Source organism: Streptomyces sp. NPDC056628, assembly GCF_042792555.1.
GTDB lineage: Bacteria > Actinomycetota > Actinomycetes > Streptomycetales > Streptomycetaceae > Streptomyces.
The window spans coordinates 57,672-113,587 of the sequence record NZ_JBHTWG010000019.1; the positions used below are offsets into that span (position 1 = coordinate 57,672).

The window sequence follows — 55,916 nt, forward strand, 5'->3', positions numbered from 1 at the left end:
CTCGGTCCGGCCCAGGCCCGTCCTCTCGACGGCCGTGTCCAGTCCGGTGAAGTGGTCCTGCCAGCAGCGCCGGGGGTCCTCCTCCAGGAACCAGAGCAGGGTGAGCCGGGTGCCGACGCCCTCGACCTGCTTGACGTAGGACATGCGGTCCAGCGGCAGGGGCGTGGGGCTGAAGACGGTCACCAGCGCGGCCGGGGAGCCCTTCAGCAGTTCGGGCAGATGGTGGTCGCGCAGCCGGCCGAGCAGGTCCGCGCGCCGCTCGGCCGCGTCGGCGTCGACGACCTGGAGGACCAGGCCCGCGTAGGGGTGGTCGAGGGCGTGGACGTCGCGGGGGCCCGCCGTGCCGTCGCGGTACACCGTCGCCTCGTGGTCCTGGAACGCCGTGAAGACATGGGTGCGGTCGTGGTGGACGCGGGCGTCGCGGTTCAGGCGCCGGTTGATGGCGACGGTCCAGCGCATGTGGTCGGCGTAGCGGCCGGCGGTGATCCAGTACGTGGAGAGGTAGCAGCCGGCGGTGACCGGCCGCGCGACGGCCGACTCGGCGGGGTAGCGCAGCAGCTGGAGGTCGCGGGTGGCCACCCAGCGCCGGCCGGCGAACATCCAGGGCATCGCCATGGCGCCCGCGTAGTAGTGGTCGTCCTCGTACCAGCGGTTGTAGGCGTGCTCATGGCCGGGATGCGGTTCGACCATGGTGATCAGGGCGTGGCCGGGGCGGACCCCGTACGGGCCGACGGCGGCCAGTTCGGCGTACACCTCGCTGCGGGTGTCCTCGCTCACGCTGTTCCCCTTTCCTCGGCTCGCCCATACTCTGACGCCCCGTCAGATATTGCGCCAGGGTCGGGAGGCACCGGGATGTCACTGCTCACGGGCAAGACGGTGGTCGTGTCGGGGGTCGGCGTGGGACTCGGCCACCAGGTCGCGGCGGCGGTCGTACGGGACGGCGGGAACGCGGTGCTGGGGGCGCGGACCGGGGAACAACTGGCCCGCAGCGCCGCCGGGATCGACCCGGCCGGAAAGCGCACCGCGTACCGGGCGACCGACATCACCGACGAGGAGCAGTGCGCGGCGCTGGCCGCGCTGGCCCGGGAGCGGTTCGGCGGGATCGACGCGGTGGTCCATGTGGCGGCCTGGGACTCGCTGTTCGGCGGGCTCAGGGACGCGGACTTCGCCACCTGGCAGGCGGTGCTCGACGTCAATCTGCTGGGCACGCTGCGGATGACGCGGGCCTGTCTGCCGGCCCTGGAGGAGCACGGGGGGTCGGTGGTGTTCATCGGCACGCAGTCGGCGGTGGCGGCGCCGTCCGAGGTGCGCCAGGCCGCGTACGCCGCCTCCAAGGGTGCCCTGACCAGCGCGATGTACTCGCTCGCCCGGGAGCTGGGGCCGCGCCGGGTGCGGGTCAACACCGTGCTGCCGGGCTGGATGTGGGGGCCGGCGGTGGAGACCTTCGTCCGGTTCACGGCCCGGGCGGAGGGCGTCGCGGAGGCGGAGGTGCTGGCGCGGCTGACCGGGCGGATGGCGCTGCCGGAGATGCCCACCGACGGGGACGTGGCGGACGCGGCGGTGTTCCTCGCCTCCGATCGGGCACGGGCCATCACGGGGCAGTCGCTGCTCGTCAACGCCGGGGAGTTGATGCGCTGACGTACGGGTTCCCACGGATTTTGTCATTCATATCCGTGAACCCAAGTCACTTAGCAGAACGATTTTACTGTCTGTTGACCCTACTCGCGCTTGTCGTGCCGTCTGCGGCGCATCGACCATGGGCGGGCCGTTCACAGGGCGGAACCCTGGAAGGGGTCACATGAACAGTCTCGACTGGGCCGTGCTCATCGGCTACTTCGGCGTGATGGTCGCGATCGGCGTCTGGTCCCACAAGCGGGTCGACAACGTCAGCGACTTCTTCACCGCGGGCGGCAAGATGCCGTGGTGGCTGTCCGGCATCTCGCACCACATGTCCGGCTACAGCGCGGTGATGTTCACCGGGTACGCGGGCATCGCCTACACCTACGGCGTCACGTCCTTCGTCACCTGGTCCTTCCCCATCGCGCTCGGCATCGCCATCGGGTCGAAGCTGTTCGCGCCGCGCATCAACCGGCTGCGGTCACGGCTGCACGTGGCCTCCCCGCTGGAGTACCTGAAGAACCGCTACGACCTGCGGACCCAGCAGGCACTGGCCTGGTCCGGCATGCTGCTGAAGATCGTGGACGTGGGCGCCAAGTGGGCCGCGATCGCGACCCTGTTGTCGGTGTTCACCGGGGTCTCGCTCAACCAGGGCATCCTCATCACCGGGTGCATCACCGCCGTCTACTGCACCATCGGCGGACTGTGGGCGGACGCCCTCACCGAACTCGGCCAGTTCGTCATCCAGTTGCTCGCCGGGCTCGCGATGTTCCTCGCCGTCGTGATGAAGCTGAACGACAAGGGCATCGGCTTCCTGGGAGCCTGGGACGAGCCCGAACTGCACGGTCACGGCGAGCCGCTGGTCGGCCCGTACGGCACGGTCTTCCTGCTGGCGTTCCTGTTCATCAAGCTCTTCGAGTACAACGGCGGCATGCTCAACCAGGCCCAGCGGTACATGGCCACGGCCACCCCGCGCGAGGCCGAGCGCTCGGCCCGGCTCTCGGCGGTACTGTGGCTGGTCTGGCCGCTCGTGCTGTTCTTCCCGATGTGGATGTCGCCGCTGCTGGTCGAGTCGCAGAAGCCCGACGGCTCCGACTCCTACGCCCTGATGACCGAACAGCTGCTGCCGCACGGCCTGCTGGGCCTGGTCATCGTCGGCTTCTTCTCGCACACCATGGCCATGTGCTCCTCCGACGCCAACGCCATCGCCGCCGTCTTCACCCGGGACGTGGCGCCGGTGCTGTCGAAGCGGGCGCGGGCCTGGAACGAGCGGTCCGGCCTGGTCGCGGCACGCGTGACGACCGTCGTCTTCCTCGGCCTGTCGATGGCGGTGGCGACCCAGGTCAACTCCCCCACGTTCAAGGACATCATCACCGTCGTGATCAAGTGGGTCGCCGGTCTCATGGGCCCCATCGCGATCCCGATGATGCTGGGCCTGCTGCGGCCGTTCCGCCGCTCCGGGCCGACCGCCGCGCTCACCAGCTGGTCGATGGGCCTGCTCGCCTTCTGGCTGGTCAACTACCCGATCAGCTGGAACGTCGACGGCGGAGTGCCGCTCCAGTACCAGGTCTCCATCCCGCTGGCGGTCTCGCTCGTCCTCTACATCCTCATCGGCCGCCTGAAGCCGGAGGACACCCCGGAGCGCCTCGCCGTGGTGGAGAGCGTCAACACGGACGGCGACGGGGCGGCGGCCGCGGTGCCGGCGCCGGCCCGTGCGCCCGAGGACGTGGTGCGGGCCAAGGAGTGAGCGCGGGAACGGGCGGCGCGGCTCAGGCGCGCGGGTAGCGCGCCAGCCAGCCCGGCGCGGAGGCGCCCGGCCCGTGCAGGGCCGGCCCCTGCGTCATCTCCATGGCGAAGTCGTCGGCGAGTTCCAGGATCGTGGGACGGCCCTCCAGCTCGGCCAGCCAGGCCGGGGGCAGGGCCGTCTCACCGTGCAGGGCCCCCAGCAGACCGCCGGTGAGAGCGGCCGTGGCGGCGGACGGGCCGTCGTGGTTCACCGCCAGGCACAGTCCCTGCCGGACGTCCTCCCCGACCAGGGCGCAGTACACGGACGCCGCGAGCAGCCCGTCCGCCGAGCCGTCGGCCGCCAGCTCCCCCACGCGGGCGGGGGTCGGCATGCCCTGGCGCACCGCGCCCAGCGCGTGCTGCAGCGCGTCCGACACCGGCTCGTGCCCGGGGCGCACGGCGAGCAGCCCGAGGGCCCGCTGCACCGCCCCGTCCAGGCTCTCCCCGCAGGCCAGCCCGTGCACGATCACGGCGTACGCGCCCGCCGACAGGTAGGCGACGGGGTGGCCGTGGGTCTGCGCCGCGCACTCCACGGCGAGCTGCACGACGAGTTGCGGCTCCCAGCCGACGAGCAGCCCGAACGGCGCGGAGCGCGCGGCCGCCTCGGGGCCGAGCTCGGCGGAGTTCTTCGGCGCCTCCAGGGTGCCCATGGTCTCGTCACCGAGGCCGAGCAGCAGGGAGCGGGTCGCGTCCCGGCGGGCGTACAGCCACTCCTCGCGGGCGAGCCAGCCGTCGTCCTTGCGGCGCTCGTCGGGTCCCCAGTCGCGCTGGGTGGCGGCCCAGCGCAGATAGGCCCGGTGCAGATCGGTCGGCGGATGCCAGGCGCCGGTGTCCCGGCGGACCTGGGCCCTTATGAGCCCGTCCACGGAGAACAGGGTGAGCTGGGTGAGATGGGTGACGGCACCCCGGCGCCCGTAGGCGAACGCCAGGTCCAGCAGGCCCTCGACGCCGTGCTGCTCCTGGATCTCGGTCAGGCCCAGCCCGTCGACCGGGGCTCCGAGGGCGTCCCCGACGGCCACACCGAGCAGCGTCCCGCGCACCCGGCTGCGGAAGTCCTGCTGCTCGGCACGGCCCCAGACGGGTCCGCCAGTCGCCCCCACCAAGACCTCCCCGCGACCATCCGCTCGTACGACAGTTCGTCACTGTAATCGACCGGGGACCGTCGGTTCAGGGGGCGGATCGGTATGCGGCGTGTGACGGAAGTGGTCCGGAACGAGCCCCTTCGCGGCCTTCGCCGGTCAGGTCCGGTGACGTTCCCGGATCGTCTCCGCCACCGTCGTGATCCGCTCCAGGCGCGGCCCGAGGTGCGCCGCGTCGGCGCCGGGGCTCCTCAGGAGGTCGCCCAGGATGGAGGCCAGGTTCGCCACGTCCGCCCAGCCGGGTTCCAGGGCCAGGAAGTCCGTCAGCCCCCGGTCCGCCAGGGGCCAGTCCCTGAGGGCGCAGCCCAGGAAGCAGTGGCCCTGGGCGCGCTGGACGTCGTCCAGTTCGGGCTCCGTCTCCAGCATCCGGGCCAGCTCACGCCACAGGGGTTCGGCGGCGGGCAGGCCCTCCACGAGGCCGGTGACCACGGCCGTCTGGAACACGCCGGCGAGGGGCTCCGGCTCCCGCAGCCGTTGCGCGCAGCGCCGGGCCTGATCCCACTCCTCGCGGCGGGCGTGCCACTCGGCCCGCAGGTCGTCCAGGTCGCCGTCGGGCAGCCCTGCCTCCCCGGCCGCGCGCAGCCGCTCTCCCGCCTCGTCCCGGCGGCCGCACAGCATGAGCAGGTCGATGGCCGTCCGGTGGGCCCAGACCGGCTCCCAGTCCAGGGCGACGCACCGGTCCAGGTCGGCCAGGGCCTCCTCGCACCACCCGAGCTCCAGCGCGGCACGCGCCCGCTGGGCGTGGGCCCAGCCGAAGTCCTCGCCGGCCTCCACAGCGCGCCCGAAGCAGCGGTACGCCTCTTCGCGGTCCTTCAGCTCCCGGTGGACGGCCCCGAGGACGGCGTGCGCGTAGTCGTAGTCCGGGTCCTGGGCCAGGGCCTGCTCCAGGGCGGCACGCGCCTCCTCGTAGCGGCCCTCCTGCCGGTACGCCTCGCCCAGTTCGGCGGCGGCCCAGCCGTCCGAGGGGTCCGCGGCGGCGGCCCGCCGCAGGTCGTCGAACCTGCCCTCCTGGTCGCCCGTGCGTGCCCTGACCTGGGCGCGGGTGACCAGCGCCCACGCGTAGTCGGGTGTCAGCTCGATGGCCCGGGAGAGATCGGCCAGTGCCTCCCCGTCGCGGCCCAGTTCGTACTGGGCGAGGCCCCGGCTCGCGAGCGCCGAGGCGTAGTCGGGCTTGAGGGCGACGGCCCGGCCGAGTTCGGCGACGGCGTCCTCGAAGCGGCCCGCGAGCCGGTAGGCGTCCCCGCGCTCGGACGCGACCCAGGGGTTGTCGGGCGCCTTCCCGACGGCGCGGTCGAAGTCCGCGAACGCCTCGTCCCACTCGGAGCGCACGCGGCGCAGCCGGGCCCGGCGCACCAGCGGCCACAGGTAGTCCTCGTCGAGGGCCACCGCCTGGTCGAGGTCGGCGAGGGCCTCGTCGTACCGGCCCAGCTCCTGGCGGCACACGGCCCGGCCGGCGAGGTACTCGGGATCCGTCGGGTCGAGGGCGACGGCCCGGTCGTAGTCGGCGAACGCCTCCTCGAAACGGCCCGCGAGCCGGTACGTCTCGGCGCGCTCGGCGATGACGTACTCGTCGTCCGGGGTGAGCCGGTCGGCGGTGTCGAACGCGGCGAGCGCCGCCGGGAAGCCGCCGAGCGAGCGCAGGGCGAGTCCGCGGCCGACGTGCGCCGGGGTCAGTTCGGGGTCCAGCCCGACCGCCCGGTCGGCGTCCGCGAGGGCGAGCTCGTACCGGCCCTCGCGGCGCAGCTCCCGCGCCCGGAAGGAGTAGGCGGCGGCCCGGGTGCGGCGGTCGGGCCCCGGACGGGACAGGACCAGGTTCGCCACCTCGGTCATCGCGGTCGCGTCGTCCGCGAGTGCCTCGCCCAGGGCCCGGCCCCAGTCGCCGAGGACCGGGTCACCGGTGGCCTCGCCCGCCTCCGCCAGCATCTGCGCCCAGCGCCGGCCCGCCGCCTCGTCGGCGCCGCAGACCAGCACGACGTCCCACAGCGCGCCGTTCAGCGCGGTGCGGGGACGGGCGCACAGCGCGTGGTAGGTCTCCTCCAGCCGCAGCTCGCGCCACTCCTCCTCCAGCCACTCCTGGTAGGCGCCCAGGCCCTGGCCCGCCTCCTCCCGCCAGCGGCCGTACACGGCGGCGAGCCGGTCGTGCCGCTCGGTCCAGCCGCGCGGGGAGCGGCGCCGCAGCAGCCGGAGCATCGGCTCGCGGACCAGGTCGTGGTACCGCAGCCGGTCGCCCCGCTCGTCCACGAACGCCAGGCCCCGCAGCCAGGCGAAGAGCGGCTCGACGTCGTCGTCCGGGCAGTCCACGGCGGCCCGGAACACGTCCATGTCCACCCGCCGGGGCAGCGCGCAGGCGAGCGCCACGGCCCGGCGCACGGCGTCCTGCTCCCACTTCAGGAAGCGTTCGACGGCGGTGGCGCTCGGGTCGCCGACGTCGTCCGGCCGGGCGGGGCGCTGTTCGGCCAGGGTCGAGACGAGGACGGGCAGACCGCCGGTGAGCCGCAGGACCTCCTCGACGACCGGCTCGGCCACGACGCCCCGGTCGGCCAGCAGTCCGCGCGCCTCGGTCTCGGTGAACGGGCCGAGCGGCAGGTCGGCCATGAAGTCGGTGAAGCCGCCCCAGCGGGCCGTGTCGAAGGGGTGCTGGCCCGCGGTGACCACGACGACGGTGGCGGGCAGCGCGCCGTACCGGTCGCTGGTCATGACGTCGTGCAGCCAGCCGTCCAGGAAGGGGCCGGTGCGTTCGTACGTGTCGAGGAACAGGACGATCCACGGGGCGTGTTCCGCGGCGCCGGACAGCTCGGTCAGCAGGACGGGGGTGAGCACCCGCTCCGGGGAGAGCACCAGCTGCACATCGTCCTGGCTGCGGAACCGGGCGCTGAGCCCCGCCCGCAGCCGGTCGGCGCTCTGGGCGAGCTGGGCGGCGTCGAGGGCCCCCGCGAACGGGCCGATCCCGGGAACCAGACCGAGGCCCACGAGTCCGGCCCGCATCACCGCCGTGCCGGTGGCCGACGGCCCCTCCGGTTCGGTGCCCAGGGCGGCGGCCGCCGCCTCCGCCTCGTGCCGCCGCTCCCGGTGGGTGGCGAGCGCCCGGTCGAGGTCCTTGAACCGGTGCCCCTGGGCGGCGAACCGGCGGCTGATCGCCGCCATCGCCTCCGGGACGCTGCCGGCGGACTCGTCCACGGAGGCGGTCAGCGCGCCCTTCTCGCGGGCCAGTTGCTCCAGTTCCCGCAGCAGGAAGGACTTGCCGACGCCGGCCTGGCCGTGCACATGGAACAGGAACCGGTGCCTCTCGTCCTGCGGCGGCAGCTCCAGGTTCTCCCGGAACGCGGCCCGTTCGGCTCCCCGGCCCACGAAGCCGGCGCGGCTGCGCTGCCGGATCAGCTCCTGCATCGACGGCTGCGCCTGCGCCACCGTACGTCCCCTCGTCCGCCCGCCCTCGAAGTCCGTCTCGCTCATTGTGGCGCAATGACGCCCGAACACCTGCTCGGCGCAGGGAAGATGACCTCCATGTCGACCACACCCCCACGCACCCCCCTGCACCTCGCGGCCACGCTCCTGACCGGGACCGTGGCGCTCTACATCGCGCTCGTCGCCTTCGGGAACATCACGGACTTCGGTACGAACCAGCAGTTCGTGCGGCACGTCCTCGCGATGGACACCACGTTCAAGGACGACGACCTGATGTGGCGGGCCGTCACCGGCAAGGGACTTCAGGACGCGGCCTACGTCGCGATCATCGTCTGGGAGACCGTCGCCGCGCTCGTGCTCATATACGGCACCTGGCTGTGGGCGCGGCACGACGACGTGAGGGCCCGCCGCTTCTCCACCTACGGGCTGCTGATGCTGATGCTGCTGTTCGGGGCCGGGTTCATCGCGATCGGCGGTGAGTGGTTCTCGATGTGGCAGTCCTCGGACTGGAACGGGCTCGACGCGGCGACCCGGGTGTTCCTGCTGAGCGGCGTCGTGCTGATCGTGAACCACCTGCCGGCCGGGCCGGCGAAGACCCCCGACGCCTGACCCGACGGGCGCCGGGGTCAGTCGACCACGACCACCGGCGTCCCCGTCTCACCGAACGTCCACAGCGCCGCCCCGTCCGCCGCGCGCATGCGGACCCCGCCGGTCTGCTTGCCGGCGGCGGGCGGGGGCGACGAGCCGTCCACGGCGTTGGAGAAGGCGATGGAGATGCCGGACTTGGCGGCGAAGTAGACGATGTTCTCGATCTGCACGCCGTCGGAGCCCTTCGTGGCCATGGTCCGGGACGACACCGCGTAGCGGCCGGGGTCCGGGCTGACCGTGCCGGGCCAGACGGTGAAGGTCCGCCGGGCGGCGTCGCTCGCGTCGACCAGCCAGACCCGCTTGTCGCCGAGGTCGTAGACGATGCGGCGGCCGGTGCCGGAGTCGGCGGGCACTTCGGCGGCCCGGGCCGGCTTCGACGGCGCGGGGCTCGCCTCCGGGGACGCCGACGCGCTCGGGCGGGCCTTCCCCGCCGTCGGGTGGGGGCCCTTGTCGGCCTGCACGGCGAGGGCGGCGACGGCGGCTATCGCGCCCACCGTCAGACCGGTCACCCAGACCTTGGAAGCAGGCACGGGCACGCATCTCCTCGGCTACGGAAAGCTATGGACGGCCGTCGACGGCCACGGAGCGCGCCGACGGCTACGGGAACGCCGGCGAGTCCGCCGGCGAGGGTCGGATCATCGTACCGACCCCCGCGGTGAGCTCCCCCTCAGTCCAGGACGGGCAGCAGCTGGGGCAGGTGCCCGTCCGAGGCGGCCGCCGCCCGCTGCCGCTCCTCGGGCACCTCGCCGTACAGGGTCGTGCGCGGCTTCGCCGGCCGCCCGGCCGCCTCGGCGACCGCCACCAGATCCCGTACGGACTTGTAGGAGCCGTACGACGAACCCGCCATCCGCGAGATCGTCTCCTCCATCAGCGTGCCGCCCAGGTCGTTGGCGCCGGAGCGGAGCATCTCCGCCGCACCCTCGGCGCCCAGTTTGACCCAGCTCGTCTGGATGTTGGGGATGTGGGGGTGCAGGAGGAGCCGGGCCATGGCCGTGACCGCGCGGTTGTCGCGGGTCGTCGGGCCGGGGCGGGCGATGCCCGCGAGATAGACCGGCGCGTTGGTGTGGATGAACGGCAGCGTGACGAACTCCGTGAAGCCGCCCGTGCGCTGCTGGATGCCGGCCAGGGTGCGCAGATGCCCGAGCCAGTGCCGGGGCTGGTCGACGTGCCCGTACATCATGGTCGAGGAGGAGCGGATGCCCAGTTCGTGGGCGGTGGTGACGACCTCGATCCAGGTCGCCGCCGGCAGCTTGCCCTTGGTGAGGACCCAGCGGACCTCGTCGTCGAGGATCTCCGCCGCGGTGCCGGGGATCGAGTCCAGGCCGGCCTCCTTGGCCGCCGTCAGCCACTCGCGGATGGACAGGCCGGTGCGGGTGGCGCCGTTGACGACCTCCATCGGGGAGAAGGCGTGCACGTGCATGCCGGGGACGCGTTCCTTCACCGCCCGCGCGATGTCGAAGTACGCCGTGCCGGGCAGGTCCGGGTGGATGCCGCCCTGCATGCAGACCTCGACGGCGCCCACGTCCCACGCCTGCCGGGCGCGGTCGGCGACCTGGTCCAGGGAGAGCGTGTAGGCGTCGGCGTCGGTGCGGCGCTGGGCGAACGCGCAGAAGCGGCAGCCGGTGTAGCAGACGTTCGTGAAGTTGATGTTCCGGGTGACGATGTACGTCACGTCGTCGCCGACCGCCGTTTTCCGGACGTCGTCGGCGACGCGGCACAGCGCGTCCAGGGCGGGCCCGTCCGCGTGCAGCAGGGCCAGCGCCTCGTCGTCGGTCAGCCGGGTCGGGTCGTCGGCGGCGACCCGCAGCGCCTCGCGGACGTCCGTGTCGATGCGCTCCGGCGCCATGCCGGGCGCGGCCGCCTCGCGCAGGGCGCCCCAGTCGCCGTACACCTCGTCGAAGTCGTCGCGCCGGTCGGACGTACGGCCCTCGGTGTCGATGGTCGTGTGCAGGTCGGTGCGCCCGGAGGAGACGAACGCCTCCTCGGGCTCCTGCCACGGGTGCCCCTCGACCACGGCGTCCGGCCGGGCGAGCCCCGTCCGCGGGTCGGCGAGGGCCCGGACGTGCGGCAGCAGCCGGGGGTCCAGCCAAGGCTCGCCGCGCGTCACGAACTCCGGGTACACGCAGAGCCGTTCGCGCAGCTCGAACCCGGCGTCCGCGGAGCGCCGGGCCAGTTCCTCGATGCGCGGCCAGGGGCGCTCGGGGTTGACGTGGTCGATGGTGAGCGGGGAGACGCCGCCCCAGTCGTCGATGCCGGCCGCGATCAGCCGGGCGTACTCGTGGTCGACGAGGTTCGGCGGAGCCTGGATGTTGCCGGCAGGGCCCATGATGAGGCGGGCCACCGCGACCGCCGCGACGAGGTCGTCCAGCTCCGCGTCCGGCATGCCGCGCATCGCGGTGTCCGGCTTGGCGCGGAAGTTCTGGATGATCAGTTCCTGCACGCCGTGGTAGGCGCGGGAGATCCGGCGGAGCGCGAACAGGGACTCGGCGCGCTCCTCGTAGGTCTCGCCGATGCCGAGGAGGATGCCCGAGGTGAACGGCACCGAGGACCGGCCGGCGTCCTCCAGGACGCGCAGGCGGACGGCCGGTTCCTTGTCCGGGGAGCCGTGGTGCGGGCCGCCGGGCTCGGACCACAGACGGGTCGCGGTCGTCTCCAGCATCATGCCCATCGACGGGGCGACGGGCTTCAGGCGCTGGAAGTCGGTCCAGGTCATGACGCCCGGGTTGAGGTGCGGGAGCAGGCCCGTCTCCTCCAGGATGCGGATGGAGATCGCGCGGACGTAGGCGATGGTGTCGTCGTAGCCGTGCGCGTCGAGCCACTCGCGGGCCTCCGGCCAGCGGTCCTCGGGCTTGTCGCCGAGGGTGATGAGGGCTTCCTTGCAGCCGAGGGCCGCACCCTTGCGGGCGATGTCCAGCACCTCGTCCGGGGACATGAACATCCCGTGGCCGGCCCGGCGCAGCTTGCCGGGGACGGTGACGAAGGTGCAGTAGTGACAGCGGTCCCGGCACAGCCGGGTGAGGGGGATGAAGACGCTCTTGGAGTAGGTGATGACCCCGGGCCGGCCGGCGGCCGCGAGGCCCGCGTCCCGGACCCGGGCGGCGGACGCGGCGAGGTCGTCGAGCGCCTCGCCGCGGGCCTGGAGCAGCACGGCCGCCTCGGACACGTCGAGGGCGACGCCGTCCCGGGCGCGTTTGAGGGCGCGACGCATGGAGTTGTCGGTCGGGCCGGTTCCGGGGGTCGCGGGAGTCGTCATCCATCGAGCATACGAGCGCACTGATCAGCGGCGGCGGTCAGGCGACGAAGGGCGCGTAACCGTCCAGGGCGCGCAGCACCTCGGCGTCGCCGGCCGGAGGCAGTTGGACGACGACCTCCTCGATGCCCAGTTCGGCGTAGTGGGCGAGCTTGCCGGGGGTGGGGAAGACGGCGTACGGAACCACCTGGAGGGCGGCCGGGTCGCGTCCGGCGTCGGCCCAGACGGTCCGCAGCCGGGGCAGGCTCTCGGACAGTCCGCGTCCGCCGATCGGCAGCCACCCGTCGGCGTACTCACCGATGTGGGCGAACAGTTTCGGCCCCGCGGCGCCGCCGACGAGGGTGCGCGGTCCGTCGAGGCGGGGGCCGCGCGGCTTCTGCACGGGCTTGGGGTGGGCGAAACTGGCCCGTACGGACCCGAACTCACCCTCGTACGGCGTCGGTTCGTCGGCCCACAGCGCCCGCATCAGGGCCATCCGGTCGCGGACGAGGTCGCGGCGCGAGGACCAGTCGACGCCGTGGTCGGCGGCCTCCTCCACGTTCCAGCCGAAGCCGAGGCCGAAGGTGAAGCGCCCGCCGGAGAGATGGTCCAGGGTGGCGATCTGCTTGGCCAGGTCGATGGGGTCGTGCTGGGCGACCAGGGTGATGCCGGTGCCGAGGCCCAGCCGTTCGGTGACGGCGGCGGCCTGCGCGAGGGCGACGAAGGGGTCGAGGGTGCGGCCGTACTCGGGCGGCAGGTCGCCGCCGGCCGGGTACGGCGTGGTCCGCTCGACGGGGATGTGCGTGTGCTCGGGCAGGTACAGCCCGGCGAATCCCCGCTGCTCCAGCTCACGGGCCAGCCGGGTCGGGGTGATCGTCTCGTCGGTGAGGAAGATCGTGGCGGAGATACGCATGCCTGCATCTGTACCCCCGGCACGCCACGATGTCCATACCGACTGGTCGGCACATTCCAGCCGGCCACCGCGACGGTCCGCCCCGCCCGTTTGTCCGCCGAACGCCTTCCCCTCTCCGGAAGTTCACGGCTGAATACGAGGGTTGCACGCACCACCCCCGCACCACCCACGCCATGGCACTCACGACGAACCGGGAGCACCAGCATGTGCGAGGACGACCAAGCGGGCCTGGGCCGGCGCGCGCTGTTCGTGACGGGCGCCGCCGCCGCGCTTACGTTGGGAGGCGTGACCTTCGCGTCAGGCGCCGAGAACCCCCGGGGCACGCAGACCCGCACCGTGCGGGGCACCCTGCCGCCCGGGTCCCCCGACTATGTGTACGTGCCGGTCGACGTCCCGTCCGGCGTACGGGAGATCAAGGTCTCCTACACCTACGACAAGCCGTCCGTCCCGGCCGGCACCGCGGGCAACGCCCTCGACATCGGCATCTTCGACCAGCGCGGCACCGAACTCGGCGGGCGCGGCTTCCGCGGCTGGTCGGGCGGGGCGCGCACGGAGTTCTTCATCCGGACGGACGACGCCACGCCGGGCTACCTCCCGGGTCCCGTCCGGGCGGGCACCTGGCACATCGCCCTCGGGCCGTACACGGTGGCACCGCAGGGGCTGGCGTACGAGCTCACGATCACGCTCACGTACGGCGAGCCCGGCGAGGCCGTCCGGCCCGTGTACCCGCCGGAGCGGGCCAAGGGGCGGGGGCGCGCCTGGTACCGGGGCGACTGCCATCTGCACTCCTGGCACTCCGACGGCCGCCGCACACCGGCCGAGATCGCCGCGCTGGCGCGGGCGGCGGGCCTGGACTTCATCAACTCCTCCGACCACAACACGCACGCCTCGCACCCGCACTGGGCCGAGGCGGCCGGGGACGACCTGCTGATCATGCTGGGCGAGGAGGTGACCACCCGCAACGGGCACGTGGTGGCCCTCGGCACCGACCCCGGCACGTTCGTCGACTGGCGCTACCGGGCGCGGGACAACCGCTTCGGGCGGTTCGCCCGACGCGTCCGCGAGGCGGGCGGCCTCGTCGTGCCCGCGCACCCGCACGCCACCTGTGTCGGCTGCAACTGGAAGTTCGGCTTCGGCGAGGCCGACGCGATCGAGGTCTGGAACGGCCCGTACACCCCGGACGACGAGGTGGCCCTGGCCGACTGGGACAGCACGCTGGTGGCGTCCACGCGCCCGGGCTCGCGCTCCTGGATCCCGGCGATGGGCAGCAGCGACGCCCACCGCGCCCCCGACCCGGTCGGCAGCCCGCAGACGGTCGTCCTCGCCGACGACCTGACCCGCACGGCCATCCAGGAGGGCATCCGCGCGGGCCGCTCGTACGTCGCCGAGTCGAAGAACGTCTCCCTGACGTTCGGCGCCTCCGGCGGCAGGGCCCGGCACGCGGGTATCGGCGAACGCCTGGAGGTGGACCCCGACACCCCCGTGACGGTCCGCCTGGCGGCCGAGGGCGCCCCCCGCTGCACGATCCGCTTCGTCACCGACCAGGGCGTCCTCTTCACGACCGACCCCCTCCCGGTCTCGGGCACCGGCACCGCGGAATGGCACACCACCCCGGCCAACGCGGCCTACGTCCGGGCGGAACTGCGCCACGAGACGGCGGCGGGTCCCCTGCCGGGGGCTCTGGCGGCGTTCACGAATCCGATTTTTCTGGGGCGCGAGCACGCGCCATGACCGGGAACCGGCCCGTCAGCCGGCCAGGTCCGCGACCACCGCCATGTGGTCGGACGCCCAGACACCGGCGATGGGCGTGTCGCAGGCCCGGTGGGCGGAGCGGACATGGCCGAGGCCGCCCTCGCCCGGAGGGCCGACGTGGATGTAGTCGATCCGGGCGCCCGGCTCCAGCATGGCCGCGACGTACGGGTTGACGGGGTCCCAGGTGCGGGCGGGGGCGGCCGGGTCGGCGTACTCCCAGGCGTCGAGGAAGACCTGGCCGGGTACGGGCGGCGCGGTCCGCAGGCCGCCGAAGAGGCGGACCTCGTCGGAGTCCGGGAAGGCGTTGAAGTCGCCGGTGACGACCGCCGGGAAGGGCGTGTCGCCGCGGTGCCCGGCGACGAACCGGGCGAGGGCGGTGACCTGCTCGACGCGGACCGCCGAGGCGTGCGGGACGGACGTCAGATGGGTGGTGAAGAACGGGATGTCGTAGCCGGGGCCGGCCAGCCGGGCGTGCAGGGCGAGACGGCCGTCGTCGAGGTCGGCGGGCACGGGCAGGCGCAGGGTGTGCTGGGCGGCGACCGGCCAGCGGCTGAGGACGGCGTTGCCGATGTCGGCCGACGGGTCGCCGATCCGTGCGCGCCAGCGCTCCGGGGCCGGGGAGGGCGCCCACGCCCAGTGCAGACCGAGTTCGCCGGCCAGCCACTCGGCCTGGTTCTCGCCGTCGGCGGCCCAGACCTCCTGGAGTCCGACGACATCGGGGCGCAGCTCGCGCAGCGCGGCGAGGATGGCCTTGCGGCGGTCCTGCCAAGGGCCGAAACGCCACCAGAGGTTCCACGTCACGACCCGCATCGGCTTTCACCCGCTTCTCGTCCTGGCGTGTCGGGGACCATGGAGGCAACGGTCCGGCAACACTTCGCCCGTCGCGCCCGAACTTCCCGAAGGGACAGGAGACTAACCGGTCATGTCACGCCTCGACGACGCCAGGTTCCGTGCCGCCACCGCGTTCCAGCGGCACGTGGGGAATCCGGTACTGCGCCGATTGCCCTTCCAGACGCTGCTGGAAACCACGGGCCGGGTCCCCGGCCTGCCGCGGCGGACGCCGGTGGGCGGGCGCCGGGTCGGGGACGCGTTCTGGCTGGTGTCGGAGTTCGGGGAGCGGTCCCAGTACGTGCGCAACATCGAGGCCGACCCCCGGGTCCGGGTGCGCGTGAAGGGCCGCTGGTACTCCGGTACGGCCCAGCTGCTGCCCGACGACGACCCGGTGGCCCGGCTGCGGCGGCTCCCGCGCTTCAACAGCACGGCCGTGCGGGCCCTCGGGACGGACCTGCTGTCGATCCGCGTGGACCTGGCGGACTGACCTCAGCCCGGCCAGACGATCGCCTGGATCTCGCTGTAGGCGTGCAGGGCGTACGACCCGACGTCCCGTCCGACCCCGCTCTTCTTGAACCCCCCGAACGGCGCCTCCATGTTGCGGCCGACGGTGTTCACGCCGACCCCGCCGGCCCGCAGCCGCCGTGCCACGCGGAAGGCGCGGGCCACGTCGCCCGACCAGACGTAGTCGACGAGGCCGTAGTCGCTGTCGTTGGCGAGGGCGATCCCCTCCTCCTCGTCGTCGAAGGGGACGACCACGACGACCGGGCCGAAGATCTCCTCACGGGCGACGCGCATGTCGTTGGTGCAGTCGGCGAGGACGGTGGGGGCCACATAGAAGCCACGGGCGCTGTCCGGTCGTTCGCCGCCCGCGACCACCACCGCGCCCTCCTTGCGGCCCAGTTCGACGTACGCCTCCACCCGGTCGCGGTGCGCCCGGGAGATCACCGGGCCGACCACCGTGCCCGGCTCCCGCGGGTCGCCGACCGTCAGCCGGCGCGCGTACGCCATCAGCCGCTCCACCAGGCGGTCGTAGACGCCGCGCTGGGCCAGCACCCGGGTCGGGGCCGTGCAGATCTGGCCGCTGTAGAAGGAGAACGTGGTGCCGATCCCGGTGACCGCCGAGTCGAGGTCGGCGTCGTCGAGGACGACCGCGGCCCCCTTCCCGCCCAGTTCCATGAGCTGGCGGCGCATGTCCCGCCCGCACACCTCGGCGATGCGCTGCCCGACCGCGGTGGAGCCGGTGAAGCTCACCATGTCGACGTCCGGCGACGACCCGACCGCCTCGCCGACCGCGACGGACCGGGCCGAGACGACGTTCACCACCCCGGGCGGCACCCCCGCCTCCTCCAGCGCCTCCGCCATCCGGTAGACGGACAGCGGGTCCTGCGGCGCCGGTTTCACCACGACCGTGTTGCCCATGGCGAGCGCGGGCGCGATCTTGCCGGCCGGGTTCGCCCACGGATTGTTGTACGAGGTGACGCAGGCGACCACGCCCACGGGCTGCCGGACGGCGAGCGCGCCCATCACCCTGGCCCGGCCCATCGGCCCGGCCTCGTTTATCTGCGGCGGGATCGCCCACTCGGCCGGTTCCACGCGGGCGTACCGCCGGAAGCGGGCCGCCGCGACCCCCACCTGCAGGCCCCGGGCCGTCGCGGTGGTCGCACCGGTCTCGGCGCGGGCCAGCTCGGCGTACGGCACGAGGCGGTCCCGGATGAGGGAGGCCGCCCGCGCGAGGACGGCGGCCCGTTCCTCCGGCGCGGTGCGCGACCACGGTCCGAAGGCGGCGCGGGCCGCCGCGCAGGCCGCCCGCGCCTGCTCCGGCGTGGCCTCCGGGGCCCGCCCGACGGTCTCCTCGGTCGCCGGGTCGACGACGTCGTAGTGCCCGCCGTCCGGCTCCGTCCAGGAACCGCCGGTGAACAGCCGCTGTCCCCCGTCGTCGCTCACCGGGTGGCCACCGTCCCGGTGTCCCGGCCCGAGCGCAGCACCCGCCCCGGCACGGCCCCGCTCACCACGTCGTCGCGGATCGCCTCGACGCCGTTGACCCACACGGCCCGTACGCCGAGCGGCCGGGAGTCCAGCCGCGGGCTGTCGCCCGGCAGGTCGTGCACCAGGGTGGCCGGGGCGGCGTCGACGTGCTCCGGGTCGAACAGCACCAGGTCCGCGTGGAAGCCCTCCTGGATCCGGCCGCGGCCGCGCAGCCCGAACAGCCGCGCCGGGTCGTCGGTGAGCATCTTCACGGCCTGTTCCAGACCGGTGAGCCGGCGCCCGCGCAGACAGTCGCCGAGGAACCGGGTGGTGTACGGCGCCCCGCACATGCGGTCCAGGTGCGCCCCGGCGTCGGAGCCGCCGAGCAGGACGTCCTCGTGCCGCCAGGTCTCGGCGCGCAGCGCCCAGGACGCCGGGTCGTTGTCGGTGGGCATGGGCCACAGGACGGTCCGCAGGCCGTCGTGGGCGCAGATCTCCACCAGGCACGCGAAGGGTTCCTGGCCGCGTTCGGCGGCGATGTCCCCGACGACGCGTCCGGTCAGGCCGCGGTTGGCGTCGCTGTAGGTGTCGCCGACGACGTACCGGGCGAAGTTCGTCAGCCGCCGGAAGACTCCCGCCTCCTTGGACCGGGCGTGCCGCAGCAGCTCCGCCCGCACGGCGGGGTCCCGCAGCCGGGCGATCCGCTCGGGCACCGGCAGCCCCAGCACGTCGCCCCAGCCGGGGATCAGGTTGAGGGCGCAGAAGGTGCCCAGCGACATGTTCATCGGCGTGAGGATGGGCATGGTCAGGGCGACGATGCGGCCGCCCGCCTTGCGGGCCCGCTCGCTCGCCAGCAGTTGCCGGGGGACGCGCTCGGGCACGGCCGCGTCGACGGTGAGCACGTTCCAGTTCAGGGGGCGCCCGGCGGTCGCGCTCATCTCCACGAGGAGATCGATCTCGGCGTCGCTGAACCGGTCGAGGCATCCGGCGACGATCGCCTCGATCTGGGTGCCCTCGTGCTCGCCGACCGCCTTCGACAGCGCGAGCAGCTCCGCCGGTTCCGCGTGCCGGGACGCGACGGGCCGGCCGTCGCCGTCGGAGTGGGTGGCGGACTGGGTGGTGGACAGGCCCCAGGCGCCGGCGTCCATGGCGTCGTGCAGCAGCCGCAGCATCGCGTCGAGCTGCTCGCCGCTCGGCCGGCCGCCGACGGCGTCCTCGCCCATCACGTACCGCCGCAGCGCGCAGTGCCCCACCATGAACCCGGCGTTGACCGCGATGCGCCCTTCGAGCGCCTCCAGGTACTCCCCGAAGCCGTGCCAGTCCCAGGGGGCGCCCTCCTCCAGTGCGACCAGCGACATGCCCTCGACCTTGGACATCATGCGGCGTGTGTAGTCGGCGTCCCCGGGCCGGTCCGGGTTCAGCGGGGCGAGCGTGAAGCCGCAGTTCCCGCCGACGACCGTGGTCACCCCGTGGTCCAGGGACGGGGTGGCGTACGGGTCCCAGAACAGCTGGGCGTCGTAGTGGGTATGCGGATCGACGAACCCGGGGGCGAGGACGAGCCCGGAGGCGTCCTCGCTACCGCGGGCCTCCTCGTCGGCGGCCCCGACGACGGCGATCCTCCCGTCCCGGATTCCGACGTCGCCGGTGAAGGCGGCCGCACCGGTGCCGTCGACGACGGTGGCGCCCTTGATGACGTGATCGAGCATGCCGGTTCCTCCTCGGATCGGGGGTGCGGGCCGTGCCGTCAGGGGCGCGGGGAAGCGCGCGACCCGCCCCGTCGCACCCGCACTCGCCGTCGGCCCACGGCCTCGCGGCGATCAGGCGGACTGCCGGAAGCGGGACGTCCGGTGCGCCGGATCGGTGTCGATCCTGGGAATCACGTGCTCCCCGATCAGCCGGATCGTCCGCAAGGTCTCCTCCTTCGGCACCCCCACCGGCAGCCCGAAGCTCAGCTGGTCCGCCCCGGCCTGCTCCCACCGCTTGCACTGCGTGAGCACCTCGTCCGGGTCGCCGCAGATCAGCAGCTCCTCCTCGACGAGCAGTTCCACGAACTCCGCCGTGTACGGCGGCAGCGTCTCGGGCCACTCCGGGAAGCCCTCGGGCCGCGGGAAGGTGTCGTGGTACCGGAAGACCAGCGAGGGCAGGTAGTGCAGCCCTCCGTTCACGGCGGTCTCGACGGCCTCGGCGTGGGTCGGCGCGCAGATCGCGGTGGTCGTCACCATCACGTTGTCGTTGACGAAGTCCCCGACCGGCTCGGCGTCGACGATCGCGCTCTTGTACTGCTCCAGCACCCACTCCATGTCGGACACCTTCTGGACGCTGAAGCCGAGCACCCCGAGGCCCTTGCGGGCGGCCATCGCGTACGACGGCGGCGACCCCGCGGCGTACCACATAGCGGGGTGCGACTTCCCGTACGGCTTCGGCAGGACCTTGCGCGGCGGCAGCGACCAGTGCTTGCCCTGGAAGCCGGCGTACTCGTCCTGGAGCCACATCTTGGGGAACTCGGCGATGGTCTCTTCCCAGATCTCCTTGGTGTGGTTCATGTCGGTCACACCCGGTATGAAGCCCAGGATCTCGTGCGACCCGGCGCCGCGTCCGCTGCCGAACTCGAAGCGGTTGCCGGTGAGGTGGTCGAGCATGGCGACCTTCTCGGCGACCTTCACGGGGTGGTTGACCTGGGCGAGCGGGTTGAAGATGCCCGAGCCGAGGTGGATGCGCTCGGTGGCGTGGGCGAGGTAGCCGAGGAAGACGTCGTTGGCGGACAGGTGCGAGTACTCCTCCAGGAAGTGGTGCTCGGAGGCCCAGGCGTACTTGAACCCGGACTTGTCCGCCTGGATGACGTACTCGGTCTCCTCCATGAGCGCCTTGTGCTCGGCGAGCGGGTCGGTCTCGGCGCGCCTGCCGACGTATCCCTGTACGAAGAGCCCGAATTCCAAAGCGGTTCACCGTCCCCTGGTCCTATCTGACGAACCGTCAGATCCGTGTGCGGCCGACTGTGGCACCGCCCGCGTGGACCGTCAAGAGATGACGGTCCGTCAGATGATGCTCACGCCGGCCAGCCAGCCACCGTCGATCACGAAGGGTTGCCCGGTGATGTACGAGGAGTCCGCCGACGTCAGGAACAGCGCGAGCCGTGCGACCTCCTCGGGCCGCCCGATCCGGCCCAGCGGCACCAGCTTGCGGTAGAGGCCGTCGAGCGCCCGTGCGGAGTCCTCCGGGCCGGCGTCGGGGTCCAGCCGGGCCGGGTTCGCCATCACGGTGTCGACGGCGCCCGGGCAGATCGCGTTGACCCGGATGCCCCGGGGCGCCAGCTCGAGCGCCGCGACCCGGGTGAGGCCGAGGACGGCGTGCTTGGTGGCCGCGTACGCGCCCACGGCCGCCATGCCGGTCAGGCCCGTGCAGGAGGCGGTGTTCACGATCGTGCCCCCGTCCGCCATCTCGGGCGCCACGGTCTTCATCCCCAGGAAGCAGCCCACCTGGTTGACCCGCACGACCTGCATGAACTCCTCCAGCGGGGTGTCGACGAGGGCGTGGAAGCGCAGGATGCCCGCGTTGTTGACCAGGGCGTCGACCTGCCCGTACGCCTCCTTGGCGGCCGCCACCGCCGCCCGCCAGTCCTCCTCCTCGCCGACGTCCAGGTGCGTGTAGCGCGCGCCCAGCTCCTTCGCCAGCGCCTCCCCCCGCTCGTCCAGCACATCGGCGACGACCACCTCGGCGCCCTCGGCCCGGAAGAGCCGCGCCTCCTGCTCCCCCTGCCCGCGCGCCGCACCGGTGACGATCACGACCCGGCCGTCCAGCTTGCCCATGGCTCCCCCTCAGTCGAGACACGGGGCGACCTCGGCCCCGAAGGCGGCGATCTGGTCCTCCAGCTCGGCCCGGCCACGGCTGCGCAGCCGCACCTGGACCTGGTGCACGCCCATCGCCCGGTAGGCCCGCAGTGACTCGGCGAGCACCTGCGGCGGCCCGCTGAGCGTCTGCCGGCCCACGTCCCAGGCGGGCGTGCCGATGTACAGCGGCTCGGCGATGGCGCCGACGGTGAAGGGGCCTTCGGCGCCCGCCTCCTCCCTCAGCCGGTGGATGCGGGCGATCTGCGCGGGGAGCCGGTCGCGCGGGTCGCCCTGCGGCAGCCAGCCGTCCCCCTTGAGCGCGGCCCGGCGCACGGCGGCGGGCGAGGACCCGCCGACCCAGACCGGGACGTGCTCCCGCGCGGGGCGCGGCCGTTGCCCGAGTCCGGCGAAGTCGTAGTGCTTGCCGTGGTGTTCGGGGAACTCCTCCGGTCCGAGCGCCGCGCGCAGGGCGTCGACCGACTCGTCGAGGACGGCGCCCCGGCGCGTGAAGTCCACGCCCAGTGCGTCGAACTCCTCGCGCACATGGCCGGCGCCGACGCCCAGGATCAGCCGTCCGCCGCTGAGGTGGTCGAGCGTGGCGTACTGCTTGGCGGACAGCAGGGGGTGCCGCAGCCCGACGACGGCGACATGGCTGAGCAGCAGGGTCCGTTCCGTCGCGGCGGCGAGGAAGGCGAGCGTGGCGACGGGGTCGTACCAGATCGTGCTCATCGCGGCGGCGAGGCGGCGCGGGACGCCGACGTGGTCGCAGCTCGCGATGTACGTGAACCCGGCGCGGTCCGCGGCGCGGGCGACGGCCACCAGGTCGTCCGGTCCGGCCGCGGCCTCCCAGGGCTCCGCGTAGAGCCTGCTCTGCGACTGGACGGGGAGCTGGATGCCGTAGCGCAGGCTCACCGGGCACCGCCGCCCGGCCACAGCCCGTCGCCGGTCAGGCCCAGCAGGTCGACGGCGTTGCCCCGGACGATCCGCTCGACCACCTCGGCGTCCAGGTGCCCCATCTGCGCCTCGCCGACCTCGCGGGACTTCGGCCAGGTGGAGTCGGAGTGCGGGTAGTCGGTCTCGTACAGGACGTTGCCGACACCGATGGCGTCCAGGTTGCGCAGGCCGAAGGCGTCGTCGAAGAAGCAGCCGTAGACGTGCTCGGTGAAGAGTTCGGACGGCGGGCGGTGGACCTTGCCGGCGACGCCGCCCCAGCCGCGGTTCTCCTCCCAGACCACGTCGGCGCGTTCCAGGATGTAGGGGATCCAGCCGATCTGGCCCTCGGCGTACATCACCTTCAGGTTCGGGAAGCGCTCGAACTTGCCGCTCAGCAGCCAGTCGACCATCGAGAAGCAGCAGTTGGCGAAGGTGATGGTGGAGCCGACGGCGGGCGGGGCGTCGGCGGAGGTCGAGGGCATCCGGCTGGAGGAGCCGATGTGCATGGCGACGACCGTGCCGGTCTCGTCGCAGGCGGCGAGGAAGGGGTCCCAGTCGTCGGTGTGGACCGAGGGCAGACCCAGGTGCGGGGGTATCTCGGAGAAGGCGACGGCGCGCACGCCCCGGGCGGCGTTGCGCCGGACCTCGGCCGCCGCGAGCTCCGCGTCCCAGAGCGGAATGAGGGTGAGCGGGATGAGCCGCCCCTGGGCCCGCGGCCCGCACCACTCCTCCACCATCCAGTCGTTGTAGGCCCGCACGCACAGCAGGGCCAGCTCGCGGTCGGCGGCCTCGGTGAAGGTCTGGCCGCAGAAGCGCGGGAAGGTCGGGAAGCAGAGCGCGGACCGGACGTGGTTGACGTCCATGTCGGCGAGGCGGGCGGGGACGTCGTAGGAGCCCGGGCGCATCTGCTCGTAGGTGATCACCTCGAGCCTGATCTCGTCGCGGGGGTAACCGACGGCCGTGTCGAGCCGGGTGAGGGGGCGGTGCAGGTCCTCGTACACCCACCAGTCGCCGACCGGGCCCTCGTCGCCGGGGCGGCCCATGACGGGTTTGAACCGGCCGCCCAGGAAGGTCATGTCCTTCAGGGGGGCGCGCACGATGCGCGGGCCTGTGTCCCGGTGCTTCCTGGGGAGCCGGTCCTGCCAGACGGTGGGCGGCTCGACCGTGTGGTCGTCCACGGAGATGATCGGCGGGAACGTCGTCTCGGTGTCCATGCCGGTCACCGTAGCGCCGATCTGACGGTCCGTCAGCTCACCGGGTGGGGGTCCGTCGTGCGAAGGGCGCGTGAGGGTGCTGTGACATCCCGCGTGCCGGACCGTCGACACCCGATCCACAGCTGACGCATCGGCCGGAACAAGGCAAACTGACGGAGTTGTAAACGGTCTGAGGGAGACGGCGATGGACGGGGAACCGCGAGTGCCGGAGCAGAGGCGTCCCGGCTCCTCGGCAGGTGCGGCGGCGCCGGTGGCGGCCCTGCGCTTCGGCGTGCTCGGCCCGGTGCGCGCCTGGCGCGGCGAGGAGCCCCTCCCCACTGGCTCGCCGCAGCAACGCGCCCTGTTCGCGGCCCTGTTGCTGCGCGAAGGCCGCACGGCGACCGCGGCGGAGCTGATCGACGCCCTCTGGGGCCAGGAACCTCCCTCGCAGGCGCTCGCCGCGGTCCGCACGTACGCCTCGCGGCTGCGCAAGGCGCTGGACGCCGGGGTCCTGGTCAGCGAGTCCGGCGGCTACGCGATCCGGGGGCTGGGCGAGGGCGCGCTGGACCTCGCGCGGGCGCAGGAACTCGCCGCCGACGGCGAGAAGGCGCGGGCCGCCGGGGACCTGTGCCGGGCGCGGGAGCTGCTGGGGCGGGCGCTGGCGCTGTGGGACGGCGAGGCGCTGGCCGGGGTGCCCGGCCCGTACGCGGAGGCCCAGCGGGTCCGGCTGGAGGAGTGGCGGCTGCAGCTCCTGGAGTCCCGGCTCGACATGGACCTGGAGCAGGGCTGCCACGCGGAGGCCGTGGCGGAGCTGACCGCGCTCACCGCGGCGCACCCGCTGCGCGAGCGGCTGCGGGAGCTGCTGATGCTCGCGCTGTACCGCAGCGGCCGGCAGGCGGAGGCCCTGGCGGTGTACGCCGACACCCGCCGGCTGCTCGCGGACGAGCTGGGCGTGGACCCGCGGCCCGGTCTGAAGGAGCTCCAGCAGCGCATCCTGAGGGCCGACCCGGCCCTCGCCGAACCGTCGTCCCCGGCGGCCGAACCGGCGGCGGCGCCGGTGCGCCCGGCCCAGCTCCCGGCCACCGTGCCCGACTTCACCGGCCGGTCCTCCTTCGTCGCCGAGCTGAGCGCCGTGCTGTCCTCGGCCGAGGGCCGGGTGATGGCGGTGTCGGCGCTGGCCGGCATCGGCGGCGTGGGCAAGACGACTCTGGCCGTGCACGTGGCCCACCAGGCGCGTGCCGCGTTCCCCGACGGGCAGCTCTACGTCGACCTCCAGGGCGCGGGGCCGCGCGCCGCCGAGCCGGAGACCGTGCTGGGCTCCTTCCTGCGGGCGCTCGGCACCGCGGACGCGGCGATCCCCGACTCGCTGGAGGAACGTGCGGCGCTGTACCGCTCGGTGCTGGACGGGCGGCGGGTCCTGGTCCTGCTGGACAACGCCCGGGACGCCGCCCAGGTACGGCCGCTGCTGCCGGGCACCGACGGCTGCGCGGCGCTGGTGACGTCCCGGGTGCGCATGGTCGACCTCGCGGGCGCCCATCTGGTGGACCTGGACGTGATGGCGCCGGACGAGGCACTCGCCCTCTTCACGAGGATCGTCGGTGAGGAGCGGGTGGCCGCCGAGCGGGAGGCCGCGCTCGACGTGGTCGCGGCGTGCGGGTTCCTGCCGCTGGCCATCCGGATCGCGGCGTCCCGGCTGGCGGCGCGGCGCACCTGGACGGTGTCCTCGCTCGCCGCGAAGCTCGCCGACGAGCGGCGCAGGCTGGACGAGCTGCAGGCCGGGGACCTCGCGGTGAAGGCGACGTTCGAGCTGGGCTACGGCGCGCTGGAGCCCGCGCAGGCCCGCGCGTTCCGGCTGCTGGGCCTCGCGGACGGCCCCGACATCTCACTGGCGGCGGCCGCGGCGGTGCTGGACCTTCCCGTGGAGGACGCCGAGGACCTGCTGGAGCCTCTGGTCGACATGTCCCTGCTGGAGTCGGCGGCCCCGGGCCGCTACCGCTTCCACGACCTGGTCCGCCTCTACGCCCGCTCCTGCGCCGAACGCGACGAGCACCCTCCGGGGGAGCGGGAGGCGGCGCTGTCGCGGTTGCTGGACTTCCATCTGGCGACGGTCTCCGGCGTCTACCTGATCGAGCGGCCGGGCGACCGGCTGGTGGACCACCTGGAGCGCACCGCGTATCCGGGGCTGACGTTCGGCAGCCGGCGGGCCGCTCAGGACTGGCTGTACTCCGAGGCGGTGTGCCTGCTGGCCGCCGTGCGGCAGGCGGCGCGCCCGGGGACGCTGCGCCGGGCCGTGGACGTGCTGTGGGCCGCGGTGGACCTGGCGGAGTCCGGCGCCAACTCCAAGGAGTACGAGACGGTCGCGACGCTGCTGCGGGACGTCGCCCGGCGCGTCGGCGACCCGCGCTCGGAGGGCCGGGCGCTGACCGCGCTGGCCTTCGTGCACCACATCTCGGGCAGCCGCTTCGACGTGGCCCTCCAGGAGGCGCGGCGGGCGGCCGAGCTGGCCGGACAGGCGGACGACCCGCTCACCGGCTGCTGGGCGTCCAACATCAGCGGCGTGGTCGAGCTCTACCGGAGCCGGCACGACGAGGGCGAGGCGCACTTCACCGCCACCATCGACAACTTCCGGGCGCTCGGGGACCGTCCGGGCGAGGCGAGCGCGCTGTGCAACCTCTCGCGCATCCACCTCGCGACGGGCCGCACCGCGAGCGCGGTGGCCCTGGCCCGGCAGGGCACCGAGATGTACGACGCGATGGGGCACGCCCTCAAGGGGGCCAACGGCCGCTACGCCCTCGGGCTCGCCCTCACCCAGAGCGGGCAGCTGGCGGAGGCCACCGACTGCCTGCGGCAGGCGCTGCGGGTCTTCCGGGACAGCCGGCAGCGGCTGTGGGAGGGCATGACGCTGTTCCGCCTGGCCGAGGTCGACCTCGCCGCGCGGCGGTACGCCCACGCGGCCGCCGACGCCGAGACGGCGCTGACCTTGCTGCGCGGCATCGGCGGCGAGTGGCGGCACGGCAACGTCCTCACCGTGCTCGGCCGGGCGCTGAACGGCATCGGGCAGCCCGGCCGCGCCCAGGTCTGCTGGCGGGAGGCGCTCGCCCTGTTCGAGGCGCTCGGCGCGCCGGAGGCCCTGGAGGTGCGGGGCCTGCTGGCCCCGTCGGCGGCCGCCTGATCCGGCCGACTCCGTTCGTGCGCGCGGGCGTTCATCGTTCGTTTATCGCGGCCCGGCACTGTGATGGGTGCCGGGCCGTCGCGTCGGGGGGCAGACGGAACGGCGGGTGGCCGGAGCCTTAGGGTGAACCGGCCCAGCAGGGCCCGCCCGGCAGCCCGCGGGGGAGCTGCCGGGCGGATCCTGCCGCGCACAGCACCGAGTTCCGTCTCTTTTCAGGGGAGCAATCGAGATGTCCGACGAGAACAGCACCGACAACGTCCACGCGACCGGCGAGCCGGCCGACACGACGGACAACGTCCACGCCACCACCGAGCCCGTCACCACGAAGAACGTGCACGCCACCAGCGAGCCGCTCAAGCTGAAGGGCGACACAGCGGACGCGTCGACGGACAACGTCCACGCCACGGGCGAGCCCGTCTGATCCGGACCATCCCGCACGGGGAGACGACCGCGGCGGCGCGGAGGGGGAGCCGTCGCGGTCGTCGGCGTCAGGGGGGTGCGGGGGCCGTGCCCCGCAGCGCCGCCTTGACCACCTTCCCGCTCGCGTTCCGCGGAAGTTGCGCCACGAACTCCACCCGCCGCGGCACCTTGTAGTTCGCCATCTCCCGCCGCGCCCAGGCGATGAGGTCGTCCCCGGTGAGCACCGCTCCCGGCCGGCGGACCACGAACGCCTTGCCGACTTCGCCCAGCCGCACATCCGGCACGCCGATCACGGCGACGTCCGCCACCTGCGGGTGCAGGCCGAGCGTCCGCTCTATCTCCGCCGGGTAGGCGTTGAAGCCGCCGACGATGAACATGTCCTTCAGCCGGTCGGTGATGCGCAGGTTGCCCGCCGCGTCGAGCACGCCGACGTCCCCGGTGCGCAGCCAGCCGTCGGCGGTCAGCACCTCGGCGGTCGCCGCCGCGTCCTCGTAGTAGCCGCGCATGACGTTGAAGCCGCGCACCAGGACCTCGCCGGGTTCGCCGGGCGGGGCCTCCACCCGGACCTCGGTGCCGGGGATCGCCCTGCCGGACGTGGTCGCGATCACCGCGGGGTCGTCGCCGCGCCGGCACATCGTCACCAGGCCGCCGGCCTCGGAGAGCCCGTAGGCGGTCAGGACCGTCTCCACGCCCAGTTCGCCGCGCAGCCGTTCCACGAGCCGGAGCGGGACGACGGCCGCCCCGGTCACCACCAGGCGCAGCGCGGACAGGTCGTGGCTGTCGCGGGCCGGGTGGTCGAGCAGCGACTGGTGCAGGGTGGGCGGGCCCGGCAGCACCGAGACCCGTTCCGCCGCGATGTTCGCGAGGGCCGTCTCCACGCTGAACACGGGCTGCGGGATCATCGTGGCGCCCCGCATCAGGCAGGCGATCACCCCGGCCTTGTAGCCGAAGGTGTGGAAGAAGGGGTTCACGATGAGGTAGCGGTCGCCGTGGCGCAGGCCCGCCAGGTCGCTCCAGACCGCGTAGGCGCGCAGCGTCTGCGCGTGGGTGAGGACCACGCCCTTGGGCCGCCCGGTCGTCCCGGACGTGAAGACGATGTCCGAGGGCCAGGAGCCCTCGACCGCCGCGGCGCGCGCCCGCACCCGTGCCGTGCTCACGGTGTCGCCGCCCACGAGGAAGTCCTTCCAGGTGCGGTAGTCCGCGGGGGCGTCCTCCGCGAGCACCACGACCTGCTCCAGCGCGGGCAGCCCGGGCCCCCCGGCGACGGCCCGGCGCAGCGAGGCCACGTAGGAGGTGCCGAGGAAGGTGCCCGTCACGAACAGCAGCCGGGCGCCGCTGCGGCGCAGCACGTCGGCCGCCTCGGCGCCCTTGAAGCGGGTGTTCAGCGGCACCAGGACCGCGCCCGCCGAGACGGCGCCGAGCGCGGCCACGATCCAGGCGGGCGAGTTGGGGGCCCACAGGGCGACCCGGTCGCCGGGCCGGACGCCCGCGGCGAGGCAGGCGGCCGCCGCGCGGTCGACGCGGGCGCCGAGTTCGGCGTACGTGATGCGGGTGCGGCCCTCCACCACGGCTTCGGTGTCCGCGTACCGGCCGGCCGCCGCCCGTACGAGTTCCGGAACGCTGCCCCACTCCACGTCACCGCGCACCATGCCCTCCCGCACTAGCTGACGGTCCGTCAGATTAGCTGTAATCTGACGTGCTGTCAGCAGCCGTCCCAGGGCGTGGAGGTGTGCGCGGCATGACGTCAGGCACCGGTCTCAAGGACGCCACGGCGATCGTCGGCATCGGGCAGACGCCCTTCGCCCGGCACCTCGCGGACGACGAGCGCACCCTCGCCTGCCGAGCCGTGCTGGCCGCGCTGGACGACGCCGGGATCGCACCCGGCGAGGTCGACGCCCTCGCCTCGTACACCATGGAGGAGACCGACGAGGTCGAGCTGGCCAAGGCCGTCGGCCTCGGCGACCTCACGTACTTCTCCAAGGTCGGCTTCGGCGGCGGCGGTTCGTGCGCCACCGTCGCGCACCTGGCGGCCGCCGTCGCCACCGGACAGGCGTCGGTGGGCGTCGCCTGGCGGTCCCGCAAGCGCGGCAGCGGACCCCGGCCGTGGCGGAACACGACCGCCCAGCTGCCCACCCCGGCGCAGTGGACCCGGCCGTTCGGGCTGCTGCGCCCCGTCGACGAGATCGCCATGCTCGCCCGGCGCTACATGCACGAGTTCGGCGCGACCCGCGACCACCTGTTCAACGTCGCCCTCGCCTGCCGCAACCGCGCCAACCAGAACCCCGCCGCGATCATGTACGACCGCCCGCTGACCCGCGAGATGTACATGACCTCGCGCTGGATCAGCGAGCCCCTGTGCCTGTACGACAACTGCCTGGAGACCGACGGGGCCCTCGCCTGCGTGGTCGTCGGCAGGGAGCGCGCCCGCGACTGCCGGCAGCGCCCCGTGTACGTGCACGCGGCCGCGCAGGGCCTGCCCGCCCAGCACCACGGCATGGTCAACTACTGGAACGACGACCCGCTCACCGGCCCCGCCTGGACGGCCGCCCGGCACCTGTGGAAGCACGCCGACCTCACCCCGCAGGACGTGGACGTCGCCCAGATCTACGACGCGTTCACCGCGCTCGTCCCGCTCTCCCTGGAGGGGTACGGGTTCTGCGCGCGGGGCGAGGGCGGGGCGTTCACCGAGGGCGGCGCCCTGGAGATCGGCGGCCGCCTCCCGCTCAACACGGGCGGCGGCGGTCTCAGCGAGGCGTACGTGCACGGCTTCAACCTCGTCACCGAGGGCGTACGGCAGCTGCGCGGCACCAGCACCGCGCAGGTCCCCGGCGCCGCGACCTGCCTCGTCACCGCCGGCGAGGGCGTCCCCACCTCCGCGCTGCTCCTGAGGAGTTGACCGCCGATGCTGTCCCCCGTCACCGACGCCGACGGCGCGCCCTTCTGGGAGTACGCAGCGCGGGGCGAGCTGAGGGTGCAGACCTGCGGCGACTGCGCCGAGCCGCGCTTCCCGCCCCGGCCGTGCTGCCCGCGCTGCCAGTCCTTCGCGAGCGCGTGGCGGCGCACGAGCGGACTCGGCCGCGTCTGGTCGTACGTCGTCGCCCATCCGCCCCTGCTGCCGGGCTACGCGGAGCTGGCGCCGTACAACGTGGTGGTCGTCGAGCTCGCCGACGCCCCGCGCGTCCGGCTCGTCGGCAACGTCGTCGCCGCCCCCGGCGCGCCCCTGAACTCCGTGCCGCCGGAACTGATCCGGATCGGCGCCCAGGTCCGGGCGGTGTTCGACGGCACGGGGCTGCCGCGCTGGGTGCTGGAGCGGTCATGAGCCTCGGCGTGCGCGTCGACGAGGGAACCGGCGTCGCCGTGGTCACCCTGGACCGGCCCGGCCGGCTCAACGCCCTCGACCTGGCGACCCGGGACGAACTGGTCGCCGCCTGGCGCCGGATGCGCTTCGACGACACCGTACGGGCCGTCGTGCTGACCGGCGCCGGGGAGCGCGCGTTCTGCACGGGCCTGGACCGGGACACCGAGGTGCCGCAGCCGGACTCCCCCTATATGACGGACGATCCGCTGCTGCGGGCCGGGCCCAAGTCCAACGACCTGTGGAAGCCGGTGATCGCGGCCGTGCGGGGCATGGCCTGCGGCGGCGCCTTCTACCTGCTCGGCGAGAGCGACTTCGTCGTCGCCGACCCGACCGCCGCGTTCTTCGACCCGCACACCACCTACGGCATGGTCAGCGCCTACGAGTCCATGCTGATGGCGCTGCGCATGCCGTACGGGGAGGCCGCCCGGACGGCGCTGATGGGCGCGGCGGAACGGCTGGGCGCGCGGCGGGCCCACGAGATCGGGCTCGTCTCCGAACTCACCGCCCCGGGCGAGGCGCTGGCCGTGGCCGTCGAGCGCGCGACCGTGATCGCCGGGCATCCGCCGGAGGCCGTGCAGGGCACCGTGCGGGCGCTGTGGGCGGCCCGGGAGGCCGCCCTGGACCGCGCGTTCGCGCAGGCCCCGCATCTGATCGCGCTCGGCAACCTGCCCGGCGAGCGGCAGGAGGAGCTGTTCCGCACCCGGAGCCGGGCGTTCAGGACCAGGTGACCGGCGGGACTAGGGCGTGTCGTCCATGCGCAGGGCTTCGCCGAGGACGCAGCTGTCGGCGGCGGTGGCGCTCGCGCGGGCCACGACGTCGACCGACTCGGTGGCGCCGGGCTCGACCGTCAGGATGCCGGAGGTGGCCTTGTCCAGCTCGCGGCCACCGGAGTCCTTGAACGTGACGGTGAACGTGTACGAGTAGGTCCGCAGCGCATCGCTGTTGGTGGCGCTCACCCGGGCGACCAGGCCGCGGTCCGGGTCGTTCGCGCACCGGTCGATCGCGACGTCACGGGTGTCCGCGGCGTCCGGCGCCTCGCTGGTCCGCGTGCCGCCGCCCGAGGTGGACCCGGTGCCGTAGTCGTCGTCATCGTCGTCGTAGTGGGTGCTGCCGCCGCCGTGGCCGCCGGAGCTCGACGAGGAGCTGTGCGAGTCCGAGCCTCCGCAGCCGCCGCCGTGGGAGTGCCGGGCCCCGGTCAGTGCGACGACGACGCCGACGGACACGGCCACAGCGCGGACATGGCGAAGCTTCACTGGTGTCAACCCCCGTTGATTTGAGCGTGAGCACGTCACGGTAGCAGCCGAGCCGTGGCAGAAAGCGCTCACTCGGTGTGACGTCTCGTGCAGGGGCGGTGGAGACGTCTACGCGGTACGGGCCGTTCCGGTGCCCTTCTCCGCGTCCAGCGCGTACACGCAGCGGTCCTTGCTGCACGCGTACACGACGCCGTCGCGCACCACCGGGGAGCCGGTGATCTCGCCGCCGGTGGCGAGCTTCCACCGCAGCCGGCCGTCGTCGGCCTTGAGCGTGTAGAGCAGGTGGTCGGTGGAGCCGAAGTGGATCCGGCCCTCCGCCACCGCGGGCGCTCCCACGATGTCGCCGCCCGCCTGGAAGCGCCACTTCGGCGTCCCGGTGACCGCGTCCAGCGTGTACAGGCCCTTGCCGCTGCCGACGTGGACGTGGCCCGCGGCCACCAGCACCGGCTCGGTCGAGGCGCGGGCCTCGGTGGCGATGCGCCAGCGGTCCCGGCCGTCGGTGGCGTCCAGCGCGTACACCGTGCCGAGGTAGTCGGCGAGGTACACACCGCCGCCGGTCACCGCGGGGCCGGGCACGAAGGCCGGCGGGCACAGGAAGACCGCCGGGGCCTCGAAGTGCCAGCGGACGTGCCCGCCGGCCGCGTCGAGGGCGAGCACGCGGGTGCCGGCCGAGACGTACACGTAGCCGTCGTGGGCCTTCGCCACCCGCACCGGCACCCCGCCGCAGGAGGCGGCGTCGCCGATCGGGTACGACCAGCGCTCGTCGCCGGTGCGGGCGTCCAGGGCGCGCAGCCGGGCGTCCTGCCAGACGTAGGCGGTGCCGTCGTACAGCGCGGGGCCCGCCTCCGGGGTCTCGAAGTCGGTCTGCGCGCCGGTGATCTCCCAGAGCTTCTGGCCGTTGGACGCCTCCCAGGCCTGGACGCCGCCGCCACGGGTGCCGGTGAGGACCGTGCCCCGCTCGGCCTTCAGGGAGTACACCCAGGCGTCCGTCTGGAGCCGCCACAGGTCGGCGCCCTCACGGCACTCCAGGGCGAACAGGGTGGGACCGTCGGAGGCGTGGATGCGCCCGTCGGCGACCGCCATGGACCAGGCCACGTCCCGGGTCTTGAAGCGGCGGCGGCCGGTGGCGACGTCCAGGGCGTGCACCTCGAAGGAGGTGACGTAGACGAGGTCGCCGGCGACGGAGGGGGTGCCCCAGACGTCGTTCGACATGCGGAAACGCCAGGGCCGCCAGCCGCCCGGGCCCTCCGCCGGGGCCGCGGGCGCGGCCGGGAGAGCGGGGTCGGCGCCGTTGACGCCGGGTCGGGGCTTGGACCAGGAGGCGACCAGGGCGGCCTCCGCGGGCGGCGCCTTCATCGCGGCGGCGCGGGCGTCGGCGACCCGGGGGCCGGGGCCGATCGGGACGGCGGCGCCCGCCAGGCGGACGGGGCCGGTGTCGGGGGCGCCGACCGGCACGGGCGGGGCCTGGGGGCCCGGGACGACCGGGTCGTGCGGGGGCGGCGGCGGCACGGGCGCGGGGACGCCGCGTCCGGCGCTGCGGCCGGAGGCGGGCGCGGGCTTGAGGGCCGTGCGGCCGCCGCGGCGCGTCTCGATCAGGCTGACCGCCCGCTCGGGCAGCCAGGCGGAGGCGGTGCCGCTGTCGTCGGTGCCGGAGCCGAAGAGGTGCGGGGCGAGCTGGGCCTGGAGGTCGGCCGGGTTGGGGCGGGCTGTCGCGTCCATCTGCATACAGGACTCGATGAGGGGGCGCAGCTCGTCGGGCAGGCCCTCCAGGTCCGGGCCCTCGCGCAGCAGCATGAAGACCGTCTCGACCGGGTTGGCGCCGTGGAAGGGCGGATGTCCGGTGGCGGCGAACACCAGCATCGAGCCGAGCGAGAAGACGTCGCTCGCGCCGGTGACGCTGCGGGAGTCCTTCGCCTGCTCGGGGGACATGTAGGCGGGGGTGCCCACGGCGACGTTGGTCATGGTCAGGCGGGTGTTCGACACGCCGGACGCGATACCGAAGTCGATGACGCGCGGCCCGTCCTCGACGACGAGCACGTTGGACGGCTTGAGGTCGCGGTGGACGAGGCCGGCACCGTGGATCGACTGCAGCGCCTCGGCCACGCCGGCGGCCAGCCAGCGCACCGCCTGGGCCGGGAGCGGCCCGCACTCGTTCACTATCTCCTCGAGGGAGGGTGCGGGGACGTACGCGGTGGCCAGCCACGGCACGGCGGCGCGCGGGTCGGCGTCGACCACCGCGGCCGTGTAGAAGCCGGAGACCGCCCGGGCCGCCTCCACCTCGCGCGTGAAGCGCACGCGGAACAGCTGGTCCTCGGCGAGCTCCGTACGGACCGTCTTGATCGCCACGCGCCGGCCCGAGGCCGACCGCGCGAGATAGACCAGCCCCATGCCGCCGGCGCCCAGCCGCCCGAGCACCTCGAACGGCCCGATCCTGCGCGGATCGTGCTGCGTCAGCTGATCCACCACTCTGCCTGCCACCTCCCCGTACGGGCCCCGTGCACCCACATATGCACGCGACCCCGTGCAGCGTCTCACCACCGCACCGCCTCGGCGGCACGCACCCCGATTCTTCCTGTCCGAGCGCCCGGTGGCGAACCCGGGTCCAAAAAGGGGTGTCTCAGGACAAACCATCACATCGAACCTGGCGCACGCCCCGCCCGCCCGCCGGAACGCCTGCCTCAGCGCTCCAGGAGGGCGAACGAGGCCCCCTGATTGTCCGTGACGACGGCGACCGTGCCGTACGACGTCTCGAAGGGCGGGACCTGCACCCGCCCGCCGAGCCGGGTGACCGTGCCGAGGGCGGCCGCGCAGTCCTCGACCCGGAAGTGGACGACGAAGTGGGGCGGCATCATCTCCGCGAAGACCTCCCCGACCGCCGCCCGCCCGAAGTCCGGCTCCGCGCCGGGACCGAACAGGGCGTCGTGGAACAGCCCGCCGTAGAAGGTGTTGGCGGCCTCGGCGTCCCGGGCGTACAGCTCGGCCCAGGCGAACGTCCCCGGCTCGTGCCGGCGCCCGAACCCGCTGTGCGTGCCCGCCTCCCACAGCCCGAACACCGCGCCCTCCGGATCGGTCACCAGCGCGGCCGTGCCCAGTCCCGGGCCCACCTCCACGGGCGCGGTGACCACCTGCCCGCCGGCCTGCCGGATCCGCGCGGTCAGCGCCCGGGCGTCGGGCGTCGCGAAGTACACCGTCCATACGCTGGGCATCCGCCCGTCCGTCTTCGGCGTGAGCGCCGCCACCCGCTCACCGTCCAGCAGGGCCCATACGGCGGAGTCGTACGCCTCCTCGAAGGCCCAGCCGAAGAGCTCGCCGTAGAACCGCTTGCCCGCTTCCACGTCGGGGAGCTGTGCGTCCACCCAGCACGGAACGCCCTCCACCTGATCCGTTCCGTCTGCGGATGCCCTGTTTTCGGCCATACTGCCAACGTAACGGCCTCCCGCGCACCGCGCAGACCAGGCACACCAGCCCCCGCGCGCTGGCGCACCCCATTTGCAGTCGGCCGAATCGCGCCCCGATGCCGCCTCGGTAAGCTGACGACATGACAGGACAAGTGCGTACCGTCGACGGCCGCGTGGCCGGCAGGCGTGGGCAGGCGACCCGGCAGAAGCTGCTCGACTGCCTCAGCGAGATGCTCAGCTCTTCCCCGTACCGGGACGTCAAGGTCATCGATGTCGCCCGCAAGGCAGGTACGTCGCCCGCCACCTTCTACCAGTACTTCCCGGACGTCGAGGGCGCCGTCCTGGAGCTCGCCGAGCAAATGGCCACCGAGGGCGCGGAGTTGACCGCCCTGGTCGAGGGTCGCAGCTGGGTGGGGAAGGCGGGCTGGCAGACCGCGCAGAACCTCGTCGAGGGCTTCCTGGACTTCTGGCGCCGCAACGAAGCGATCCTGCGGGTCGTCGACCTCGGAGCGTCCGAGGGCGACAAGCGCTTCTACAAGATCCGCATGAAGATCCTCAACTCGGTCAACAACTCCCTCGCGGACGCGGTGGCACAGCTCCAGGCGAAGGGCCGGGTCGACAAGGACGTCAACCCGGCGGCCATCGCGGGATCGCTCGTCGCGATGCTCGCCGCGGTGGCCTCGCACCAGAAGGGCTTCCAGAGCTGGGGCGTCAAGCAGTCCGAACTCAAGCCGAACCTGGCCCTGTTGGTGCATCTGGGCGTCACCGGCAGGAAGCCCGTGAAGTGACGCCCGAAGGGCCGGCGGGGCGGTTCCCGGCCGGCCGGCGCCCCAAGTCCTGTCTGGCAGGCGGTGGTCCACCCGGGTGGGCCGCCGCCTGTCGTGCGTCACGGCCCGTTCCGGCCGGGCAGCGGGCGGTCCTTCACCACGTGCTTCATCACCAGCGTCGACGTCAGCCGCTGCACCCCCGGCAGCGTGGCCAGCCGCTCGTCGTACAGCCGCTGGTAGGCCGCGAGATCGGCGGCGACCACCCGCAGCAGGTAGTCGGGCTCCCCGAACAGCCGCTGCGCCTCCAGCACCTCCTCCACCTCGCCGAGCGCCCGCTCGAACCCGGCGACCGTGTCCCGGTCCTCCTGCCGCATGGAGACGAAGACCAGCGCCTCGAAGGCGAGCCCGACGGCGGCCGGGTCCACCACCGCCCGGTACCCGCCGATGGCGCCGGACCGCTCCAGCTCGCGCAGCCGCCGGTGGCACGGCGAGACGCTGAGCCCCACCCGCGCGGCCAGCTCCGTCACGGTCAGCCGGCCGTCCTGCTGGAGCTCGGCGAGGATGCGTCCGTCCACGTCGTCCATGGGTCGGATCCTCCCCCGCGGGGCCGGGTGCCGGGCAAATGCCAACGTCGCTTTCGGGTCACCCCACCTGGGACCGTGGAGTGAGGCGGAAGAGCCGGATGCGCCGGTCCACCCGGGCCTGGTACGCCGCGTACGGGGGCCAGAGGGCCACGGCGGCCCGCCAGGCCGCCTCCCGCTCCTCGCCCGCCAGGAGCGCGGCCGTGACGGGGACGGTGCGGCCCTTCCAGTCGATCTCGGCGTCGGGGTGGGCGAGCAGGTTGTGGGTCCAGGCGGGGTGGCCGGGCCGGCCGAAGTTGGAGCCGACGAGCAGCCAGGAGCGGCCTCCCGCCTCGGGTACGCAGGCGAGCGGCGTACGGCGGGGCAGTCCGCTGCGGGCGCCCGTGGAGGTCAGCACGACACCGGGCAGCATCAGGGCGCTGGGCAGCACCTTTCCCCGGGTGAGCCGGTGCACGGCCCGGTCGAGCGCGGGCACGACGTGCGGGGCGGCCCGGGCGAAGCCCCGGGTCGCGGACAGCTTCTGGACGGCGTGTACGACCGCGTGCGGCAGGGTCACACCCGCACCTCCCGTGTCCCGGGCGCCTCGAGGAGCCGGGCCGACCCTGCGGCGTGCGCGCGCAGCCGGTGGACCGGCCCGAGAAGCAGTTCGTCGCCGGCGGCCCGCTTGAAGTACAGGTGCGCCTCGTGCTCCCAGGTGAAACCGAGGCCGCCGTGGAACTGGATCGCCTCGCCGGCGGCGGTCCGCAGCGCCTGGAGGGCCTGGGCGAGGGCGAGGCCGCCCGTCCGCTCGCCGTGGGCGGCCGCCCAGGCCGCGTAGTACGCCGCCGACCGGGCCGCCTGCACCTCGACGTACACGTCCGCCAGCCGGTGCTTGACCGCCTGGAAGGACCCGATCGGCCGCCCGAACTGCTCGCGCCGCCCGACGTGCTCCACGGTCCGCTCCAGGGCCCGGTCAGCGGCGCCCACGGCCTCGCAGGCGAGGACCGCCGCGGCCCGGTCCCCCGTCTCCGCGAGGGCGCCGGTCACCTCGGCCCCCTCCTCCCCCAGCAGCTGTGCGCCGACGTCCCGCAGGTGCACGCGGCCCTGCGGGCGGGTGGCGTCGACGGTGGTCTGCCGGGCCCGGACCACCCCGGGCGCGTCACCGGGCACCAGGAACAGCAGGGTCCGGGGGCGGGTGTAGCCCCCGGTGCGCGCGGCGACCACCAGCAGTCCGGCGCTGTGCCCGTCCAGCGTCTGGCCGGCCTGCCCGTACAGCCGCCAGCCGTCCCCGCCGCGGCGGGCCTGCACACCGCCCGCCCGTCCGCCGCCGGCCCAGTCGCCGCCGTTGCCGCCGGTCAGGGCGAGGGCGGTGGCGAGGGCGGGACCGTCCACGACGAGGGCGGCGGTGAGCGCGCCGGAGGCGAGGCGGGGCAGCAGGTCCGCCCGCTGGGCGGGGGTGCCGAGCGCGGCGATCAGCGGGGCGGCGAGGACGGCGGTGGCCGTCAGCGGGGAGGGGGCCAGGGCCCGGCCGGTCTCCTCGCAGGCGAGGGCGAGTTCGGTCACCGAGCAGCCCACGCCGCCGTACGCCTCGGGCAGGGCGAGGCCGGCCAGGCCGAGCCGTCCGGCGAGGGCCGCCCACAGGGCGGGGTCGTGACCGGCGGGGGTGTCGAGGGCCGCGCGCAGCTCGCCGGGGCCGCAGCGGCTGTCGAGCAGGTCGCGCAGGGCGCGGCGGATGCCGTCCTGTTCGGGGGTGAGGCTGGTGTCCATGGGCGGTCCCTCCGGCTCTTCCCCTCGGATCTGACGGTTCGTCATATTAGGAGGGCCGAGGTGAGATGCCCAGAGGCGGGAGGCCGCGCATGACTGCCGGGAACCGGAGAGTCGCCGTGGTGGGGGTGGCCCTGTCGGACTGCGGGCGGGTGGACGACGCGACCGCGTACGCCCTGCACGCTCAAGCCGCTCGCCGGGCGCTGGCCGACTCGGGACTCGCGCGGGAGGTGGTGGACGGCTTCGCGTCGGCGGGTCTCGGCGTGCTCGCGCCCGTCGAGGTGGCCGAGTATCTGGGCCTGCGCCCGACCTGGGTCGACTCCACCTCGGTCGGCGGCGCCACCTGGGAGGTCATGGCGGCCCACGCGGCGGACGCCGTCGCGCGCGGCCACGCGAACGCCGTGCTGCTGGTGTACGGCTCGACGGCCCGGGCGGACATCAGGGCGGGCCGGCGGACCGGCGAGCTGTCCTTCGGGGCGCGGGGCCCCGCGCAGTTCGAGGCCCCCTACGGCCACACGCTGATCGCCAAGTACGCCATGGCCGCCCGCCGCCACATGACCGAACACGGCACCGGCATCGAGGAGTTGGCGCAGGTGGCCGTCCAGGCGCGGGCGAACGCGGCCCTGAACCCCGAGGCGCTGCACCGCGATCCGATCACCGTGGACGACGTGCTGTCCGGGCCGGTGATCGCGGACCCGTTCACCCGGCTCCACTGCTGTCTGCGCTCCGACGGCGGCGCGGCGGTGCTGCTGGCCGCCGAGGAGTACGTCCCCGACTGCCGTACGGCACCGGTGTGGATCCTCGGCACCGGGGAGCACGTCTCGCACGCCTCGATGGCCGAGTGGCCGGACTTCACGACCGGCCCGGCGGCGGTGAGCGGACGGCTCGCCTTCGCCCGGGCCGGGGTGCGCCCCGAGGAGATGGACTTCGCCGAGCTGTACGACGCCTTCACCTACATGACGCTGGTGACCCTGGAGGACCTCGGCTTCTGTGCCAAGGGCGAGGGCGGGGCGTTCGTCGGGAAGGGGCGGCTGCTGGTGCGCGGCGGGGAGCTGCCGGTGAACACGGACGGGGGCGGGCTGTCGGCCCAGCACCCCGGGATGCGCGGACTGTTCCTGCTGGTGGAGGCGGTGCGCCAGCTGCGGGGCGAGGCCGGGGAACGCCAGGTGGCCCGGCGCGGCCGGACGGGGGAGCCGCCTCGGCTGGGCGTGGTGTCGGCGACGGGTGGATGGTTCTGCTCGTCGGGGACGTTGGTAGTGGGAAGGGAGTGAACCGACCGAAGGAGACGGTATGGCACTGACCCGTGAAGAGCGTGAGGCGTTCCTCGCCGAGCCGCACGTCGCGGCGCTGGCGGTCGACGGGGGCGGCGGGCGGGCCCCTTTGACCGTGCCCATCTGGTACCAGTACCGCCCCGGCGGCGACGTGTGGATCATGACCGGCCTCGACTCCCGCAAGAACCGGCGCATCCAGGAGGCGCGCCGGTTCTCCCTGCTGGTGGACCGGATCGAACCCACGATCCGGTACGTCTCGGTCTCGGGTTTCGTCCTGCGGACCGTCCCGGCCACCCTGGAGGACCTGCGGGAGATCTCGGCGCGCTATCTGCCGCCCGAGAAGGTCGACGGCTATGTCGACTTCGCCTGGAAGAACCACGGCGAGCAGGTCGTCGTCCACATGCGGCCCGAGCACTGGCTGTCGTCCGACCTCGGACGGATCTGACCCGCCCTGCACGCTCCCCGCGGGGGACAATCGGGGAATGGGAACGGATCTTCACGACCTGCTGAGGTCGCTGCGGGTGTGGGACGTCGAGCTGCCCTCCTTCGACCCGTCGGGCACCCCCGACGCGCCGCTGGAGCTGTTCACCGCCTGGTTCGCCGAGGCGGTCGCGGCCGGGCAGACCGAGCCGCACACGATGTCCCTCGCCACCGCGGACGAGGAGGGCCTACCGGACGTACGGACGGTGGTGCTGCACGGCGCCGACGCGTCCGGCTGGTCCTTCGCCACGCACCGCGACAGCCGCAAGGGCCGCCAGCTCGCCGCCCGCCCGTACGCGGCCCTCGGCTTCTACTGGCCGGCGCGGGGCCGCCAGGTGCGGCTGCGCGGCCCGGTGACGGCGGCCCCGTCCGCCGAGTCCCGGGCCGATCTGCAGGCCCGCTCGACCGGCGCGCTCGCGGCGGCCCTGACCGGCCGGCAGAGCGAGGTGCTCGCCTCCCCCGAGGAGCTGACGCGCGCGTCGGAGGCCGCCTGGGAGCGGGCCCGCGAGGAACCGGACGCGCCGGTGCCGACCTGGACGCTGTACCGGCTGCGCCCCGACGAGGTGGAGTTCTTCCAGGGCGACGCGCACCGCCGGCACGTACGGCTCGTCTACCGGCGTACGGAACCGGGCTGGGTCAAGGAGCTGCTCTGGCCCTGAGGGACGCGGGAGCGGCGCCGGTCAGCGGGCGCGGTGGATGTCGTACGCGGTGAAGTCGGCGACCGGGCGGTAGCCGATGCGCTGGTACAGGCCGTTGCTCGTGGGGTTGGACAGGTCCGTGAAGAGCAATACCTCGCGCACCCCGGAGGTGAGCACGGCCCGGGTGACCGCGGCGGTGGCCGCGCCGCCGTAGCCGCGCCCGCGCAGCGGGGCCGGGGTGTAGACGGGGGCGATGCGGACCTGCCCGGCGATCAAGGGCGTCACCCCGGTCATGGCGAGGGGCGTGCCGTCCTCGCCCTCCCACAGGGTGACGCCCCCGGAGGACACGCGCGCGTCGGCCCAGGCGCCCGGATCGCGCGCGGGCGCGTGCCCGGTGGCCTCCGTGAACTCGCCGTACCAGCGGCCCAGCAGCTCCCGGTCCCGCGGGCCGGCGAGGCGGGCGCGGCCGGCCGGGACGGGCTGCGGGACCGTCAGGTTGCCGAGCCGGTACAGGCGCTGGCGCTGTCCTACGGTGCCGCGCGCGCCGGTGTGCCGCTGCCAGGCGGCGACGAACGCCTCCGCGGTCTCCTGCGCGGCGACGACGCCGGGCACCGCGTGCCCGAGGGCGAGCAGGTGGGCGGCGAGGGCGTCGGACTCGCCGGGGGTGAGCGGGGTGACGTTGAGGTGGTGGGGCGGGGTGCGGAAGTAGGCGGCCCGCACCTGTCCGTCCCGTTCCAGCGCCCCGAACACGGGGGCCTCGTCGCCGTAGGCGCGCGGCCCGTTGGTGCGCAGCGTCTCGGTGACCGTCAGGGCGACGGTGTGCAGGTCGGGGCGTGAGCGCAGGAAGCCTCCGGCGTGGGACAGGAAGCCGTTGAGGTCCTGGGTGGAGTACCAGTCGTCCGGGCGCATGCCTCATGATCCCGCGCCCCGCCCTGCGGTGTGCATTTTTCTCCGCCGTGGACACCAAGACGACACAAGTCCTCACGCCGGTGCGGGCGTTGGGGTAAGGGGACCGACGGGGTCGGTGGCGAGGCGGGCGTGCAGGTGCGTGTCCCGGTAGGCGTCGTGCCGTCCGGCCTCCCACTGAGCGCCGCGCAGGGTCCCCTCGGCGCGGAAGCCGCGCCTCTCGGCGACCCGGCAGGAGGCGTGGTGGCCGACGGCGTGGCCGAGTTCGAGCCGGTGCAGGCGGGGGCCGTCCGGGGCGGTCAGCGCCCAGCGGGCGGCGAGGGCGAGCGCGTGGCCGGCCACGCGCCGGCCGCGGGCCTCGGGGAGGACCCAGTAGCCGACGCGGCCGCAGTCCATGGGCCGGCTGACGACGCTGACACTGACATGGCCGAGGACCACGCCGCTCCCGGCGTCGGTCACGCAGTACGCCGCCGAGCCGTCCGCCGTGTCGGCGGCGGCGGCCCGCAGGGTGGCGCGGGCGCCCTCGCGGTCCGCGGCGAGCGACAGCGGGGTGTTCCAGCGCCGGAACTCCGGGTCGGCGCGGCCCCGGAACCAGGCGTCCAGGTCGGTCCCGGAGTCCGGGTCCCAGGGGCGCAGCCGCAGTCCGTGGCCGTGGAGGTCCGGGAAGGGGCGGGGAGCGGGGCGTATGCCGGCGTCAGTCATACGGTCATTGAACCCCGGCGGGTCAGGGTGCCGGGCGGAACACCGGCACCCCGTCCGGGAAGGCGGCCGTGAGCGCCAGGCCGGCCCGCAGCCAGGCGGGGTCCGGGCAGTCCACGAGCCCGGTCGTCATCCGGGGGCCCTCGGCGAGGTCGACGACGGCGGCGACGTACGGGGTGCGCGCGTCGAAGGGCGGCAGGTCGTTGCGGTGCACGACGGACCAGGTGTACAGGGTGGCCCGGCCGCTCGCGGTCTCCCAGACGACGTCCTCGCTCCAGCAGTGCGGGCAGGACTCGCGGGGGTAGTGGTGGGCGCGTCCGCAGGCCCGGCACCGCCGCAGCAGCAGCCGGCCGGCGGCGGCCGCGTCCCAGTAGGGGCGGGTGAAGGCGTCCGGCTCAGGGACGTCGTACCGGGGCCCGCTCATTCGAACAGTCCGAGCACGCCGTCCACCGACCAGGACTGCCAGGACATCCCGAACAGCGCGACGACCGAGATCAGCGCCATCATGCCGTTCTGCCCCTGCTCGGCCCAGTCGTGGATCATCAGGGTGAGGTACAGGAGGTTGAGCAGCAGCCCGCCGGCGAGGGCGACCGGGGTGAGGAACCCCAGCACGAGACCGAGCCCCAGGGCCAGTTCGGCGTGGAGGACGACGTACGCCATGGTCCGGGGCCGGGGTGCCACGACGCGGTCGAAGCCGGAGCGGACGGCGGGCCAGCGGTGCTCGGCGGCCACGTCCGCCGCCCAGGCGATCCCGGAGCCGGCCAGCCAGCTCCTGCGGTCCTTGTGCCGCCAGCTCTCCAGCCACCACAGGCCGAGCCCTATCCGGAGCACGGCCAGCCATTGCGCACCGGTGAGCCAGATCGCGTCCATGGATCTGACGGTACGTCAGATCCATGGAGCCTGACAATCGTCCGGACGCCCCGGCCGCCACCCGGCCGGGGCACGCCCCCGGCGGGCTCAGGCGGCCGCCTCGGCCGCGGGGACGGCGGCGTCGGGCCCCGCCACCACCCGGCGGCGGCGCAGTGGCATGCCCATCCCCGGGTTGCCCACGTTCCAGGCGGCGCCCTTGCAGATCAGCTCCTTGTAGAAGGCGGCGATCCGGCCCGTCAGAGCCGCGCGGACCGGGCGGTCGTCCCCGGTGACGTACTGGATCAGGCCCTGCCTGCGGCCCAGCGAGATGCACTGGTTGAAGTAGCGCAGCGGCACCGTCGGCAGCTTGCCCCCGGTCAGCCGGGCCACGACGGCGTCGGCGGCCTGCCAGGCCGTGAAGCCGCCCGAGGCGCACGACATGCGCAGCGGCTTGCCGCCGGCGCCCCGCGCGAGGGCCGCGTCGCCGATGGCGTAGACGTCCGGGTGGGAGACCGAGCGCATGGTCCCGTCGACCACGATCTGCCCCCGGTCGCCGACCTCGAGGGTGGTGGCCGACGCGATCGGGTGGACGGCGAAGCCGGTGGTCCACACGGTGACCGCGGCCGGGATCTCCACGCCGCCGGCGGTGCGGACCCGGTCGGCCTCCACCCCGGTGGCGGTGGTGCCCTCGTGGACGGTGATCCCGAGCCGGCCGACGGCCTCGCGCAGGTGACGGCGGCCCTTCGCGGAGAGCCAGTCGCCGAGTCCGCCGCGCACGACGAGGCGGACGTCGAGGTCCGGGCGGGCCTCGGCGATCTCCGTCACGGCCTCCACGCCGGTGAGGCCGCCGCCGACCACGACCACGGACGCCCCCGCCTCCAGCGCGGCGAGGCGCTCGCGCAGCCGCAGCGCGCCGGGCCGGCTCGCGAGCTCGAAGGCGTGCTCGGCGACGCCGGGGACCCCCTGGTCGTCCCAGCCGCTGCCGAGGGCGTAGACGAGGGTGTCGTACTCCAGCTCCTCGGTGCCGTCCGCGTCCTCGACGGCCACGGCCCTGCGGTCGGCGTCGACGGCGGTGACCCGGGCGATCCTCAGGTCGACGCCGGTGCCCCGGAAGATCTCGGTGAACGGCCGGGGCTTGAGGGTCTGCCCCACGGCGAGCTGGTGCATCCGGACGCGCTCGACGAAGTCGGGCTCCGCGTTGACCAGGGTGACGGTGACGTCGTCGCCGTGCAGGCGCCTGGCGAGCCGCCCGGCGGCGAACGCTCCGGTGTAGCCGCCCCCGAGCACGATGATGCGGTGCTGCATGTCCTTGCTCCTGTCTTCAGCGGGTTCGCCTCCTGAACCGGACGGCCCGCCGATTCCTGACAGGGATGGGATGTGAACCACGTCACGCCCCACGTCACACCCCGGACGCCGACGTCGTACGCCGGTCAGAACGCGTCGCGCACCAGGGGTTCCCCGTGGTCGGCGGCCTGCCAGACCCGGGTCGCGCGCTCCAGCTTGTCGGGGTTGACCTGGCTGCGGAACGCGGCGAGGCCGTCCTCGGTGACCTCCACGCACATCACGCCGATGACCCGGCGGTCGACGACCACCACGAGGGCGGGTTCGCCGTTGGCGGTGGTCGCGTAGTACTCGGGCGACCCGCCCACCAGGGCCCGCTTGGCGGCGCTGGGCTTGAACAGGCCCCGCAGGAACCGCGCGACCGCCAGGGCCCCCTCGACCGCCCTGGCCCGCGCCGGGACCTTCCCGCCGCCGTCGCCGACCACGACCGCGTCCTCGGTGAGCAGGCGCACCAGAGGCTCGGTCCGGCCGCTGACGGCGGCCGCCAGGAACTCGTCGACGATCCGCCGGGCCGCCGCCTCGTCGACCTCGGTCCGCACCCTGCCCCGCGCCACGTGCCCGCGGGCCCGGTGCAGGATCTGCTGGCTGGCGGCCTCGGTGACGTCGAGGATCTCAGCGATCTCCCGGTGTGTGTAGTCGAACGCCTCCCGCAGCACGTACACCGCCCGCTCGCTGGGCGAGAGGCGCTCCAGCACGACGAGCACCGCGTACGAGACCGACTCGCGCTGCTCGGCGGTGTCGGCCGGGCCCAGCATGGGGTCCCCGGCGAGCAGCGGCTCGGGCAGCCACTGGCCCACATAGGTCTCGCGGCGGGCGCGGGCCGAACCGAGCTGGTTGAGGCACAGGTTGGTGAGCACCTTGGTCAGCCACGCCTCGGGGACCTCGACGCGCTCCACGTCGGCGGCCTGCCAGCGCAGGAACGTCTCCTGGACGGCGTCCTCGGCCTCGCTCGCCGAGCCGAGCAACCGGTAGGCGATGGCTTCCAGCCGGGGCCGGGCCGCCTCGAACCGTTCCACGTCGTTCACCGTGAGGGCCATGGGCCCGGATCCTAACTCCCGGGCCGCGAACGGGCAGGCGGAGACGGGGCCGGCCAGCGCCCCGGGCCCACCGCGCCCCCGCATCCCGGGCCCCGGACCCACAACCAGGAGAGCTACGTCACAGACCCCACCCAGGTCTCCCGCAGTCGTGATCGATCCGCAACCAATTCCGGGCTTGACCGAGACCCATCAACCAGTTGCGTGGTTACGCTCCGAATCATGGCCGATACCCCCCAACTCCCGGAACGCCCCGTCTACATCGTCGGGGGCGGCCCCGGCGGACTCTCCGTCGCGTACGCCCTGCGCGCCCGCGGCATACGGGCCGTCGTCCTGGAGCGGTCGGACGCGGTCGGCGCCTCGTGGCGCGGGCACTACGACCGGCTCCACCTGCACACCACCCGGCGGCTTTCGGCGCTGCCCGGCCTGCCGATGCCGCGCCGCTTCGGGCGCTGGGTGTCCCGCGACGACATGGTGCGCTACCTGGAGAAATACGCCGAGCACCACGAGCTGGAGATCGTCACCGGCGTCGAGGTCTCCCGCGTCGAGCCCGCACCGGACGGCTCCGGCTGGCTGCTGCACGCCACCGGCGGCCGGGAGCTGGCCGGCGCCGCCGTCGTCGTGGCCACCGGCCACAACCACACCCCGCGCATCCCCGACTGGCCCGGACGGGAGGGCTACGGCGGTGAGCTGGTGCACGCCGGCGAGTACCGCGACGCGGCCCCCTACGCCGGCCGGGACGTCCTGGTCGTGGGCGCCGGCAACACCGGGTCCGAGATCGCCGTGGACCTCGTGGAGGGCGGCGCGGCCCGGGTGCGCCTCGCGGTGCGGACGGTGCCGCACATCGTGCGCCGCTCGACCGCCGGGTGGCCCGCGCAGTTCACGAGCATCCTCGTACGGCGGCTGCCCGTGCGGCTCGTCGACCGGCTGGCCCGGCCGGTGGCCCGGCTCAGCGTCCCGGACCTGTCGGCGCACGGGCTGCCGCGTCCCGACACCGGCCTGTACAGCAGGGTCAGGGAGGGCGCGATCCCGGTCCTGGACGTCGGGCTCGTCGACGCGGTGCGCCGGGGCCGGATCGAGATCGTCGCCGCCGTCGAGGGGTTCGACGCGGACAAGGTGGTCCTCGCGGACGGCAGCCGGATATCGCCGGACGCCGTCGTCGCCGCCACCGGCTACGCGCGCGGCCTGGAGGGCCTGGTCGGCCATCTCGGCGTGCTCGACGAGCGGGGCAGGCCCGGCGTGCGGGGCGCCCGGACCCCGGCGGACGCGCCCGGTCTGTACTTCACCGGCTACACGAACCCGATCAGCGGCAATCTGCGGGAGATGGCGATCGACGCGCAGCGGATCGCCCGGTCCGTCGCCCGGGACCGGCGCCGCCGGGTCGCCCGGCTGCCCGCCTGACCGGCGCGCCCGCGAGCCCGCGAGGGAGGCGTCCGCCCGACTTTTGCCCGCACGACGGTTCCTGACGGAGTGTCAGTTCATTTAATCTGACACTGCGTCAGTTAATCGCTGTCACCCAGGGACGGGCGGACCGATGCTTGGATCAACCCACGGCACCCTCACCACCGACTCCCGCCGGGGCCGCGTCGTCGCGTGCGGCGAGCAGCCCGCTCCCGCCGTCCACGGCCGGCCCGCCGAGCCCGACGACCTCGACGTCAGCGGCCGTCCGCTGTACTGCGACGTACCCGACCTGGACCGCCTCTTCCGGCCTGAGTCACTGGCCGTGATCGGCGCCTCCGACGCCGAGGGGCGCCCGAACACGGGGATCACCCGCCGGCTGGTCGACTGGGCCGGGCGGACCGGCGCCCGCCTCCACCCCGTGCACCCGGCCCGCCCGTCCGTCTTCGGCATCCCCTGCGTCCCGTCGGTCGCCGACCTGCCCGAACAGGTGGACCTGGCCGTGCTGCTGGTCGCCGACCCGCTGCCGGTGATCGAGGAACTGGCCGGGACGAAGGTGAAGTTCGCCGTCGTCTTCGCCTCCGGGTTCGCGGAGACCGGCGAGGAGGGCGCGGTCGCGCAGGCCCGGCTCGCCGCCGCCGTCGAGCGGTCCGGGCTGCGGCTGCTCGGGCCCAACACCAACCTGAACGCCTTCGAGCGGTTCCGCGACGACCTGGACGGGCCCGCGATCGCGCTCATCACCCAGTCCGGGCACCAGGGCCGCCCCGTCTTCGCGCTCCAGGAGCTGGGCGTGCGCCTGTCCCACTGGGCGCCCACCGGCAATGAGGCCGACCTGACGACGGCCGACTTCCTCTCCTACTTCGCCGAGCGGCCCGAGGTCGGCGTCATCGCCGCCTATGTCGAGGGCATCAAGGACGGCCGCGCCTTCCTGCTCGCCGCCGACCGCGCGGCCCGCCGCAAGGTGCCCGTGGTCGCGGTCAAGGTGGGCCGCACCGAGGCGGGCGCCCGCACGGCCGCCTCCCACACCGGCCGGCTGACGGGCGCGGACGCGGTGGTGGACGCGGCCCTGCGCCAGTACGGCGTGATCCGGGTCGACGGCCTGGACGAACTCCAGGACACCGCCACTCTGCTGGCCCGCGCCCGCCCGCCGCGCGCCGACGGCGTCGTCGTCTACTCGATCTCCGGCGGCACGGGCGCCCACGTGGCCGACCTCGCGGCCGGGGCGGGGCTGCGCCTGCCGGTCCTGTCGCAGGCCCGGCAGGCCGAGCTGCACCAGTGGATACCCGGGTATCTGAGCGTGGCGAACCCGGTCGACAGCGGCGGGCACCCGGTCGGCGACGAGCGCGGCCGCAAGATCATCGACGCGATCCTCGACGACCCCTCGGTGGGGGTGCTGATCTGCCCGGTCACCGGGCCGTTCCCGCCGCTGAGCGACCGGCTCGCCCAGGACCTGGTGGACGCCGCCGAGCGGACGGACAAGCTGGTGTGCGTGGTGTGGGGGTCGCCGGTCGGCACCGAGCGGGCCTACCGCGAGATCCTGCTCGGCTCCTCGCGCGTGGTCACCTTCCGCACGGTCGCCAACTGCGTCTCCGCCGTCCGCGCCCACCTCGACCACCACCGGTTCGTCACCGGCTACCGCTCCCCCTTCGACGAGGCGCCCCGCACCCCCTCGCCGTCGAGCCGCAAGGCGCGGGCCCTCCTGCGCCCGGGACAGCAGCTGAGCGAGCACGCGGCGAAGCAGCTGCTGCGGGCGTACGGCATCCGGGTCCCGCGCGAACAGCTGGTGACCAGCGCGGCGGCGGCCGTGCGCGCGGCGGGCCTGGTGGGCTACCCGGTGGTGATGAAGGCGTCCGGCGCGCGGATCGCCCACAAGAGCGAGCTGGGCCTGGTCAGGATCGGCCTGACCTCGGCCAGCCAGGTCCGGGACGCCTACCGCGAGCTGACCGACATCGCCCGCTACGAGGACATCGCGCTGGACGGCGTGCTGGTCTGCCAGATGGTGGAACGGGGCGTGGAGATGGTGGTGGGCGCCTCGCACGACGAGCTGTTCGGGCCCACGGTGACGCTCGGGCTGGGCGGGGTGCTGGTGGAGGTCCTGCGCGACACGGCGGTCCGGGTGCCGCCCTTCGGCGAGGAGCAGGTCCGCCGGATGTGCGCCGAACTGCGGGGCCGGGCCCTGCTCGACGGGGTCCGGGGCCGGCCCCCGGCCGACCTCGACGCGCTCGTGGAGGTCGTGCTGCGGGTGCAGCGGATGGCGCTCGAACTCGGCGACGAGCTCGCGGAGCTGGACGTCAACCCGCTGATGGTGCTGCCCCGGGGGCAGGGCGCGGTGGCGCTCGACGCGCTCGTGGTGTGCCGCTGACATGGCGACCGGACCGGACCCGCTCGACCTGTGGGTACGGCACTCCCGCGAGGACGGGGTGTGCCGGATCACGCTGGACCGCCCCGAGGCGCTGAACGCCCTCACGCCCGGTCAGCGCGACCGGGTCGTCGACCTGCTCGCCGGCGCCTCAGCGGACCCGGAGGTGCGGGCCGTCGTCCTCACCGGCACCGGGCGCGCGTTCTGTGCCGGGGCGGACCTGCGGGGCGGGTCGGCGGGCGGGGCGCGGCGGCCCGGGGACGTGGCGCGCACGCTCCGGCTCGGCGCCCAGCGGCTGGTCGCGGCCGTGCTGGACTGCGAGAAGCCGGTGGTCGCGGCGGTGAACGGGACCGCGGCCGGCCTCGGCGTCCATCTGGCGCTCGCCTGCGACCTGGTGCTGGCCGCGGAGTCCGCGCGGTTCGTCGAGGTCTTCGTACGGCGTGGTCTCGTCCCGGACGGCGGCGGCGCCTACCTCCTCCCCCGGCTCGTCGGCCCGCACCGCGCCAAGGAGCTGATGTTCCTCGGCGACGCCCTGTCCGCGGCGGATGCCGAGCGGCTGGGCCTGGTCAACCGGGTCGTCCCCGACGGGGAGCTGGAAGGCGCGGCCGGCGACTGGGCCGCGCGCCTGGCGGCGGGCCCGACCCGGGCGCTGGCCCTCACCAAGCAGCTCGTCAACGCCTCCTGGGACAGCGACCGCGCGGGCGCGTTCGCGGCGGAGGCGGCCGCGCAGGAGATCAACCTGACGACCGAGGACGCGTCGGAGGGCCTGGCGGCCTTCGCGGAGCGCAGGAGCCCGACGTTCCGGGGGCGCTGACATCTCTCCACCGCACGGGGCTTCCTATCTGACGAACCGTCAGTTTCAATGTCCGGTGTGATGGGACACGCAGGGATGGCGGCCGCCGCCGTCCGCCACCTCCGCCCGGCCGGGGCACCGCCCGCCCCGGCGCCACCGCGCCCCGCGCTGCGCTGCGTCCGCGAGGACGAGCGGGCGCCGGTCCCGCAGGACGTGTTCCGGCGGGTGCTGGGGACCTTCGCGACCGGCGTGGTGGTCGTCACGGCCCCGGCGGACGCCGCGGCCCCGCACCGCCCCGCCGGATTCGCCTGCCAGTCCTTCGCGTCCCTGTCCCTCGACCCCCCGCTGGTCGCCTTCATGGCCGGCCGGACGTCGACGACATGGCCGCGCATCGCCCGCGCGGGCGTCTTCTGCGTCAACGTGCTGGCCGCCGGTCAGGAGGAGCTGTGCCGCGCCTTCGCGGTAAGCGGCGCCGACAAGTTCGCCGGGGTCCGCTACGACCGGGCCCCGGTCTCCGGCTCCCCGCGCCTCGCGGACACGCTCGCGTGGATCGACTGCGCGGTCCACGCGGTGCACCCGGGCGGCGACCACCTCATCGTCGTCGGGCGGGTCGACGCCCTGGGCGCGCGCGACGGGGACGGGGCTCCGCTGCTCTTCCACCGGGGCCGGTTCCGTTGACCGCGCGTCAGAGGGCCGGGACGGCCGGCACCGGACGCCGCCGGATCACCAGGGCCATCAGCGCCGCCGCCGCGCACAGGGCGCCGGACGCGTACCAGACCATGTCGTAGGTGCCGAACACGTCCCGCGCGAGCCCGCCGAGGTACGCCACCAGCGCCGCGCCGAGCTGGTGGGAGGCGAGAACCCAGCCGAAGACGATGGCGCTGTCCTCGCCGTACTGCTCCCGGCACAGGGCGACGGTGGGCGGGACGGTGGCCACCCAGTCGAGACCGTAGAAGACGATGAAGAAGAGCATCGGCGGGTGGACGCCCGGGGCGAGCAGCATCGGCAGGAACAGCAGCGAGACACCGCGCAGGGCGTAGTACACCGCGAGCAGCCGGCGCGGTTCGAAGCGGTCGGTGAGCCAGCCGGAGAACACCGTGCCGACGACGTCGAAGACACCGATCACCGCGAGCAGGGAGGCGGCGGCCGTGATCGGCATGCCGTGGTCGTGGGCGGCGGGCACGAAGTGGGTCTGGATCAGGCCGTTGGTGGAGGCGCCGCAGATCGCGAAGGTGCCCGCCAGCAGCCAGAAGGGGCCCGTGCGGGCCGCCGAGAGGAGGACGGTCACGGCCCGGCGGGCGGCGCCCGGCGCGGGCGGCGGCTTGGGCACGAACTCCGTGGCGCCGTAGGGGGCGAGGCCCACGTCGGCCGGGTGGTCGCGCAGCAGCAGCCAGACGAAGGGGATGACCGCGAGCGCCGTGAGCGCCACGGTGACGACGGCCGGCTTCCAGGTGTGCTCCTCCACCATCCAGGCCAGCAGCGGCAGGAAGACCAGCTGACCGGAGGCGGAGGCGGCGGTGAGGATGCCGGTGACCAGGCCCCGGCGCTCGGTGAACCAGCGGTTGGTGACCGTGGCGGCGAACGCCAGCGCCATCGAACCGGTGCCGAGACCCACGAGCAGGCCCCAGCACAGCAGCAGTTGCCAGGCCGCCGTCATCCAGTAGGTCAGCCCCGACCCGGCCGCGATCAGCACGAGGGCCACCGCGACGACCCGACGGATGCCGAACCGGTCCATCAGCGCGGCGGCGAAGGGGGCGGTCAGGCCGTACAGCGCCAGGTTGATGGAGACGGCCGCCCCGATCGTGCCGCGCGACCAGCCGAAGTCGTCGTTGAGCGGATCGATGAGCAGGCCCGGCAGGGAGCGGAAGGCGGCCGCGCCGAGGATCGTCACGAAGGCGACCGCGGCGACGAACCAGGCGCGGTGGACACGCGGCCGGCGCGGCGACGGCGACCCGGCGGCGGAGGCGTCCGGGGCGGCGATGTCGTGCCGTGCGGGGGTCGTCTGAGTCACGTCCACGAGCTTCGGGCCTGCGCGTCGTTGATTCCATTGGCCCGAAGGACAGCATTCGCTAGGATCGGGCCATGCCCCATGAGCCGAGCCCCGAGACCCCGACGGACTCCCGCCCGGGGCCAGGGCCCCACCGGGTCGCCGTGCTCGCCCTGGACGGGGCGATCCCCTTCGAACTGGGCATCCCGCACCGCGTCTTCGGCCGCCCCCGGGACGCCGAGGGCCGGCCGCTGTACGAGGTCGTCACCTGTTCCGCCCGGCCGCCCGGACCCGTGCGCACCGACGCCGACTTCGCCCTCCAGGTCGAGCACGGCCCGGAGGCCCTGGCCACCGCGGACACCGTGGTCGTCCCGGCGTCGCGCGAGCTCGAACCGGTCTTCGAGCAGGGCGTCCTGCCCACCGATGTGGCCGCCGCTCTCGCCCAGGTCCGGCCCGGCACCCGGCTCGCCTCCATCTGCACCGGCGTCTACGTCCTGGCCGCGGCCGGCCTGCTGGACGGCCGCCGGGCGACCACCCACTGGGCCCACGCCCGGCGCCTCCAGGAGCTGTTCCCGGCCATCGACGTCGACGCCGACGTGCTGTTCATCGACGACGGCGACGTGCTGACGTCGGCCGGGGTCGCCGCCGGGATCGACCTGTGCCTGCACATGGTCCGCCGCGACCACGGCACCGCGGTCGCCAACGACGTGGCCCGCACCATGGTGGTGCCGCCGCACCGCGACGGCGGGCAGGCCCAGTACATCGCCCGCCCGGTCCCCGACCCGCAGCAGTCCTCCACGACGGCGGCCCGCGCCTGGGCCCTGGCCCACCTCCACGAGCCGATCCAGCTACGGGACATGGCCGACCAGGAGTCCATGTCGGTGCGCACCTTCACCCGGCGATTCCGCGAGGAGGCCGGCGTCAGCCCCGGCCAGTGGCTGACCCGGCAGCGGGTCGAACGGGCCCGGCACCTGCTGGAGACCACCGGCCTCTCCGTCGACCAGGTGGCCGCGCGGTCCGGCTTCGGCACCGCCCAGTCGATGCGCCAGCACCTACAGGCTGCGCTCGGGGTCACCCCCACCAGCTACCGGCGCACCTTCCGCGCGGGCGGCGGGGCGTGCCTGGAGGCCACCGGCAGCCGGTGACCGCTCCCGCCGGGCCTCCCCCCACCAGCCCAGCGCGGTCAGCAGCAGCGTCAGACCGACCCCGGCCAGGACCGCCGTGGACGGCGCCACCACCCGGAGCAGGGCACCCGCCAGCGACCCCGTCGCCGCGTACCCGGCGCCCGCGGCCGCGTACAGCACGGAGTAGCCGGCGGCCAGCGCGCCCGGCGGCAGCGCGTCCCGCAGCGACAGATTGCGGGTGATCAGCGCGCCGGACTGGAGGATGCCCGCGAGGACCAGGGCGACCGCCATGCCCGGCCCCTCCGGTATCAGCGCGAGCAGCGCCACGAACACCGACATCCCGCACATCAGCGCCACGCTCCGCGAGCGCAACCGCCCCGGCCACGCCCGCAGTCCGTACACGAACGCCCCGGCGCCCGACCCCACCGCCATGCCCGCCAGCAGCGGACCCGACCAGCCCACGCCGATCCCGCGCTGCTCCAGCAGGGCGGGCAGGGTCAGTTCGACCAGGCCGAGCAGGGTGATGCTGGCGGCGCCCGTGACGTACACCGGCCAGGCGCCCAGCAGCACACGGGGCCGCACCCGGTTCGCCCGGCCGCCCTGCCCCTCCTTCGCCCAGCCCGCGGGCAGCAGCCGGTGACCGGCCACGGACAGCGCCATCAGGACGGCCGCGAGGAGCAGCGGCACCCGGGGCGCCCAGGCGAGGGCCAGGCCGGCGACCGCGACCGGCGAGACCGCCCACACGCCGGACATCAGCATCGACTCCGCGGACAGCGCCTGCGCCACGGCACGCTCGGGCACCAGGAAGGTCAGCAGCGCGCGCTGCCCTCCGGCGGCGGCGGACGGGGCGGCCCCGGCCAGGAACGCGAACACGCCGAGCACCACGGCGTGCGACCCGGCGAAGACCCCGAGCCCGGTGAACCCCAGGGCGCCGCCCGCGAGTCCGGCGGTCAGCTGGCGCCGCCCGCGGGCCGGGTCCAGGCGGGTGCCCAGGACGGGCGCGGCGACGATCTCGCCGAGCACATAGGCCGCCGCGAGCGCCGCGCCCAGGCTGTAGCCGCCGGGCCGCTCCCGGACCAGGAACACCAGCGCCAGCGGCGTCATGGCGACCGGCATCCGCGCGGCGACGGCGGTGCCGGCCCACACCAGGACCTGCCTGGAGGCGACGTCTCGATAGGTCATGGAGTCGACGGTAGGTCCCGGCACCGACAGCACGGCAGCCGATTTCCGGGCCTGTGGAAAACTCTCCCGCCACCGTCCGGACCCGGACGAACCACCGTCCCGCGGCGGCACTTCAGAAGGTCAGCACACCCCGTGCCACCTTCCCCGCCGCCGCGTCCGCCGCCGCCCGCGCGAAGTCCTCCACCGGGTAGGTCCGCGTCACCAGCTCGTCCAGCAGCAGCCGGCCCGCGCGGTACAGCTCCGCGTACAGCGCGATGTCCCGCTGGGGCCGCGACGAGCCGTACCGGCAGCCGAGGATCGCCTTGTCCAGGTACATCGAGGAGACGAGGAAGGACGCCTCGGCGGTGGCGGGCGGCACCCCGAGCAGCACGGCCTGCCCGTGCCGGTCGAGCAGGTCGACGGCGGCCCGGATCAGCTCGACGCGGCCCACGCACTCGAAGACGTGGTCGGCCCCGTCCGGCAGCAGCTCCCGCACCCCGTCCACCGAGGTCAGGAAGTCCGTGGCCCCGAACCGCCGGGCCGTCTCCTCCTTCGCCGGGTGGGCGTCCACGGCCACGATCCGCAGCGCCCCGGCGATCCGGGCGCCCTGGACGACGTTGAGCCCGACCCCACCGGTGCCGATCACGACGACCCGGTCGCCCCGGTCGACCCGGGCCCGGTTCAGCACCGCCCCGACCCCGGTGAGCACCCCGCAGCCGATGAGCGCGGCCCCGGGCAGCGGGATGTCCTTGGGCACGGGCACCGCCTGGACGGCCTTCACCACGGTCCGTTCCGCGAAGGCCGAGTTGGCGGCGAACTGGAACACCGGTCGGCCACCGCGCCGGAACGGCCGTTCCGGCCGCCCTATGGCCCGCCGGCACATGGTGGGCCGTCCCCGGTCGCACTCGGCGCACGTACCGCAGTTGGCCAGCGTGGACAGCACGACATGGTCACCGGGCACGACATGGGTGACGCCCACACCGACCGCCTCCACGACGCCCGCGCCCTCATGGCCGAGCACCACGGGGACGGGGAACGGTATGGTCCCGTCCACCACGGACAGATCGCTGTGGCACAGACCGGCCGCCGCGACGGCGACCAGCACCTCGCCGGGCCCCGGGTCCCGAACCTCCAGGTCGTCCACGACCTCGGCCCGCTCGCCGTCGAACAGGACTCCGCGCATCAGACGCCCCCCTTGGGCTCCCTGGGCAGACCGAGCACCCGCTCGGCGATGATCGTGCGCTGCACCTGGTCCGACCCGCCGTAGATGGTGTCGGCCCGCGAGAACAGGAACCCCCGCTGCACGTCGTCGAGCGTGTACGGCGCCGAGGGCGTCCAGTCCCTTGGCCCGGCGCCGGCCGCCGCGCCCCGGACCCGCATCGCCAGCTCCCCGAGCCGCTGGTGCCAGCCGCCCCACAGCAGCTTGGCCACGCTGGGCGCCCCCGCGTCCCCCGTGCCGCCCAGGGTCCGCAGGGCGTGCCACCGCATGACCCGCAGCTCCGCCCACTGCCGTACCAGTTGCTCGCGTATCACCGGATCGTCCACCGCACCGCGGTCCACGGCCTCGCGCACGACCCGGGCCAACTCCCCGGCGAACCCGATCTGCTGGGCGAGCGTGGAGACGCCGCGCTCGAACCCGAGGAGGCTCATGGCGACCGTCCAGCCCGCGCCCTCGCCCCCGACGAGGTGCTCCGCGCGCGCCTGGGCGCCGTCGAAGAAGACCTCGTTGAAGTCGCTGGTCCCGGTCAGCTGCCGGATCGGGCGGACCTCGACGCGCCCCGGCTGGTCCATGGGCACGAGCAGGAAGCCCAGGCCGTGGTGGCGGCGGGAGTCCGGATCGGTGCGGGCCAGCACGAAGCACCAGTCGGCCTCGTGCGCGAGGGACGTCCAGATCTTCTGCCCGGTGATCCGGTACGTCCCGTCCGGGCACCGTTCGGCCCGGGT

The 55,916-nt window shown here is 74.2% G+C and carries 49 protein-coding genes (2 of these 49 cut by a window edge); 19 read left to right on the plus strand and 30 right to left on the minus strand.

Features of this window, described 5'->3' with window-relative positions:
* On the minus strand, positions 1-777 hold the 5' portion of the coding sequence (locus ACFRAC_RS22520; protein WP_382926418.1) for a hypothetical protein. The gene continues 63 nt to the left of window position 1, outside the view; only the first 777 of its 840 coding nucleotides appear in the window; its start codon is at positions 775-777; the stop codon falls past the left edge of the window.
* A gap of 75 nt (positions 778-852) precedes the next feature.
* Here ACFRAC_RS22520 and ACFRAC_RS22525 point away from each other — a divergent pair, with 75 nt between their 5' ends.
* Both ACFRAC_RS22525 and ACFRAC_RS22530 read left to right on the plus strand, forming a co-directional pair.
* Positions 853-1,638 (plus strand): SDR family oxidoreductase, encoded by a 786-nt coding sequence (locus tag ACFRAC_RS22525; protein WP_382926421.1) that lies wholly within the window; start codon positions 853-855, stop codon positions 1,636-1,638.
* Between the two features lie 160 nt (positions 1,639-1,798).
* The gene (locus tag ACFRAC_RS22530) at positions 1,799-3,364 is read left to right on the plus strand and encodes a sodium:solute symporter family protein (protein ID WP_382926424.1); all 1,566 of its coding nucleotides are present in this window, start codon (positions 1,799-1,801) and stop codon (positions 3,362-3,364) included.
* Between the two features lie 22 nt (positions 3,365-3,386).
* Here the strand turns inward: ACFRAC_RS22530 and ACFRAC_RS22535 are convergent, their stop codons facing one another.
* A complete protein-coding gene (locus ACFRAC_RS22535) occupies positions 3,387-4,502 on the minus strand; it encodes an ADP-ribosylglycohydrolase family protein (RefSeq protein ID WP_382926427.1) in 1,116 nt (371 codons plus the stop codon).
* A 138-nt stretch (positions 4,503-4,640) separates the two neighbouring features.
* Positions 4,641-7,994: a tetratricopeptide repeat protein gene (locus ACFRAC_RS22540; protein WP_382926429.1), complete on the minus strand. Its 3,354-nt coding sequence runs from the start codon at positions 7,992-7,994 to the stop codon at positions 4,641-4,643.
* A gap of 51 nt (positions 7,995-8,045) precedes the next feature.
* Here ACFRAC_RS22540 and ACFRAC_RS22545 point away from each other — a divergent pair, with 51 nt between their 5' ends.
* A complete protein-coding gene (locus ACFRAC_RS22545) occupies positions 8,046-8,555 on the plus strand; it encodes a DUF2165 domain-containing protein (protein WP_382926584.1) in 510 nt (169 codons plus the stop codon).
* A 17-nt stretch (positions 8,556-8,572) separates the two neighbouring features.
* Here ACFRAC_RS22545 and ACFRAC_RS22550 read toward each other — a convergent pair whose 3' ends face one another.
* From ACFRAC_RS22550 to ACFRAC_RS22560, 3 genes are all read right to left on the minus strand, one after another.
* Complete coding sequence (locus tag ACFRAC_RS22550) at positions 8,573-9,124, minus strand: hypothetical protein (protein WP_382926432.1); 552 nt, start codon at positions 9,122-9,124, stop codon at positions 8,573-8,575.
* Positions 9,125-9,261: 137 nt separating this feature from the next.
* Positions 9,262-11,847, minus strand: coding sequence for a bifunctional FO biosynthesis protein CofGH (locus tag ACFRAC_RS22555; protein ID WP_382926435.1), 2,586 nt, complete (start codon positions 11,845-11,847; stop codon positions 9,262-9,264).
* A gap of 37 nt (positions 11,848-11,884) precedes the next feature.
* Entirely contained in the window at positions 11,885-12,736 is an 852-nt protein-coding gene (locus tag ACFRAC_RS22560) for an LLM class F420-dependent oxidoreductase (protein ID WP_382926438.1), read from the minus strand.
* 204 nt (positions 12,737-12,940) lie between these two features.
* On the opposite strand from ACFRAC_RS22560, the gene ACFRAC_RS22565 reads away from it, so the two are divergent.
* Positions 12,941-14,467: a CehA/McbA family metallohydrolase gene (locus tag ACFRAC_RS22565; protein WP_382926441.1), complete on the plus strand. Its 1,527-nt coding sequence runs from the start codon at positions 12,941-12,943 to the stop codon at positions 14,465-14,467.
* Positions 14,468-14,482: 15 nt separating this feature from the next.
* On the opposite strand, the gene ACFRAC_RS22570 is transcribed toward ACFRAC_RS22565, so the two are convergent.
* Entirely contained in the window at positions 14,483-15,298 is an 816-nt protein-coding gene (locus ACFRAC_RS22570; protein WP_382926444.1) for an endonuclease/exonuclease/phosphatase family protein, read from the minus strand.
* A 112-nt stretch (positions 15,299-15,410) separates the two neighbouring features.
* On the opposite strand from ACFRAC_RS22570, the gene ACFRAC_RS22575 reads away from it, so the two are divergent.
* Positions 15,411-15,806 (plus strand): nitroreductase/quinone reductase family protein, encoded by a 396-nt coding sequence (locus ACFRAC_RS22575; RefSeq protein WP_382926446.1) that lies wholly within the window; start codon positions 15,411-15,413, stop codon positions 15,804-15,806.
* 2 nt (positions 15,807-15,808) lie between these two features.
* Here the strand turns inward: ACFRAC_RS22575 and ACFRAC_RS22580 are convergent, their stop codons facing one another.
* The 6 genes from ACFRAC_RS22580 to ACFRAC_RS22605 form a co-directional block, all read right to left on the minus strand.
* A complete protein-coding gene (locus ACFRAC_RS22580; protein WP_382926449.1) occupies positions 15,809-17,266 on the minus strand; it encodes an aldehyde dehydrogenase family protein in 1,458 nt (485 codons plus the stop codon).
* Positions 17,263-18,993, minus strand: coding sequence for an amidohydrolase family protein (locus ACFRAC_RS22585; RefSeq protein ID WP_382926452.1), 1,731 nt, complete (start codon positions 18,991-18,993; stop codon positions 17,263-17,265). The genes ACFRAC_RS22580 and ACFRAC_RS22585 overlap by 4 nt, the downstream gene beginning before the upstream one ends.
* 111 nt (positions 18,994-19,104) lie before the next feature.
* Positions 19,105-20,223 (minus strand): LLM class flavin-dependent oxidoreductase, encoded by a 1,119-nt coding sequence (locus ACFRAC_RS22590; protein ID WP_382926455.1) that lies wholly within the window; start codon positions 20,221-20,223, stop codon positions 19,105-19,107.
* Positions 20,224-20,322: 99 nt separating this feature from the next.
* On the minus strand, positions 20,323-21,093 hold the full coding sequence (locus ACFRAC_RS22595; RefSeq protein WP_382926458.1) for an SDR family NAD(P)-dependent oxidoreductase: 771 nt from the start codon (positions 21,091-21,093) through the stop codon (positions 20,323-20,325).
* Between the two features lie 9 nt (positions 21,094-21,102).
* On the minus strand, positions 21,103-22,020 hold the full coding sequence (locus ACFRAC_RS22600; RefSeq protein WP_382926587.1) for a TIGR03619 family F420-dependent LLM class oxidoreductase: 918 nt from the start codon (positions 22,018-22,020) through the stop codon (positions 21,103-21,105).
* 2 nt (positions 22,021-22,022) lie between these two features.
* Entirely contained in the window at positions 22,023-23,261 is a 1,239-nt protein-coding gene (locus ACFRAC_RS22605) for an amidohydrolase family protein (RefSeq protein ID WP_382926461.1), read from the minus strand.
* A 184-nt stretch (positions 23,262-23,445) separates the two neighbouring features.
* On the opposite strand from ACFRAC_RS22605, the gene ACFRAC_RS22610 reads away from it, so the two are divergent.
* The gene (locus tag ACFRAC_RS22610; RefSeq protein ID WP_382926464.1) at positions 23,446-26,412 is read left to right on the plus strand and encodes a BTAD domain-containing putative transcriptional regulator; all 2,967 of its coding nucleotides are present in this window, start codon (positions 23,446-23,448) and stop codon (positions 26,410-26,412) included.
* 229 nt (positions 26,413-26,641) lie between these two features.
* Entirely contained in the window at positions 26,642-26,833 is a 192-nt protein-coding gene (locus ACFRAC_RS22615) for a hypothetical protein (RefSeq protein WP_382926467.1), read from the plus strand.
* A gap of 67 nt (positions 26,834-26,900) precedes the next feature.
* Here ACFRAC_RS22615 and ACFRAC_RS22620 read toward each other — a convergent pair whose 3' ends face one another.
* The gene (locus ACFRAC_RS22620) at positions 26,901-28,481 is read right to left on the minus strand and encodes a FadD3 family acyl-CoA ligase (RefSeq protein WP_382926590.1); all 1,581 of its coding nucleotides are present in this window, start codon (positions 28,479-28,481) and stop codon (positions 26,901-26,903) included.
* An 89-nt stretch (positions 28,482-28,570) separates the two neighbouring features.
* Between ACFRAC_RS22620 and ACFRAC_RS22625 the strand changes: the two genes are divergently transcribed.
* The 3 genes from ACFRAC_RS22625 to ACFRAC_RS22635 are packed head-to-tail and all read left to right on the plus strand — an operon-like array spanning position 28,571 to position 30,918.
* A complete protein-coding gene (locus ACFRAC_RS22625; RefSeq protein ID WP_382926470.1) occupies positions 28,571-29,728 on the plus strand; it encodes a lipid-transfer protein in 1,158 nt (385 codons plus the stop codon).
* A gap of 6 nt (positions 29,729-29,734) precedes the next feature.
* Entirely contained in the window at positions 29,735-30,151 is a 417-nt protein-coding gene (locus ACFRAC_RS22630) for a Zn-ribbon domain-containing OB-fold protein (protein WP_382926473.1), read from the plus strand.
* Positions 30,148-30,918, plus strand: coding sequence for an enoyl-CoA hydratase/isomerase family protein (locus tag ACFRAC_RS22635; RefSeq protein WP_382926476.1), 771 nt, complete (start codon positions 30,148-30,150; stop codon positions 30,916-30,918). Before ACFRAC_RS22630 ends, ACFRAC_RS22635 begins: the two co-directional genes overlap by 4 nt.
* 9 nt (positions 30,919-30,927) lie before the next feature.
* On the opposite strand, the gene ACFRAC_RS22640 is transcribed toward ACFRAC_RS22635, so the two are convergent.
* The 3 genes from ACFRAC_RS22640 to ACFRAC_RS22650 form a co-directional block, all read right to left on the minus strand.
* Positions 30,928-31,413: a hypothetical protein gene (locus tag ACFRAC_RS22640; protein ID WP_382926479.1), complete on the minus strand. Its 486-nt coding sequence runs from the start codon at positions 31,411-31,413 to the stop codon at positions 30,928-30,930.
* Positions 31,414-31,551: 138 nt separating this feature from the next.
* Positions 31,552-33,909 (minus strand): PQQ-binding-like beta-propeller repeat protein, encoded by a 2,358-nt coding sequence (locus ACFRAC_RS22645; protein WP_382926482.1) that lies wholly within the window; start codon positions 33,907-33,909, stop codon positions 31,552-31,554.
* A gap of 212 nt (positions 33,910-34,121) precedes the next feature.
* The gene (locus ACFRAC_RS22650) at positions 34,122-34,859 is read right to left on the minus strand and encodes a VOC family protein (RefSeq protein ID WP_382926483.1); all 738 of its coding nucleotides are present in this window, start codon (positions 34,857-34,859) and stop codon (positions 34,122-34,124) included.
* Positions 34,860-34,993: 134 nt separating this feature from the next.
* Here ACFRAC_RS22650 and ACFRAC_RS22655 point away from each other — a divergent pair, with 134 nt between their 5' ends.
* Positions 34,994-35,629 (plus strand): TetR family transcriptional regulator, encoded by a 636-nt coding sequence (locus tag ACFRAC_RS22655; protein WP_382926593.1) that lies wholly within the window; start codon positions 34,994-34,996, stop codon positions 35,627-35,629.
* 98 nt (positions 35,630-35,727) lie between these two features.
* On the opposite strand, the gene ACFRAC_RS22660 is transcribed toward ACFRAC_RS22655, so the two are convergent.
* The 3 genes from ACFRAC_RS22660 to ACFRAC_RS22670 are packed head-to-tail and all read right to left on the minus strand — an operon-like array spanning position 35,728 to position 37,935.
* The gene (locus tag ACFRAC_RS22660) at positions 35,728-36,192 is read right to left on the minus strand and encodes an Lrp/AsnC family transcriptional regulator (RefSeq protein WP_382926486.1); all 465 of its coding nucleotides are present in this window, start codon (positions 36,190-36,192) and stop codon (positions 35,728-35,730) included.
* A gap of 58 nt (positions 36,193-36,250) precedes the next feature.
* A complete protein-coding gene (locus tag ACFRAC_RS22665) occupies positions 36,251-36,745 on the minus strand; it encodes a nitroreductase family deazaflavin-dependent oxidoreductase (protein WP_382926488.1) in 495 nt (164 codons plus the stop codon).
* Positions 36,742-37,935, minus strand: a complete 1,194-nt coding sequence (locus ACFRAC_RS22670; protein WP_382926491.1) for an acyl-CoA dehydrogenase family protein — start codon at positions 37,933-37,935, stop codon at positions 36,742-36,744. Before ACFRAC_RS22670 ends, ACFRAC_RS22665 begins: the two co-directional genes overlap by 4 nt.
* A gap of 89 nt (positions 37,936-38,024) precedes the next feature.
* Between ACFRAC_RS22670 and ACFRAC_RS22675 the strand changes: the two genes are divergently transcribed.
* The 3 genes from ACFRAC_RS22675 to ACFRAC_RS22685 are packed head-to-tail and all read left to right on the plus strand — an operon-like array spanning position 38,025 to position 40,342.
* On the plus strand, positions 38,025-39,203 hold the full coding sequence (locus tag ACFRAC_RS22675; RefSeq protein ID WP_382926494.1) for an acetyl-CoA acetyltransferase: 1,179 nt from the start codon (positions 38,025-38,027) through the stop codon (positions 39,201-39,203).
* Positions 39,204-39,222: 19 nt separating this feature from the next.
* Complete coding sequence (locus ACFRAC_RS22680) at positions 39,223-39,648, plus strand: pyridoxamine 5'-phosphate oxidase family protein (protein ID WP_382926497.1); 426 nt, start codon at positions 39,223-39,225, stop codon at positions 39,646-39,648.
* A 37-nt stretch (positions 39,649-39,685) separates the two neighbouring features.
* On the plus strand, positions 39,686-40,342 hold the full coding sequence (locus ACFRAC_RS22685; RefSeq protein WP_382926500.1) for a pyridoxal 5'-phosphate synthase: 657 nt from the start codon (positions 39,686-39,688) through the stop codon (positions 40,340-40,342).
* Between the two features lie 21 nt (positions 40,343-40,363).
* Here ACFRAC_RS22685 and ACFRAC_RS22690 read toward each other — a convergent pair whose 3' ends face one another.
* The 6 genes from ACFRAC_RS22690 to ACFRAC_RS22715 form a co-directional block, all read right to left on the minus strand.
* The gene (locus ACFRAC_RS22690; RefSeq protein WP_382926502.1) at positions 40,364-41,230 is read right to left on the minus strand and encodes a GNAT family N-acetyltransferase; all 867 of its coding nucleotides are present in this window, start codon (positions 41,228-41,230) and stop codon (positions 40,364-40,366) included.
* A 72-nt stretch (positions 41,231-41,302) separates the two neighbouring features.
* Positions 41,303-41,929 carry a GNAT family N-acetyltransferase gene (locus tag ACFRAC_RS22695; RefSeq protein WP_382926505.1) on the minus strand — a complete coding sequence of 209 codons (627 nt, stop codon included), beginning with the start codon at positions 41,927-41,929 and terminating at the stop codon, positions 41,303-41,305.
* 22 nt (positions 41,930-41,951) lie between these two features.
* Positions 41,952-42,350 carry a Zn-ribbon domain-containing OB-fold protein gene (locus tag ACFRAC_RS22700; protein ID WP_382926508.1) on the minus strand — a complete coding sequence of 133 codons (399 nt, stop codon included), beginning with the start codon at positions 42,348-42,350 and terminating at the stop codon, positions 41,952-41,954.
* A complete protein-coding gene (locus tag ACFRAC_RS22705; protein ID WP_382926509.1) occupies positions 42,347-42,796 on the minus strand; it encodes a DoxX family protein in 450 nt (149 codons plus the stop codon). Before ACFRAC_RS22705 ends, ACFRAC_RS22700 begins: the two co-directional genes overlap by 4 nt.
* Before the next feature lie 87 nt (positions 42,797-42,883).
* A complete protein-coding gene (locus ACFRAC_RS22710; protein ID WP_382926512.1) occupies positions 42,884-44,080 on the minus strand; it encodes an NAD(P)/FAD-dependent oxidoreductase in 1,197 nt (398 codons plus the stop codon).
* A gap of 125 nt (positions 44,081-44,205) precedes the next feature.
* Positions 44,206-45,153 (minus strand): RNA polymerase sigma-70 factor, encoded by a 948-nt coding sequence (locus ACFRAC_RS22715; protein ID WP_382926515.1) that lies wholly within the window; start codon positions 45,151-45,153, stop codon positions 44,206-44,208.
* A 219-nt stretch (positions 45,154-45,372) separates the two neighbouring features.
* On the opposite strand from ACFRAC_RS22715, the gene ACFRAC_RS22720 reads away from it, so the two are divergent.
* The 4 genes from ACFRAC_RS22720 (at position 45,373) to ACFRAC_RS22735 (ending at position 50,378) form a co-directional block, all read left to right on the plus strand.
* Complete coding sequence (locus ACFRAC_RS22720; protein WP_382926518.1) at positions 45,373-46,551, plus strand: flavin-containing monooxygenase; 1,179 nt, start codon at positions 45,373-45,375, stop codon at positions 46,549-46,551.
* 133 nt (positions 46,552-46,684) lie between these two features.
* A complete protein-coding gene (locus ACFRAC_RS22725) occupies positions 46,685-48,910 on the plus strand; it encodes an acetate--CoA ligase family protein (protein WP_382926521.1) in 2,226 nt (741 codons plus the stop codon).
* Between the two features lies 1 nt (position 48,911).
* Complete coding sequence (locus ACFRAC_RS22730; protein ID WP_382926523.1) at positions 48,912-49,721, plus strand: enoyl-CoA hydratase/isomerase family protein; 810 nt, start codon at positions 48,912-48,914, stop codon at positions 49,719-49,721.
* A gap of 60 nt (positions 49,722-49,781) precedes the next feature.
* Positions 49,782-50,378, plus strand: a complete 597-nt coding sequence (locus tag ACFRAC_RS22735) for a flavin reductase family protein (RefSeq protein ID WP_361341360.1) — start codon at positions 49,782-49,784, stop codon at positions 50,376-50,378.
* 7 nt (positions 50,379-50,385) lie between these two features.
* On the opposite strand, the gene ACFRAC_RS22740 is transcribed toward ACFRAC_RS22735, so the two are convergent.
* The gene (locus ACFRAC_RS22740; RefSeq protein ID WP_382926527.1) at positions 50,386-51,711 is read right to left on the minus strand and encodes an MFS transporter; all 1,326 of its coding nucleotides are present in this window, start codon (positions 51,709-51,711) and stop codon (positions 50,386-50,388) included.
* A 71-nt stretch (positions 51,712-51,782) separates the two neighbouring features.
* Between ACFRAC_RS22740 and ACFRAC_RS22745 the strand changes: the two genes are divergently transcribed.
* Positions 51,783-52,832 carry a GlxA family transcriptional regulator gene (locus ACFRAC_RS22745; RefSeq protein ID WP_382926530.1) on the plus strand — a complete coding sequence of 350 codons (1,050 nt, stop codon included), beginning with the start codon at positions 51,783-51,785 and terminating at the stop codon, positions 52,830-52,832.
* Here ACFRAC_RS22745 and ACFRAC_RS22750 read toward each other — a convergent pair.
* From ACFRAC_RS22750 to ACFRAC_RS22760, 3 genes are all read right to left on the minus strand, one after another.
* Positions 52,740-53,993 carry an MFS transporter gene (locus ACFRAC_RS22750; protein ID WP_382926533.1) on the minus strand — a complete coding sequence of 418 codons (1,254 nt, stop codon included), beginning with the start codon at positions 53,991-53,993 and terminating at the stop codon, positions 52,740-52,742. The genes ACFRAC_RS22745 and ACFRAC_RS22750 overlap by 93 nt on opposite strands.
* Before the next feature lie 112 nt (positions 53,994-54,105).
* On the minus strand, positions 54,106-55,155 hold the full coding sequence (locus ACFRAC_RS22755) for an alcohol dehydrogenase catalytic domain-containing protein (protein ID WP_382926536.1): 1,050 nt from the start codon (positions 55,153-55,155) through the stop codon (positions 54,106-54,108).
* Positions 55,155-55,916 carry the 3' portion of an acyl-CoA dehydrogenase family protein gene (locus tag ACFRAC_RS22760; RefSeq protein ID WP_382926537.1) on the minus strand. 390 nt of this gene lie beyond the right edge of the window, so the window shows 762 of its 1,152 coding nt (coding positions 391-1,152); its start codon lies beyond the right edge, outside the window — the gene reads right to left on this strand; it ends in the stop codon at positions 55,155-55,157. The genes ACFRAC_RS22755 and ACFRAC_RS22760 overlap by 1 nt, the downstream gene beginning before the upstream one ends.

Bases quoted from the DNA above. Each gene is read 5' to 3' on its own strand.
- ACFRAC_RS22525 (WP_382926421.1), top strand. From the start codon at position 853: ATGTCACTGCTCACGGGCAAGACGGTGGTCGTGTCGGGGGTCGGCGTG.
- ACFRAC_RS22530 (WP_382926424.1), top strand. From the start codon at position 1,799: ATGAACAGTCTCGACTGGGCCGTGCTCATCGGCTACTTCGGCGTGATG.
- ACFRAC_RS22540 (WP_382926429.1), bottom strand. From the start codon at position 7,994: ATGAGCGAGACGGACTTCGAGGGCGGGCGGACGAGGGGACGTACGGTG.
- ACFRAC_RS22545 (WP_382926584.1), top strand. From the start codon at position 8,046: ATGTCGACCACACCCCCACGCACCCCCCTGCACCTCGCGGCCACGCTC.
- ACFRAC_RS22555 (WP_382926435.1), bottom strand. From the start codon at position 11,847: ATGACGACTCCCGCGACCCCCGGAACCGGCCCGACCGACAACTCCATG.
- ACFRAC_RS22560 (WP_382926438.1), bottom strand. From the start codon at position 12,736: ATGCGTATCTCCGCCACGATCTTCCTCACCGACGAGACGATCACCCCG.
- ACFRAC_RS22565 (WP_382926441.1), top strand. From the start codon at position 12,941: ATGTGCGAGGACGACCAAGCGGGCCTGGGCCGGCGCGCGCTGTTCGTG.
- ACFRAC_RS22570 (WP_382926444.1), bottom strand. From the start codon at position 15,298: ATGCGGGTCGTGACGTGGAACCTCTGGTGGCGTTTCGGCCCTTGGCAG.
- ACFRAC_RS22575 (WP_382926446.1), top strand. From the start codon at position 15,411: ATGTCACGCCTCGACGACGCCAGGTTCCGTGCCGCCACCGCGTTCCAG.
- ACFRAC_RS22585 (WP_382926452.1), bottom strand. From the start codon at position 18,993: ATGCTCGATCACGTCATCAAGGGCGCCACCGTCGTCGACGGCACCGGT.
- ACFRAC_RS22595 (WP_382926458.1), bottom strand. From the start codon at position 21,093: ATGGGCAAGCTGGACGGCCGGGTCGTGATCGTCACCGGTGCGGCGCGC.
- ACFRAC_RS22605 (WP_382926461.1), bottom strand. From the start codon at position 23,261: ATGGACACCGAGACGACGTTCCCGCCGATCATCTCCGTGGACGACCAC.
- ACFRAC_RS22610 (WP_382926464.1), top strand. From the start codon at position 23,446: ATGGACGGGGAACCGCGAGTGCCGGAGCAGAGGCGTCCCGGCTCCTCG.
- ACFRAC_RS22615 (WP_382926467.1), top strand. From the start codon at position 26,642: ATGTCCGACGAGAACAGCACCGACAACGTCCACGCGACCGGCGAGCCG.
- ACFRAC_RS22620 (WP_382926590.1), bottom strand. From the start codon at position 28,481: ATGGTGCGCGGTGACGTGGAGTGGGGCAGCGTTCCGGAACTCGTACGG.
- ACFRAC_RS22625 (WP_382926470.1), top strand. From the start codon at position 28,571: ATGACGTCAGGCACCGGTCTCAAGGACGCCACGGCGATCGTCGGCATC.
- ACFRAC_RS22630 (WP_382926473.1), top strand. From the start codon at position 29,735: ATGCTGTCCCCCGTCACCGACGCCGACGGCGCGCCCTTCTGGGAGTAC.
- ACFRAC_RS22635 (WP_382926476.1), top strand. From the start codon at position 30,148: ATGAGCCTCGGCGTGCGCGTCGACGAGGGAACCGGCGTCGCCGTGGTC.
- ACFRAC_RS22650 (WP_382926483.1), bottom strand. From the start codon at position 34,859: ATGGCCGAAAACAGGGCATCCGCAGACGGAACGGATCAGGTGGAGGGC.
- ACFRAC_RS22660 (WP_382926486.1), bottom strand. From the start codon at position 36,192: ATGGACGACGTGGACGGACGCATCCTCGCCGAGCTCCAGCAGGACGGC.
- ACFRAC_RS22670 (WP_382926491.1), bottom strand. From the start codon at position 37,935: ATGGACACCAGCCTCACCCCCGAACAGGACGGCATCCGCCGCGCCCTG.
- ACFRAC_RS22675 (WP_382926494.1), top strand. From the start codon at position 38,025: ATGACTGCCGGGAACCGGAGAGTCGCCGTGGTGGGGGTGGCCCTGTCG.
- ACFRAC_RS22680 (WP_382926497.1), top strand. From the start codon at position 39,223: ATGGCACTGACCCGTGAAGAGCGTGAGGCGTTCCTCGCCGAGCCGCAC.
- ACFRAC_RS22685 (WP_382926500.1), top strand. From the start codon at position 39,686: ATGGGAACGGATCTTCACGACCTGCTGAGGTCGCTGCGGGTGTGGGAC.
- ACFRAC_RS22690 (WP_382926502.1), bottom strand. From the start codon at position 41,230: ATGCGCCCGGACGACTGGTACTCCACCCAGGACCTCAACGGCTTCCTG.
- ACFRAC_RS22695 (WP_382926505.1), bottom strand. From the start codon at position 41,929: ATGACTGACGCCGGCATACGCCCCGCTCCCCGCCCCTTCCCGGACCTC.
- ACFRAC_RS22700 (WP_382926508.1), bottom strand. From the start codon at position 42,350: ATGAGCGGGCCCCGGTACGACGTCCCTGAGCCGGACGCCTTCACCCGC.
- ACFRAC_RS22705 (WP_382926509.1), bottom strand. From the start codon at position 42,796: ATGGACGCGATCTGGCTCACCGGTGCGCAATGGCTGGCCGTGCTCCGG.
- ACFRAC_RS22710 (WP_382926512.1), bottom strand. From the start codon at position 44,080: ATGCAGCACCGCATCATCGTGCTCGGGGGCGGCTACACCGGAGCGTTC.
- ACFRAC_RS22715 (WP_382926515.1), bottom strand. From the start codon at position 45,153: ATGGCCCTCACGGTGAACGACGTGGAACGGTTCGAGGCGGCCCGGCCC.
- ACFRAC_RS22720 (WP_382926518.1), top strand. From the start codon at position 45,373: ATGGCCGATACCCCCCAACTCCCGGAACGCCCCGTCTACATCGTCGGG.
- ACFRAC_RS22725 (WP_382926521.1), top strand. From the start codon at position 46,685: ATGCTTGGATCAACCCACGGCACCCTCACCACCGACTCCCGCCGGGGC.
- ACFRAC_RS22730 (WP_382926523.1), top strand. From the start codon at position 48,912: ATGGCGACCGGACCGGACCCGCTCGACCTGTGGGTACGGCACTCCCGC.
- ACFRAC_RS22735 (WP_361341360.1), top strand. From the start codon at position 49,782: ATGGGACACGCAGGGATGGCGGCCGCCGCCGTCCGCCACCTCCGCCCG.
- ACFRAC_RS22745 (WP_382926530.1), top strand. From the start codon at position 51,783: ATGCCCCATGAGCCGAGCCCCGAGACCCCGACGGACTCCCGCCCGGGG.
- ACFRAC_RS22750 (WP_382926533.1), bottom strand. From the start codon at position 53,993: ATGACCTATCGAGACGTCGCCTCCAGGCAGGTCCTGGTGTGGGCCGGC.
- ACFRAC_RS22755 (WP_382926536.1), bottom strand. From the start codon at position 55,155: ATGCGCGGAGTCCTGTTCGACGGCGAGCGGGCCGAGGTCGTGGACGAC.